Source organism: Streptomyces spongiicola (assembly GCF_003122365.1).
Taxonomy (GTDB): domain Bacteria; phylum Actinomycetota; class Actinomycetes; order Streptomycetales; family Streptomycetaceae; genus Streptomyces; species Streptomyces spongiicola.
Window position 1 is genome coordinate 6,556,554 of record NZ_CP029254.1, and the last position, 56,805, is coordinate 6,613,358.

Sequence of the window (56,805 nt, forward strand, 5' to 3'; positions counted from 1 at the left end):
GCAGTTCGCCAGCGCGGCGAGGATCTCGGCCCTGGCCAGGCCGAAGGTGCGGTTGGTGCCGACCGGCCGGCCCGCGAAGTGGATCGCGAGCAGCGCCATGCCGAGGCCCAGGGCGTCGGTGGCCATATGGGCGGCGTCGGCGATCAGGGCGAGCGAGTTCGCGAGCACACCGCCGGCCACCTCCAGGGCCATCACGCCCAGCGTGATGGCCAGGGCGATCCGCAGCCTGCCCCGGTAGGCGGCGGCCGCGGTCCCCGCCCGCGGGCGGCCGCCGCCTCCGTGGTCGTGCCCTGCCCCCATGCCAGACGCCTCCCGGATCGCCGTGAACGTTCCGTACGAGTGGCCAGTGAACTACGGGCGGGGGGTACCGGGCAACACGACACCGAACACCGTTGTCATATGCCTGACCTGCGGTGATATCCGCACAACGGACCTCCGGCGACTCACCGGGAAGGGTCAGCGGCGCGCGCACTCCGGGTGGTGCAGCAGCCAGCCCTCCCACGCCGACTCGACCATCTCGCGCACCCCGCGGGAGGCCGTCCAGCCGAGTTCCTCGCCGATGCGCCCGACCGAGGCGACGGCCCGTGCCGAGTCCCCGGGGCGGCGCGGGCCGACGACCGCGGGCGTGCCGTGGCCGGTCACCTCGGCGACGACCCGGGCCAGCGTGCGCACCGAGACCCCCTCGCCGCGGCCGACGTTCACCGTGAGATCGCCGGGCCCGTCCTGGCCGGCCAGTCGGCGGGCCACGGTCAGATGGGCGTCGGCGAGGTCGGCGACGTGGACGTAGTCGCGGACGCAGGTGCCGTCGGGCGTCGGGTAGTCGTCGCCGAAGATCCTCGGGGCGTCACCGCGGGTGATCCGGTCGAAGAACATCGGGATGACGTTGAACACCCCGGTGTCCGCGAGTTCCGGCCGGGCCGCACCCGCGACGTTGAAGTAGCGCAGACAGGCGGTGGCGATGCCGTGGGCCCGGCCCGCCGCCCGCACCAGCCACTCGCCGGCGAGCTTGGTCTCCCCGTACGGGCTGATCGGCACCGCCGGGGTGTCCTCCGTGATCAGTTCGGCGTCGGCCGTCCCGTACACCGCGGCCGATGAGGAGAACAGGAAGCGCCGCACTCCGGCGCCGGCGACCGCCTCCAGCAGCACGGTCAGCCCGTGCACGTTCTCCCGGTAGTAGTGCAGCGGCTGCTCCACGGACTCGCCGACCTGCTTCCTCGCCGCCAGGTGCACCACCCCGGTGACCCCGTGCCCGGACAGGACCCGGTCCAGCAGCTCCCGGTCCAGCAGCGTGCCCCTGACCAGCGGCACCCCCTCGGGCAGCCGCGCCGTGTCGCCCGTCGAGACGTCGTCGAGCACGACGACCCGCTCCCCGGCCCCGGCCATGGCGTGTGCCACGTGCGCCCCGATGTACCCCGCCCCGCCTGTGATCAGCCATGTCATGCCGGACACCCTAGCGAGGGCGTGTTGCGGAAGCCCCTCCTGGCCCGTGACGCCTGGCACCCACTCCCCCGTCGCCCTTCCGGTCCGGGAGGTGCCCCCGCGCCGCGTCTCCGGAGTCGTCCGGAGTCGTCTGGTGCGTCAGGTACCTCAGGTACGAGGATGGTCCTCCGCCTTGCGATCCCACGCACCGGACACCGCGAGCCCGCCCTGCGGGCGGGCGGAGCTACCTTCGCATCACGCTCTGCCCGGTGCCGCTGCCTGCCCGGTGCGTCGGGCAGGGGCTGCCCGTCGGGGACCGGCGTCCGGTGCGGTGCGGTGCGGTGCGTCGCGGGGCGCCGGACCGGCCGGGCGGGCCGCTGCGAGGCCGGTGCGGCGCCCCGCGACGCAGCGGTTCGCCCGGCCTGCCGTGCCGGGCGCCGTGCCCGGCCTGCCGTGCCGGGGGGCCGACGCAGCCTGACGCGGCACGGGCCGGCCGGTGTCCCGGCCCGTGCCGCCGGGGCCTTTTGCGGCGTCGGCCGCCGATCGACGCGGATGATCCCGGTCGCGGTGCAGGCGGCCGCCACCCGGCCGGGCGGGGACGCCGGCCCGGGGCGGGGCCGGCGGGACGAGCGCGGGTGTCCTCATCGGCAAACCTCAGTGAACTCGTGCTTCCGTTCATCCGATAGCCTCAGCCGACACGCCGCCGCCCGGTCCCGGGCCGAGTCGCCGTGCCCACCCGTCTGATCAGCGCCAAGGAGTGAGTCCGTCTGCCGACCGCCATCCTCACCGGTCCGCCGGTACCCGGATCGCCACTCGAGGGCGATCTGCGGTCGCTGGGCTTCGACGTACGCCTCGCCACCGGCGCCGGCGAGGCGGCCGACGTGCTGGCCGGGCTTCCGGCCGGGGAGCGGGCCGCCCTCGTGGACCCGCGCTTCGTCGGCCATGTCCACGCGCTCCGTCTCGGCCTGACGGACCCCCGTTTCCCGGCGGCCGCGATCCCCGGCGCCGCCACCGCCCTGCCGGAGGCGCGCCCCGCGCTGCTGGCGGCCCTGCGGCAGGCGGCCGCCTCGCCGCGGTACTTGGCCCCGGCGACCATGGCGCCGAGGTCGAGGGCGACCAGCCGCTTGTCGCGGAGGGACTCCGGGACGTCGCCCTTCACGATGCGCTGGGCGAGGCCCTCCACGACGGCGGTCTTGCCGACGCCGGGCTCGCCGATCAGCACGGGGTTGTTCTTGGTTCGCCGGGAGAGCACCTGGATCACGCGGCGGATCTCCTGGTCGCGGCCGATGACGGGGTCGAGCCTCTCGGCGCTGCCGCCGCCCTTTCCCTTGGCCGCCACGGTCCGGTCCTCCATGCTCTACCGGCCGACGGCCCGCGGCCCGCGGACGAGCAGCCCCTGTCAGGGGCGTCCCCGGGCGGCGCGTCCCCCGGCGGACCGGTCATGGACACCCGCCCCGCACGGGCCGATGTGCTCCCGGACCTCGTCGCCGCCGCCCTCGCCGACGGCGGCGCCCGTCCGCACCGCCCCGAACTCGGGCCCCTGGTGGCGGCCGTGCCGGGCGACCCGCAGGCCCGCAACGAGGCCCGGCAGGCCCTGGCGGCCGTCGACGACGAGGACGTCCGGCTGAGGTCGGCCGTCAAGGCGCGCGACGGGTTCTTCACCACCTTCTGCATCAGCCCCTACTCCCGCTATCTCGCCCGCTGGTGCGCCCGGCGCGGACTGACCCCCAACCAGGTCACCACCGCCTCGCTGGCCACCGCCCTGACAGCGGCCGCCGCCGCGGCCACCGGCACCCGGGGCGGCTTCGTCGCCGCGGGCGTGCTGCTGATCCTGTCCTTCGTCCTGGACTGCGCCGACGGGCAGCTCGCCCGCTACTCCCTCCGGTACTCCACGCTCGGCGCCTGGCTCGACGCCACCTTCGACCGGGCCAAGGAGTACGCCTACTACGCGGGCCTCGCGCTCGGCGCCGCACGCGGCGGGGACGACGTCTGGGCCCTGGCGCTCGGCGCGATGGTGCTCCAGACCTGCCGGCACGTGGTCGACTTCTCCTTCAACGAGGCCAACCACGACGCCACCGGCAACACCAGCCCCACCGCCGCCCTCTCCGACCGGCTCGACGGCGTCGGCTGGACGGTCTGGGCCCGGCGCATGATCGTGCTGCCGATCGGCGAGCGCTGGGCGATGATCGCCGTGCTGACCGCCGTCACCACCCCGCGGATCGTCTTCTACGCGCTGCTGGCCGGCTGCGCCTTCGCCGCCGCCTACACCACCGCCGGCCGGGTGCTGCGCTCGCTCACCCGCAGGGCCCGCAGGACCGACCGGGCCGCGCGGGCGCTGGGCGACCTCGCCGACTCCGGACCGCTCGCGGAGGGCTTCGCCGTCCGCTTCGGGGGCGCGGCCCGCCGGCTCCCGGCCCTCGGGCCCCCGGCGATCGCCCTGGCCGGTGCCGCGGCACCGGCCCTCACCGCGTCGCTCACCCCCTACGGCGGCCCCTGGACGGCCGTCGCCGCCCTCGGCTACGCGCTCACCTCGGGCCTCGCCGTCGCCCGCCCGCTCAAGGGTGCCCTCGACTGGCTGGTGCCCCCGGTCTTCCGCGCCGCCGAGTACGGCACGATCCTGGTCCTCGCCGTCCGCGCGGACGTGAACGGGGCCCTTCCCGCGGCTTTCGGCCTGGTGGCCGCGGTCGCCTACCATCACTACGACACGGTCTACCGCATCCGCGGGGGCACCGGCGCGCCCCCGCGGTGGCTGGTCCGGGCGGTCGGCGGGCACGAGGGGCGGATCCTCGCGGTCGCGCTGGCGGCCGCCCTGCTCGGCGCCCCGCAGTTCACGATCGCGCTCACGGTCCTCGCGGTCGCCGTGGCACTGGTGGTGGTCGCGGAGTCCGTCCGCTTCTGGGTCTCCTCCGGAGCGCCCGCCGTACACGACGAAGGAGAACCCGCATGATCGGCCTTGTCCTGGCTGCCGGTGCCGGACGGCGTCTGCGCCCCTACACCGACACGCTTCCGAAGGCCCTCGTGCCCGTGAACGGGGACCTCTCCGTCCTCGACCTGACGCTGGGGAACTTCAGCGAGATCGGCCTCACCGAGGTCGCCGTCGTCGTCGGCTACCGCAAGGAGGCCGTGTACGCGCGCAAGGACGAGCTGGAGGCCACCTACGGCCTGAAGCTCACCCTGATCGACAACGACAGGGCCGAGGAGTGGAACAACGCCTACTCCCTGTGGTGCGCCCGCGACGTGCTGGAGCAGGGAGTGATCCTCGCCAACGGCGACACCGTGCACCCGGTCTCCGTCGAGCGGACCCTGCTCGACGCCCGAGGCGACGGCCGGAGCATCATCCTGGCCCTCGACACGGTCAAGCGGCTCGCCGACGAGGAGATGAAGGTGATCACCGCGGACGGCCGGGGCGTACGGCAGATCACCAAGCTGATGGACCCGGCCGGTGCCACCGGCGAGTACATCGGCGTCACCCTCATCGAGCCCGGGGCCGCCGCGGCACTCGCCGACGCGCTGAAGGCCACCTTCGAGCGCGACCCCGACCTCTACTACGAGGACGGCTACCAGGAGCTGGTCGACCGCGGCTTCCGGATCGACGTGGCGCCGATCGGCGACGTCCCCTGGGTCGAGATCGACAACCACGACGACCTCGCCAGGGGCCGGGAGATCGCGTGCCTGTACTGACCCGGCTCATCCCGTCGCCGGTCGTCGTCGACATCCGCCCGGGCGCTCTGGAGGACCTGCCGGTCCTGCTCGCCGACCAGCGCATCTCGTCCGGGGGCCGGCTCGCGGTCGCGACGAGCAACGGCTCCGGGCAGGTGCTGCGCGAGCGGCTCGCCCCGCTGCTGCCCGACGCCGACTGGTACGAGGTGGCGGGCGGCACGATCGACGCGGCGGTCGGGCTCGCCGACGACATCAAGGGCAAGCGGTACGACGCGGTCGTCGGCCTCGGCGGCGGCAAGATCATCGACGTGGCCAAGTACGCCTCGGCCCGGGTCGGGCTGCCCCTGGTGGCCGTGGCGACCAACCTCGCGCACGACGGCCTCTGCTCCCCGGTCGCCACGCTCGACAACGACAACGGGCGCGGCTCCTACGGCGTCCCGACGCCCATCGCCGTGGTGATCGACCTGGAGGTCATCCGCGAGGCCCCGGTGCGCTTCGTCCGGGCCGGCATCGGCGACACCGTCTCCAACATCTCCGCCATCGCCGACTGGGAGCTGTCCCACCGGGTCACCGGCGAGAAGGTCGACGGCCTGGCCGCGGCCATGGCCCGTACCGCGGGCGAGTCGGTGCTGCGCCACCCCGGGGGCGTCGGAGACGACGGTTTCCTCACCGTGCTGGCCGAGGGCCTGGTCCTGACCGGCATCGCCATGTCGATCAGCGGCGACACCCGCCCCTCCTCCGGTGCCTGCCACGAGATCAGCCATGCCTTCGACCTGCTCTACCCCCAGCGCTGCGCGCTGCACGGCGAGCAGGTCGGCCTGGGTGCCGCGTTCGCGATGCACCTGCGCGGTGCCCGTGAGGAGTCCGCGCTGTTCGCCGAGGTGCTCGGCAGGCACGGGCTTCCGGTGCTCCCCGGCGAGATCGGCTTCTCCGTCGAGGAGTTCGTCAGGGCCGTGGAGTACGCCCCGCAGACCCGCCCCGGCCGCTTCACCATCCTCGAGCACCTCGACCTGTCCACCGACCAGATCAGGGACGCGTACGCCGACTATGCCAAGACCATCCGTAGCTGAGCTCCGACCGGTCGTCCACCCGGCCGGGGTGAAGGACCGGCGCAGCGGCGAGCACTGGGGCGGCCGCCTCTACATGCGCGAGATCTCGCTGCGCGTCACCCGCGTCCTGGTCGGCACCAGGGTCACGCCGAACCAGCTGACGTACCTGATGACGCTCGCCGGGGTGCTGGCGCTGCCGGCCCTGCTGGTGCCGGGCGTCTGGGGCGCCGTCCTCGCCGTGCTCATGGTCCAGCTCTACCTGCTGCTGGACTGCGTGGACGGCGAGGTGGCCCGCTGGAAGAAGCAGTACTCGCTGTCCGGTGTGTACCTCGACCGGGTCGGCGCCTACCTCTGCGACGCGGCGGTCCTCACAGGCTTCGGCCTGCGCGCCGCCGACCTGTGGGGAGGCGGCCGGATCGACTGGCTGTGGGCCTTCCTGGGCACCCTCGCAGCGCTCGGCGCGATCCTGATCAAGGCCGAGACCGACCTGGTCGGCGTCGCCCGGCACCAGGCCGGGATGGAGCCGGTCAAGGACGCGGCGGCCGAGCCGCGCTCCTCCGGGATGGCCCTCGCCCGCCGGGCCGCGGCCGCGCTGAAGTTCCACCGGCTGGTCCTCGGCATCGAGGCGTCGCTGCTGATCCTGGTGCTGGCGGTCGCGGACCAGCTGCGGGGCGACCTGTTCCTCACCCGCCTCGGTGTGGCGGTGCTGGCCGCGATCGCCCTGCTTCAGACGGTGCTGCACCTGGTCTCCGTCCTCGTCTCCAGCAGGCTGAGGTGAGCCGGATGAGGCTCGGCGCCGTGATCATCACCATGGGCGACCGGCCCGACGAGCTGCGCGCCCTGATCGACTCGGTCGCGGGGCAGGACGGCGACCCGGTCGAGGTGGTCGTCGTGGGCAACGGCGCCCCGGTAGCGGGGGTGCCCGACGGCGTACGCACCCTCGACCTGCCCGAGAACCTGGGCATCCCCGGCGGCCGGAACGCCGGCATCGGGGCCTTCGGCCCGGCCGGCGGCGATGTCGACGCGCTGCTCTTCCTCGACGACGACGGCCTGCTGCCGAACAGCGACACCGCCGAACTGGTGCGCCGGGCCTTCGAGGAGGACCCGGCCCTCGGGATCATCAGCTTCCGGATCGCCGACCCGGACACCGGGCTCACCCAGCGCCGGCACGTCCCCCGGCTGCGGGCGTCCGACCCGCTGCGCTCCTCGCGGGTGACGACGTTCCTCGGGGGAGCCAACGCCGTCCGCACGAGGGTCCTGGAAGAGGTCGGCGGGCTGCCGGACGAGTTCTTCTACGCGCACGAGGAGACCGACCTCGCCTGGCGGGCCCTCGACGCCGGGTGGATGATCGACTACCGCTCCGACATGGTGCTGCACCATCCCACGACGCCGCCGTCCCGGCACGCGGTCTACCACCGCATGGTGGCCCGCAACAGGGTGTGGCTGGCCCGCCGCAACCTGCCCGCGCCCCTGGTACCCGTCTACCTCGGGGTGTGGATCCTGCTCACGCTCCTCAGGCGGCCCTCGGCCGCGGCGCTCCGGGCCTGGTTCGCCGGCTTCCGGGAGGGCTGGGCCACTCCCTGCGGACCCCGCCGTCCCATGAGGTGGCGTACCGTCTGGCGACTGACGCGACTGGGCCGACCGCCTGTCGTCTGACGGTCCGGGATCTGAGAGCATCGGGCGTACTCCGGGACCCGGCCGCCACCTGAGGCCCACCGCCGCGCATCCTGAACACGAAAGTCTCGACTTGTGAGTGACACAACCCATGACGGCGCGATCGCCACGAGCGCCCGGCCGTCTCCCGACGACGGTCTGACACCGGCGGAGCTGGCCGCCAAGTACGGCCTGTCGGTGAGCGGTGCCCGCCCCGGGCTGGTCGAATACGTCAGGCAGCTCTGGGGCCGCCGGCACTTCATCCTCGCGTTCTCCCAGGCGAAGCTGACCGCCCAGTACAGCCAGGCGAAGCTCGGCCAGCTGTGGCAGGTCGCGACGCCGCTGCTGAACGCCCTCGTGTACTACCTCATCTTCGGCCTCATCCTCGGCGCGGGCCGCGGGATGCCGAAGGAGGTCTACATCCCGTTCCTGGTGACGGGCGTGTTCGTGTTCACGTTCACGCAGACGTCGGCCATGGCCGGTGTCCGGGCCATCTCCGGGAACCTGGGACTGGTGCGCGCCCTGCACTTCCCGCGCGCCTCGCTGCCGATCTCGTTCGCGCTCCAGCAGCTCCAGCAGCTGCTGTTCTCGATGGCCGTCCTGCTGCTCATCGTGGTCGGCTTCGGCAGCTACCCGTCGCTGAGCTGGCTGCTGGTGCTGCCCGCCCTGGGACTGCAGTTCGTCTTCAACGTCGGCCTGGCGATGATCATGGCGCGGCTGGGCAGCAAGACCCCCGACCTGGCCCAGCTGATGCCGTTCATCATGCGGACCTGGATGTACGGCTCGGGCGTGATGTTCTCGATCAAGGTGATGCTGGCGGACAAGCCCGCGTGGATCGCCGAGGTCCTGATGTACAACCCCGCGGCCATCTACATGGACCTCGTCCGCTTCGCCCTGATCGACGGGTACGACTCGTCGAACCTGGCCCCGCACGTGTGGCTCGCCGGCGGGCTGTGGGCGCTGCTGCTGGGCACCGCCGGGTTCGTGTACTTCTGGAAGGCTGAGGAGCGCTATGGCCGCGGCTGACCACCTCGGCGCCCCGCTCGGCGCCCGGGTGCCCACCGTCATCGCCGACGACGTGCACATCGTGTACCGGGTCAACGGCGGCAGCGGAGGCAAGGGCAGCGCGACGGCCGCGCTGAGCCGGATCCTGCGCCGCGACCGGGGGGAGTCCCGGGGGGTCCGCAAGGTCCACGCCGTCCGCGGTGTCTCCTTCACCGCGTACCGCGGTGAGGCCATCGGCCTGATCGGCACCAACGGCTCCGGGAAGTCGACGCTGCTGCGCGCCATCGCGGGGCTGCTGCCCACCGAGAGGGGCAGGGTCTACACCGACGGCCAGCCGTCGCTGCTGGGTGTGAACGCGGCCCTGATGGGTGATCTGACCGGTGAGCGGAACGTCATCCTCGGCGGTCTCGCCATGGGCATGTCGCGCGAGGAGATCCGCGGCCGCTACCAGGCCATCGTCGACTTCTCCGGCATCAACGAGAAGGGCGACTTCATCACCCTGCCGATGCGCACCTACTCCTCCGGCATGGGCGCCCGGCTCCGGTTCGCGATCGCGGCGGCGAAGAACCACGACGTGCTGATGATCGACGAGGCGCTGGCCACGGGTGACCGCAAGTTCCAGATCCGCTCAGAGGAGCGCATCCGGGAGCTGCGGAAGGAGGCGGGGACGGTCTTCCTGGTGAGCCACAGCAACAAGTCGATCCGGGACACCTGCGACCGGGTGCTGTGGCTGGAGAAGGGCGAGCTGCTGATGGACGGTCCGACCGACGAGGTCATCAGGGCGTACGAGAGGGAGACGGGGAAGTAGCCCGTCTCCCGCGGTGGCCGGCAGGCCCGCCCGGCCGGTCCGGCGAGGTCGCCGCCCGGACGGCCGGGCGGGGCCTGCCGGACGGTCCGGGCCGCCCCGACCCGGCCTGGGCCGGGCTCTCCCGATCCGCCGTCAAGTCCCGTCCCGTGCTGGGGAGTTCGCGACCGGGCCGGATCCCCCCGGGGCGTGGCGGGAGCCCGGTCGAGGGCGGGCGCGGGGCGGAACGTAAGCTGTAGCGGTGCCGATTCACGGCAAGTGGGGCGATACGCCCTGCGGGGATTCCGCCGGCCGGACCTCGAACCCCCTCGTGGGGACCGGCGGCGTGTCCGAAATAGGATGTATTGGGTCAGCAGTGTAGAACGGGAGACGTGACGGCCATGACGGAAGATCCGCAGCCCCGCGTGGGCAGTGCCGTCCCAGGACCTGGCGGCCCGCAGTGACAGGTACCCGGCAGGTGCGCCCCGACGCCACCACGCGCACCACGCTCGCCAAGGCCGCGGACGAGAACTTCCCCGTGGCCCCTTTCTTCCTGCCCCGCGACTGGCGCGACGACCTCATGGCCGTCTACGGCTACGCCCGGCTCGTCGACGACATCGGCGACGGCGACCTCGCCCCGGGCGGAGCGGACGCCCGCCACCTGGGGCTCGACCCCGCGCGCGCCGGTGACCGGATCGCGATGCTCGACGCCTTCGAGGCCGATCTGCTGCGGATCTTCCCCGGCGACGGCGACGGCGAAGCTGGAGATGAAGGCCAAGGCCACGGCGAAGGGCAAGGAGAAGGCCAAGGTCAAGGGCAAGGGCAAGGAGAAGGCCAAGGGCAAGGCCCTCGCCATCCGCTGCTGCGGGCGCTGGTGCCGACCGTGCGCCGCCGCGCACTCGCCCCGGAGCCGTTCCTCGGCCTGATCGAGGCCAACCGCCAGGACCAGCTCGTCCGCCGCTACCGGACCTGGGACGACCTCACCCGGTACTGCGAGTTGTCGGCCAACCCCGTGGGCCGGCTCGTCCTGGCGATCACCGGTACGGCCAGTCCCGAGCGGATCCGCCGGTCCGACGCCGTGTGCACCGCACTCCAGATCGTCGAGCACCTCCAGGACGTCGCCGAGGACCTGGCCGCGGACCGCGTCTACCTCCCGGCCGACGACATGAAGGACTTCCGGGTCACCGAGGGCGACCTGGCCGCACCGAGCGCGGGCGAACCGGTGCGCGCCCTGATCGCCCACGAGGCCGCGCGCGCCGGGCGGCTGCTGGAGGAGGGCATCCCGCTCGTGGGCAGCGTCCACGGCCGGCTCAGGCTGCTGCTCGCCGGCTTCGTCGCCGGGGGGCGCGCCGCCCTCGCCGCCATCGCGGACGCCGGCCACGACGTCCTCCCCGGGCCGCCCAGGCCCACCAGGACCCGGCTGGTGCGCGAAGTGGGAGCCGTCCTGCACAGAGCGCGTAGAGAGGGGTGAGCCGGGCCATGGAGGAATTCACACACAGGTCCGCGCCGGTCCGGGCCGCGTACAGCTACTGCGAGGCCGTCACCGGGACGCAGGCGCGCAACTTCGCCTACGGCATCAGGCTCCTGCCCCCCGACAAGCGTCAGGCGATGTCCGCGCTCTACGCCTTCTCCCGGCGTGTCGACGACATCGGCGACGGCCTCCTCGGCCAGACCGCCAAGCGGGACCGGCTCGAGGCGACCCGGGAACTGCTCGGCAGGATCCGCGACGGTGCGGTGGACGAGGACGACACGGACCCGGTCGCCGTCGCCCTCGCCGACGCGGCGCACCGCTTCCCCATCCCGCTCGACGCCCTCGACGAACTCATCGACGGCGTCCTCATGGACGTCCGCGGCGAGACGTACGAGACCTGGGACGACCTCAAGGCCTACTGCCGTTGTGTCGCAGGCGCCGTCGGGCGGCTCTCGCTCGGCGTGTTCGGCACCCTGCCCGGCGCGGTCGGCGGCGAGCGGGCCCCGGAGTACGCCGACACGCTCGGACTGGCCCTCCAACTCACCAACATCCTGCGCGACGTCCGCGAGGACGCGGGCAACGGCCGTACCTACCTGCCCACCGACGACCTCGCCAAGTTCGGCTGCACCGACGGCTTCCACCGGGCGATCCCGCCGTCCGGCGCCGACTTCACCGGACTCGTCCACTTCGAGGTGCGGCGCGCCCGCGGCCTGTTCGCCGAGGGCTACCGGCTGCTGCCCATGCTGGACCGGCGCAGCGGCGCCTGTGTCGCAGCCATGGCCGGGATCTACCGCAGGCTGCTCGACCGCATCGAACGCGACCCCATGGCCGTCCTGCGCGGCCGGGTCTCGCTGCCCGGCCGGGAGAAGGCCTACGTCGCCGTCCGCGGCCTCTCCGGGCTCGACGCGCGCCACATCTCCCGCAAGGCCGTCAGGAGGCGCGTCTGATGCCGCTGCCGGCACCCCCACGGCGCCCCGGCCCGGCCCTCGGGCAGCGTACGGACGTCCGGTGCGCCACGTACCCGGGCACCCTCCGAGCGGCCGGGGAGGGCGCATGACGCACCAGGACCCCACCCGGGAGCGGCGCGCGGTCGTCGTCGGCGGCGGGCTCGCCGGTGTGACGGCCGCGCTGCGCCTGGCGGACGCCGGTCTGCGGGTCACGCTGCTGGAGAACCGGCCCCGGCTCGGCGGGCTGGCGTTCTCGTTCCGGCGCGGCGAGCTGACCGTCGACAACGGCCAGCACGTCTATCTGCGCTGCTGCACCGCCTACCGCTGGTTCCTCGACCGGGTCGGCGGTGCCCGCCTCGCTCCGCTCCAGCCGCGCCTGGACGTCCCCGTCCTCGACGCGGCCCACCCCGGGGGGCCCCGCCTGGGACGGCTGCGGCGCACCGCGCTGCCCGTGCCCCTCCACCTGGCCGCGAGCCTCGCCGGCTACCCCCACCTCTCCCTCGCCGAGCGGGCCGCGGTCGGACGCGCGGCGTTCGCGCTGAAGAACCTCGACCCCGCCGACCCGGCCCTGGACGGCGTCGACTTCGCCACCTGGCTGCACCGGCACGGCCAGTCCCCGCGTGCCGTGGAGGCCCTCTGGGACCTGGTCGGAGTCGCCACCCTCAACGCGACCGCGCCGAACGCCTCCATGGCCCTGGCCGCGATGGTCTTCAAGACCGGCCTGCTCTCCGAGCCGGGTGCCGCGGACATCGGCTGGGCCCGGGTCCCCCTCGGTGAGCTGCACGACACGCTTGCCCGCAAGGCCCTCGACACCGCCGGGGTCCGCACCGAACTGCGCACCCGCGCGACGGGGATCACCCGTGCGGACGACGGCCGCTGGAACGTGACCGCGGGCTGCGGTCCGCTGGCCGCGGACACCGTGGTCCTCGCCGTACCGCAGCGGGAGGCGCACACACTGCTCCCCGAGGGCGCCCTGGACGACCCGGACCGGCTGCTCGGCATCAGGGACGCGCCGATCCTCAACGTGCACGTGGTGTACGACCGCCCGGTGCTGCGCCGCCCCTTCTTCGCCGCGCTCGGCAGCCCCGTCCAGTGGGTCTTCGACCGCACCGCCGCCTCCGGCCTCGCCGCCGCCGGCCCCGGCGGGCGTCTCGGTGACGGGCGCCTCGGCGACGGGGGCGGAGGGCGAGGGGCCGCGCAGTACCTGGCCCTGTCGCAGTCCGCCGCCGAGGAGGAGATCGACACCCCGGTCTCCGTGCTGCGCGAGCGCTACCTCCCCGAGCTCGGACGGCTGCTGCCCGCCGCACGCGCCGCGAAGGTGCGGGACTTCTTCGTCACCAGGGAGCGCACGGCGACGTTCGCCCCCGCCCCCGGGGTCGGCAGGCTCCGACCCGCGGCCCGCACCAACGCGCCCGGCCTGCTGCTGGCAGGGTCGTGGACCGCCACCGGCTGGCCCGCGACCATGGAAGGCGCCGTGCGCAGCGGGCTGAGCGCCGCCGGTGCCGCCCTCGCAGCCCTCGGCCGCCGCCATGAGCATCCGCTCCAGGAGGCGGCATGAGACCCCCGTCCGGAACCAGAGGAGAGAAAGTGCCGACTGCGCCTTCGGCGAACCCGGCTGTCGACACCGCGGCCGTCGCCGCGCTGCTGGAGCGTGGGCGGACGATGTCCACCCCGGTGCTGCGCGCTGCCGTGGACCGGCTCGCGCCCCCCATGGACACCGTCGCCGCCTACCACTTCGGCTGGATCGACGCCCACGGCCGTCCCGCGGACGGCGACGGCGGAAAGGCGGTGCGCCCCGCGCTGGCGCTGCTGTCCGCCGAGGCGGCCGGGGCGGCGCCCGAGGTCGGCGTGCCCGGTGCCGTCGCCGTCGAGCTGGTGCACAACTTCTCGCTCCTCCACGACGACCTGATGGACGGTGACGAGCAGCGCCGCCACCGCGACACGGTGTGGAAGGTGCACGGGCCGGCGCAGGCCATCCTCGTCGGCGACGCCCTCTTCGCGCTCGCCAACGAGATCCTGCTGGAACTCGGCACCGTGGAGGCCGGCCGCGCCACCCGCCGGCTCACCGCGGCGACCCGCAAGCTCATCGACGGCCAGGCCCAGGACATCTCCTACGAGCACCGGGAGCGGGTCACCGTCGAGGAGTGCCTGGAGATGGAGGGCAACAAGACGGGCGCCCTGCTCGCCTGCGCCGTCTCCATCGGCGCGGTGCTCGGCGGCGCCGACGACCGCACCGCCGACACCCTGGAGGCGTACGGCTACCACCTGGGGCTCGCCTTCCAGGCCGTGGACGACCTGCTCGGCATCTGGGGGGACCCGGAGGCCACCGGCAAGCAGACCTGGAGCGACCTGCGCCAGCGCAAGAAGTCCCTGCCCGTCGTCGCCGCGCTCGCCGCGGGCGGACCGGCCTCGCGGCGGCTCGGCGAACTGCTCGCCGCCGACGCCAAGGCGGATCCCGGCGAGCGGCCTGCGACCGCCGGCGACGTCGACGGCTTCTCCGAGGAGGAATTCGCCGCCCGGGCGGCCCTCATCGAGGAGGCGGGCGGCCGCGAGTGGACGTCGCAGGAGGCCCGCAGGCAGCACGCCGTCGCCGTGGCGGCGCTGGACCGGGTGGACATGCCCGGGCACGTCAGGGCCCAGCTCGTCGCACTCGCCGACTTCGTCGTCGTACGCAAGAGATGACCACCCTCCCCCGGACGGCACCGGCCGAGACGACCGCGATCGATCGCATATGAGTTCGCAGTCGCCGGCCGGTGCCCTCTCGGCACCGGCCGACGGCAGACCCGAAGCAGCATGTCCGACTGCACGAAGGGGAAGCCATGACAGCGACGACCGACGGAAGCGGCGGGGCCCCCGTGCTCCACCCGCCCTCGGCCAGCGACCGCACCACCGACCACCGCCCGGCTCCGGGGGACTCCGCGGGCCTGTGCACCACCGCCCTGCTGACGGCGCAGCGCTCCGTCGAGCACCTGCTCGGCAGGCAGGACCCGCGGGGCTGGTGGAAGGCCGACCTCGAGACCAACGTCACCATGGACGCCGAGGACCTGCTGCTCCGTCAGTTCCTCGGCGTGCACGACCCGAAGACCACCGCGGCCGCCGCCGTCTTCATCCGGGGCGAGCAGCGCGAGGACGGCACCTGGGCCAACTTCTACGGCGGACCCGGCGAACTCTCCACCACCATCGAGGCGTACGTCGCCCTGCGCCTCGCCGGCGACCGGCCGGACGACCTCCACATGGAACGCGCCGCCGCGTGGATCCGGGCGCGGGGCGGCATCGCCGCGAGCCGCGTCTTCACCCGCATCTGGCTGGCGCTCTTCGGCTGGTGGCGGTGGGAGGACCTGCCCGAACTGCCGCCCGAGCTGATCTATCTCCCCTCCTGGTTCCCGCTCAGCATCTACGACTTCGGCTGCTGGGCACGCCAGACCATCGTGCCGCTCACCGTCGTCTCGGCCGAGCGGCCCGTACGCCCCGCCCCGTTCGCCCTGGACGAACTGCACACGGACCGCCGCCGCCCCAACCCGCCCCGGCCCCTCGCCTCCGCGGCCAGCTGGGACGGGGTCTTCCAGCGCCTCGACCGGTTGCTGCACGGCTACCGCAGGGTGGCCCCGCGACCGCTGCGCCGCGCGGCCATGAACAGAGCCGCCCGCTGGATCATCGAACGGCAGGAGAACGACGGCTGCTGGGGCGGTATCCAGCCACCCGCCGTCTACTCGCTGATCGCCCTCCGTCTGCTCGGCTACGACCTCGACCACCCGGTGATGCGCGCCGGACTGGAGTCGCTGGACCGGTTCGCCGTCTGGCGCGAGGGGACCGCCGGGCCGGGTGACCGCCGGGAGGGCCCGGCCCGGATGGTCGAGGCCTGCCAGTCGCCCGTGTGGGACACCTGCCTCACCGTCCTCGCCCTCTCCGACGCCGGACTGCCCGGGGACCATCCGGCGCTGGTCAGGGCCGCCGACTGGATGCTCGGAGAGCAGATCACCCGGCCGGGCGACTGGGCCGTGCGCAGGCCGCGTCTCGCCCCGGGCGGCTGGGCGTTCGAGTTCCACAACGACAACTACCCCGACATCGACGACACGGCCGAGGTGGTCCTGGCCCTGCGCCGGGTGCGGCACCCGGACCCGTCCCGGGTCGAGGAGGCCGTCGCCAGGGCCGGCAACTGGACCCTGGGGATGCAGTCGAGGTGCGGGGCCTGGGGGGCCTTCGACGCCGACAACACCGGCACCTTCCCGAACCGGCTGCCGTTCTGCGACTTCGGCGAGGTCGTCGACCCCCCGTCCGCCGACGTCACCGCGCACGTCGTGGAGATGCTGGCCCAGGAGGGCCGGGCCCACCACCCGCGCACGCGCCGGGCGGTCGAGTGGCTGCTGCGCGAACAGGAGCCGCACGGCGCCTGGTTCGGCCGTTGGGGAGTCAACCACCTCTACGGTACGGGCGCGGTCGTCCCCGCGCTCACCGCGGCCGGGGTGCCCGTGTCGCACCCCGCGATCCGGCGGGCCGTCGGCTGGCTGGAGTCCGTCCAGAACGACGACGGCGGCTGGGGCGAGGACCTGCGCTCGTACCGCGAGGAGTCATGGGCCGGCCGCGGTGTCTCCACCCCCTCGCAGACCGGCTGGGCGCTGCTGGCACTGCTGGCCGCGGGGGAGCGGGACGGTGGCGCCGTCGAGCGGGGCATCGGCTTCCTCACCGCCGCGCAGCGCGAGGACGGCTCCTGGGACGAGCGGTACTTCACCGGCACCGGGTTCCCCTGGGACTTCTCCATCAACTACCACATCTACCGGCAGGTGTTCCCGCTGATGGCCCTCGGCCGGTACGTGCACGGACAGCCGCCCGCAGGCCGGAGCGGTGACTGAATGGCCGCCCCCGGTACGCCGCCCGCCGGCGACCCACTCCCGCCGCTGCTGATCGCCTGCGCGCTGGGTATCGAACGGCTCGCGCTGCGCGCTGGGGCCCGCGGCGGTGCGCCGGGCCCGGTCACCGTGCTGCGCACCGGCATGGGCCCGAGGAACGCGGAGCGTGCACTCGCCCGGGCGCTGGGTGATGCCGCGGAGGGCGCAGGCCGCCCCGCAGGCCGCCCCGCCGGTCAGACCCCGGCGGCGGTGGTCATCGCCGCCGGCTTCTGCGCGGGGCTCGCCCCCGGGATGCACCCCGGTGACGTGGTGGTGGCCGACGAGACCCGCGGGCCCGGCGGCATCACGCCCTGCACCGCCCCGGACGTGCTGGCGGAGGCCCTGGCGGGGGCGGTGCCCGGGCGGACCGTGCACACCGGCCCGCTCACCGCCTCCGACCACGTGGTGCGCGGACAGGAACGGGCGGAGCTGGCGGCGACCGGCGCGATCGCCGTGGACATGGAGTCCGCCGCCACGCTCCACAGCGCCCTGAGGGCCGGGGTGCGCCCGGTTGCGGCCGTCCGGGTGGTCGTGGACGCTCCAGAGCACGAGCTGGTCCGCATCGGCACGGTGCGCGGTGGAATATCGGCTTTCCGTGTCCTTCGTGCAGTAATCCCGGCTTTCTACGAATGGCGCCGTTCTTTGCCGCTCCCCAGGAGGTGAGCCAGATGGCCATGCCGCTCCGCCAGACCATCAGGGTCGGAACCTATCTCTTCGAACAGAAGCTCCGCAGGCGTGAGAAGTTCCCGCTGATCGTGGAGCTGGAGCCGTTGTTCGCCTGCAATCTGAAGTGCGAGGGCTGCGGCAAGATCCAGCACCCGGCCGGGATCCTCAAGCAGCGCATGCCGGTCGCCCAGGCCGTCGGCGCGGTTCTGGAGTCCGGTGCCCCCATGGTGTCGATCGCGGGCGGCGAACCGCTGATGCACCCTCAGATCGACGAGATCGTCACACAGCTGGTGGCACGGAAGAAGTACGTCTTCCTCTGCACCAACGCCCTGCTGCTGCGCAAGAAGATGGACCGCTTCACCCCCTCGCGCTACTTCGCCTTCGCCGTCCACATCGACGGACTGCGCGAGCGGCACGACGAGTCGGTCGCCCAGGAGGGCGTCTTCGACGAGGCGGTGGCAGCGATCAGGGAGGCCAAGGAGCGCGGCTTCCGGGTCACCACCAACTCCACCTTCTTCAACACCGACACCCCGCAGACGGTCATCGAGGTGCTCAACTACCTCAACGACGACCTCGGGGTCGACGAGATGATGATCTCCCCGGCGTACGCCTACGAGAAGGCACCCGACCAGGAGCACTTCCTCGGCGTCGAGCAGACCCGCGAACTGTTCCGGAAGGCCTTCGCCGGAGGCAACCGGCGGCGCTGGCGGCTGAACCACTCCCCGCTCTTCCTGGACTTCCTCGAGGGCAAGGTCGACTTCCCCTGCACGGCCTGGGCGATCCCGAACTACTCGCTGTTCGGCTGGCAGCGCCCCTGCTATCTGATGAGCGACGGATACGTCCCCACCTACCGGGAACTCGTCGAGGAGACCGACTGGAGCAAGTACGGGCGCGGCAGGGACCCCCGCTGCGCGAACTGCATGGCCCACTGCGGGTACGAACCGACCGCCGTCCTGGCCACCATGGGCTCCCTGAAGGAGTCGCTGCGCGCCGCGCGGGAGACCGTTTCCGGGAGCGGGAGTTGAGAACGGCCACCGGGCGCCGGACGCCGGCCGCCCCGGCCGGATCCCGGGGGACCGGCAGGGCACCCGGGCACCGCGGTTCCGGGACGCTCCCCGGGACCGCGCGGCCGGGGGGCCCTCCGGCGTTCCGGGAGAGCCGCCGATGAGCAGCGGATTCGACCTCGCGAAACTGCTCGAGGAACGCGGTGGCGAGCGGTACGAGCTGCACGCCCGGCACCTCAACCACCAACTGCCGCGCATGCTGCGGACGATCGGTTTCGACAGGGTGTACGAGCGTGGGGAGGGAGCCTACCTCTGGGACGACGAGGGCGGCGACTACCTCGACATGCTCTCGGGGTTCGGCGTCATGGGGCTCGGCCGGCACCACCCCGTCGTCCGCAAGGCGCTCCACGACGTCCTCGACGCCCCCCTCGCCGATCTGACCCGCTTCGACTGCCCTCCCCTGCCCGGGCTGCTCGCCGAGAAACTGCTGGCCCACAGCCCCCACCTCGACCGGGTGTTCTTCTGCAACAGCGGCACGGAGGCGGTCGAGACGGCCCTGAAGTTCGCCCGCTGCGCGACCGGCCGCCCCAGGATCCTGCACTGCGACCACGCCTTCCACGGGCTGACGGCCGGGTCGCTGTCGGTCAACGGCGAGGCGGGCTTCCGGGACGGCTTCGCCCCGCTGCTCCCCGACACCGCGGTGGGGCTGGGCGATCTGGCGGCACTGGAGCGGGAGCTCGCCCGCGGCGACGTGGCCGGCTTCGTCGTGGAGCCCATCCAGGGAAAGGGCGTGCACGAGGCCCCGCCCGGATTCCTTCCCGCGGCACAGGAACTGCTGCGCCGGCACGGGGCACTGCTGATCGCCGACGAGGTGCAGACCGGCCTCGGCCGGACCGGGGACTTCTACGCCTACCAGCACGACGACGGTGTCGAGCCCGACCTCGTCTGCGTCGCCAAGGCCCTGTCCGGCGGCTATGTGCCGGTCGGTGCGACCCTCGGCAAGGACTGGATCTTCAGGAAGGTCTACTCCTCGATGGACCGGGTGCTGGTGCACTCGGCGAGTTTCGGCTCCAACGCCCAGGCCATGGCGGCGGGCCTCGCCGTGCTCTCGGTGATCGAGGACGAGCAGGTCGTCGCGAACGCCAGGGCGACCGGGGATTCGCTGCGGACCAGGCTCGCCGCCCTGGTGGACCGCTACGAGCTGCTCCACGAGGTCCGCGGGCGCGGACTGATGATCGGGATCGAGTTCGGCAGACCTGCCTCGCTGAAGCTGCGCGGCCGCTGGTCGATGCTGCAGGCGGCGCGCAAGGGGTTGTTCGCCCAGATGGTGGCGGTGCCCCTGCTGCAACGCCACCGCATCCTCACGCAGGTCTCTGGCGACCGGCTGGAAGTGATCAAGCTGATTCCGCCGCTGATCGTCGGGGAGCGGGAGGTCGACCGGTTCGTCGGGGCCTTCACCGCCGTCATGGACGACGCGCACGGCGGCAGCGGGCTGATGTGGGACTTCGGGAAGACCCTCGTGAAGCAGGCGATCGCCGGTCACTGAGCGGGGCGCGGCACGGATGCCGCGGCCCCGGTCGCGGTGGCCTCGGTCGCGGCGGGCCGGTCACGATGGCCCCGGCTGCGGCGGGTCTCGGTGGGTCGGTGCGGCACAGGACCGCGGAGTGATCCCCTGCCGGGCCGGGGCCCGGTGCGTTGGGCCCGGTGCGTTGGGCCCGGTGCGTTGGGTTCGGTGCGTTGGGTCCGGCATGCCGGGTCCGGCGCGGTGTCCCCGGCGCGCCGGCTCCGGCGCGGGCCCCGTTCCGGGCCCCGTTCCGGGCCCGTCAGCGGCTCCGGGGAGGGCAGCGGCTCCGGCGCGGGCGGCCGGTCCGGGACGAGTGGCCGGTCCGGGACGAGCGGCCGGTCCGGGACGAGCGGCCGGCCGTGGGTCAGACCGTGCCGTCCACCAGCCGCTCCCGCAACCGCTCCCGCGTCGCGGGCGTCAGGCCGAGGCCCTCCTCCAGATAGCGCTCGGTGCCGCCCCAGACCTCCTCCATGGTCTCGAACGCCGCGGCCAGGTACTCGGCCCGGGCGTCGAACAGCGGCTTCAGCAGCTCCATCACCTCGGGCGACATCCCGGCCGGTGAGCTGTCGCTGCGCCGCACCCGGTAGCGCCGGTGGGGGTCGTTCGACTTGAGGTAGTCCGCCTCGATGGCGTCCCGCTCGACACCCACCGCCAGCAGTGAGACGGCGATGGACAGGCCCGCCCGGTCCTTGCCCGCCGCGCAGTGCATCAGCGCCGGTGTGCTGTCGTCGGCCAGTGCGTGCAGGACGCGGCTGTGCTCGGCGGTGCGCTCCCTGATGAGCGTGCGGTAGGAGGCGATCATCCGCCCCGCCGCTTGGCCGTCGGCGAGGATCGACTTCAGCTGATCGAGGTTCCCGTCACGCACCATGCGCCAGAACTCCGCCCCGTCGGCCGGGTCCGACAGCGGGATATTGACGTTGCGCACTCCCGAGAGTTCGACGTCCGGCCCCTCCAGCCGCTGGTCGGCGGCATTGCGGAAGTCGAAGACCGTGTGGAGCCCGAGTGAGGACAGGAAGGCCGTGTCCGAATCCGTCGCGTGCGCGAGATGGCCGCTGCGGAAGAGCAGTCCGGACCGAACGCGCCGTCCGTCCACGGTCGGCAGCCCGCCCACGTCCCGGAAGTTGCGCACGCCCGCCAGCTCGGGTTCGGCCGACGGGGTCCTGGGCAGCTGCTGCGTCACGGGGGCTCCTCCGTGTCTGCGGTCGGCGCTGCTCGCCGACGATGGCGCGGTGCTGACATTACGACATCGGTTACTCAGGCAATTATTTCGCGTTACGCGGGGGGCCTCGGCGAGTGGTGCCCCGATCCCGGTGGGCCGTGGTGCGCAGTGCCGTGACCGATGAGGCGCCGGTGCGGCCGTGCCGGGTGCGGGGTCCGGGTGGGCTGGACCACCGCGGGGTGTCCGCTGCGGGAACAGGGATTCCGGCCGGGCGGGGATTAAAGGGCTTTCGTGTTGTTCGAGGCATTAAATGCCGAGAGTGAGCAATATGTAAAGTGTCCGAGTTGGCATCTTTTGGGTAATCTGCGCCGATAGGAATCGTTATGGCCGTTCACCCGTGAGGTGAATCATATCCGTGACGTTCCGTGGAGAGTCCGATGGCTCAACTCCCCTGCCCGCGTGGAAGTCGCTGATCCGGAATCCACGCAGCGTGACCGGGAAATGTGTGCTGATATCCGGCAGATCGATTCAGTGGGGAAATGACGGCTTGTTCCCGTCGGCCCGGCTCCCATACGGTCACCGCAATCCGGTCGGAACGCCTCATCCTGCCGCCGTCCGGAATATCGCACCCACCCACACATGCGGCAGGAGCGGGGGACCCAGGTACCGCGCCGTTCCGTGACCCCGGACGGCTTGGGGTGAAGCCGTGCCCACGCGCGGCCGGGCGGCTCCAGCCCGAACCCGACAGCTCACCTCGCAGGCGGCGGAGAGGAAAGCGCCATGCCCGGTAAGGGGAAGCACCGCCGTCCGAGAACCAGCCCGTTCAGGCGCGGACTCGTCGCCGCCGGTACGGGCGGAGCCGTCATCGCGATCCCGTTCGCGGGTGCCGCGGGCGCGAGCACCGCCGGTCAGTCCGCGCCCGCCGGGCACGTCGCCCCGACCGTCCAGAAGGCCGTCGCCCCCCAGGCACCGCAGACCGGCAAGGCGCAAGGGCTCTACACCGTCGTGCCGGGCGACCACCTCTCGAAGATCGCCGCCGAGCAGCGTGTCGCGGGCGGCTGGCAGCAGCTCTACGCCGACAACCGCGCCGCCGTCGGCGAGAACCCCTCGCTGATCCACCCGGGCCTTGAACTCAGCCTGCACGGCACGCCGAAGGTCCAGGCTGCCCCGACGCCGCAGGCGAAGAGCGAGCCCAAGGGCGGCACCCCGGCGAAGGCCGGGAACCGGCCCGCGGCGCAGAAGCCGGCCGCCCCCGCCGACCGCGCCTCCCGCACCGCCGTCCGCGCCGTCGCGGCGCCGTCAGCGGCCCCGGCCCGGGTCCCGGCGGCGGGAGCCGCCGCCGAGAACGCCCCGTCGGGCTACTTCGCCCCGGTGACCGGCGGCGTCAGCACCGCGTACAGGGCCGCCGGAGCCATGTGGTCCAGCGGCTACCACACCGGTGTGGACTTCATCGCCCCGACCGGCACGTCCGTGAAGGCCGTCGGACCCGGCACGGTGGTCTCGGCCGGGTGGAGCGGTGCGTACGGCAACGAAGTCGTCATCAAGCACGACGACGGCACCTACTCGCAGTACGCCCACCTCTCCCGGCTGTCCGTCTCCTCCGGAGAGAGCGTCACGGGCGGCCGGCAGATCGGCCTGTCCGGCTCGACCGGCAACTCCACCGGCCCGCACCTGCACTTCGAGATCCGTACCGGCCCCGGCTACGGATCGGACATCGACCCGCTGGCCTATCTGCGCGGGCACGGGGTCGCGATCTGACGCTGCGCCGGTACCTCGCGCGGCGTCATCCGTCCGCCGGCCCCGCGCAGGGGGCCGGCGGACACCTTCGTACCGCCCTCGCGAGGCAGCGGGGCAGTGGGGGAGTGGGCGGGGAGTGCGGGGGTGGCCGAGATCGGACAGCGGGCGGGCACGGAGCGGCCAGGGGGCGGAGCGGGCGGGTAGGGCCCGCCGGTCCGTAGCGGTCACCATCAGGCTTTCGTCGGGGCGGGCGCGCGGGTAGGGCGCGCTGTGCCCGCGGTGCCCGTTCGGCCGAGAACCGACCTGGTGGTCCATGTCACGTACCGTCACCCCCTCCCTACGGTGGCGTAGGTCACTTCACGCGGTGAATGATGGCTCGACGTGGCAGACGATTCGCGATCAAGAGCAACGGAACCCTTCGGGTCGTACGCGGCGATCGGTGACAGCTTCACCGAGGGCGTCGGGGACCCCGGCCCCGACGGACGGTTCGTCGGGTGGGCGGACCGTCTCGCGGTCCTGCTGGACGGCCGTCTACCGGAGCACGGCCTCCGCTACGCCAATCTCGCCGTACGCGGCAGACTCCTCGACCAGATCGTGGAGGAGCAGGTCCCGCGTGCCAGGGAACTCGCTCCGGACCTGGTGACGTTCTGCGCCGGCGGGAATGACATCATCCGGCCCGGCAGCGACCCCGACGCCGTCGCCGAACGCTTCGAACGGGCGGTCGCCGACCTCACCGCCTCCGTGGGCACGGTGATGGTGACGACGGGGTTCGACACCCGAGGCGTGCCCGTGCTCCGCCATCTCCGGGGCAGGATCGCCACGTACACCGCGCACGTCCGCGCCATCGCCGACCGCTACCACTGCCCCGTGCTCGACCTCTGGTCCCTCAGGTCGGTGCAGGACAGGCGGGCCTGGGACGCCGACCGGCTGCACCTCTCGCCCGAGGGGCACACGCGGGTGGCGCTGCGCGCCGCGCAGGTGCTCGGTCTGGACGTGCCCGCGGACCCCGACCAGCCGTGGCCTCCGCTGCCCCCGCGCGGCAGCCTGGAAGTCCGCCGGGACGACATCCAGTGGGCCCGCGAGCACCTGGCGCCCTGGATCGGGCGACGGCTCAGGGGCGAGTCGTCCGGCGATCACGTGGCGCCGAAACGCCCCGACCTGCTGCCGCTCTGACCGTCGCGCCCCGCTCCCGGGGCCTGCCCGCGCGCGGGAGGGGGCGATGATCAAGCGTTACGACTGCTCCACGTGCACCGGGGCCTGCCCGCGCGCGGGAGGGGGCTCATGACGGCCCCGCTCGACCCCGGTCACCGACCTGGCGCCCGTCCGCGCAGGGGAGAGGGACCGGGGAACGGGAGAGGGGCCGGGAACGGTCGGGCGTCCGGCCGCGGGAGAGGGACGAGGGCCGTGCCCGCGTCGCCGCCGCCGGTCCCGCCCGGGGCGCTCCCGTCCCCGCCTCCGGGCACCGCGTCCGGGTATCCGGCGGGGATCCGCTCCAGGACGCCGCCGGCGAACACGTCGTACAGCGGCAGCGACTCCAGATGGACATAGCCGATGTGGCAGTCGCACACCGCGAGCGGGCAGGCCCGCGGCCGCAGCGCCGCGCGGTAGGAGCCGTCGTAGAGGTTGCCCAGTGCCGACCGCACGAAGTGGCAGCGCCGCACCGTGCCGTCGCCGTCCACCGAGACGACCGACTCGCCCGTGCGGCACGGCAGCCCGACCGAGCGATGGGGTTGCCGGCTGTACGGGAACAGCGGGTCCAGCGCCGTCCAGCGGGCTGCCTCCTCGTCCGTGTAGGGCTGCCCCTCTGCCGCGTTGACCCACAGGTAGACCTGGTCCGGGAGATCGGCCCGGAGCCGTCGGGCGGACTCCAGGTGCTCCTCGAGGCCGACGATCCCGACGCTGAACCTGATGCCGCGCGCGGTCAGCTCCCGGCACCTGCCGAGGAAGCGCGCGTACGGCGTCTGGCCGGGGTGGTAGGTGCACCACAGCGCGAGCTTCCGCGCGTCCGCGCCGTCCAGCCAGTCCGTGCGGCAGCTCAGATTGGTCTGGACGGCGACCCTGCGGATGTGCGGCAGCCGGGACAGCTCGGTCAGCGCGCGCCGGTACCACGAGCGCACCAGCGCCTCGCCCCACGGGGTGAACAGCACCGAAAGCCGGTCCCCGCCCCGCCCCTCGGCCGCCCAGCCCGTGAACCGCTCCAGTGCCGCCCGGTCGGCCCGCAGTCGGTCGCGGCTGTCCCGCCGCTTGGCGAACGGGCAGTAGGGGCAGTCGTAGTCGCACGACGCCAGTGGGCCGCGGTAGAGCACGGTCAGATCCATCGGCGCCTCACTTCGGCTCGTACGCGGCCATGGCCCGCCGCACGGCGGGCGAGAACAGCTCGGGACCCAGCGCGTCCGAGTACGCCAGCCCCTCCGGGGTGAGCCGCAGCAGCCCCCCGCTCTCCTCCAGCCAGCCGCGCCCGGCGAACGCGGCCAGCTCGGCGGGGAAGTCCTCGGCGGGCGTGCTCCCGAAACGCTCCCGGTAGCCGGCCACCTCCATGCCCCGCGCCTGCAGCAGCGACTGCAGCAGATGCCGGCGGCGCGCCTCGCCGCCGTCGATCGGCCGGCCGACCTCGGCGCGGGTGAAGTCCGCCGCCTCCGTGTAGTCGTCGATGATCCCGCGTATCCGGCGCATGTCGACGGCGTAGTCGAAGGAGTAGTGCAGCCCCGAGGTGTACGAGCGTGCCCCGCAGCCGAGGCCGATCATGCCGTCGGTCTGGCAGGCGTGGTCGGCCGGGCCGCGCGGCGCCGTGCCCGGCGCGCCGCGGCGCCGGAACATCCGCATCGATACCTGCTGGTAGCCGTGCGTCAGGAGATGGTCGCGGCCCTGCCGGTAGAGCCGCAGCCGCTGCTCGTCCCAGGCGGTGTCCGTGTCACTGCCCGGCTGCCGGCCGAGGCCCGTCAGCGGCCGTACGTACAGGGGGTAGAGGTACAGCTCTTCGGGTCGCCAGGCGAGCGCCGCGTCGAGGGAGCGCCGCCAGGTCGTCTCCGTCTGCCCGTCGATGCCGTAGATCAGGTCGATGTTGAGGACGGGCACACCGGTGCGGCGGATGCGGCCGAGCGCGGCCTCGACGTCGGCGCGCCGCTGCGGGCGGACGGCTGCCCTCGCCTCGTCGTCCACGAAACTCTGCACGCCGATGCTCAACCGGGTCGTGCCGCGCTCGGCGAGCACCGCGAGGCGGTCGGCGGTCGCGGTGGCCGGGGACGTCTCCACCGACAGCGGCACCTCGCGCAGATCGGCGCCCATCCGCCGCTCGGCGATGTCGCAGAGCCGCTCCAGCTCCCCGGCGGTGAGGAAGGTCGGCGTGCCGCCGCCGAACGCGGCCGCCGCGAACCGGACCGGTTCGGTGTCGCCCAGTGCCTCCCGCACGGCCGCGGCCTGCCGCTCCAGCGCGTCGAGATACCGCGTCGTCAGCTCGCCGGGGGCGCCGATCCGGGTGAAGAGGTTGCAGAAGCCGCAGCGGACCTCGCAGAACGGGATGTGGAGGTAGAGGGAGAGAGCGTCCTTCCGCTCCCCGGCCCACAGTGCGCCCAGCGCGGGCCGCTCCGGCAGCGGACGGTAGGACGTCTTGTGCGGGTAGGCGTACACATAGCTCCGGTAGGGGCGGATCCGCCGCAGCGCGCCGCTCACCGGGCACCGACCCCCTCGTCGGGGCCGGGCAGGAGGAACTGCGCGTACGGCACGGTCCACACGACCTCGTGCCCCAGTCGGTGGCCGGTGTAACCGTCCTCGCCGTACGCCGTGCCGTGGTCGGAGCAGACGATCGCGAAGCAGCGCCGGCGGCTGGCGGCCGCGGCGAAGAGGCGGCCCATGTGCCGGTCGACGTACTCCAGCGCCGCGGCGTGGGTCTCGCGCGAGTCACCCGCCTCCCGCGTCGCCCCGGGCAGGTGGAACCAGTTGGGCTGGTGCAGGGCCGAGACGTTGACGAAGAGGAACAGGCGCCGGTCCGCGGGGAGCGCGGCGACGACCTCCTCCGCTCTGGCGACCTGCGACTCGAAGGAGGTCGGCGAGGCCACCCCGAACTCCGGCTCCCAGTGGCTCTCCTGGAACAGTCCCGGCAGCACGGTGCCGAGCGGCCCCCGCCGGTTGAAGAAACCGACGCCGCCGATGCACACCGTCCGGTACCCGGCTCCGGCGAGCCCGGAGACCAGGTCCGGAGTGTCGTACACGAACGTGCCGTCGGCGGTCGTCTCGCTGCCCGCGAACCGCGCGGCGAACAGCCTCGGGTGGGGACCGGGCCCCGCGGGTGTCGGCAGGAAGCCGGCGAAGATGGCCTGATGCGAGGCCCAGGTGAAGCTGCCCGGGGAGTGCCGCCGCTCCCAGCGGCCGCCCGGGAGGCGACCCGCCAGATGCGGGATGCGGCCGGCGGCCGCAAGCTCCTCGGCGACGTCGAAGCGCAGTGTGTCGAGGGTGACGAGCAGCAGGTCGTGCGTGCCGACGACCTCCCGCATGTCCGTCGGGGGCGATCCGGCGCTGCGGTGCGGTGGCCCTGCCGGTTCCGTCGTGGGGGACTGCGTCACGCGGGCCGGTCCGGTCCGGCCGGGTGGGGCTTGGTGCATGCTGGTTCCTCATCGTGCGGTCGTACGGCTGCGGCGACCTGCGCCGCATAGGTGTCGAGTCCCTCACTGCCGCTGCCCGGCAGTCCCGTGAGCCCCGGCAGGAGGTCGCCGAAGGCGTTGACCTCGCCGACGGCGAACCGGCGCCAGCCGGTGGCCGGCAGCAGGTCGACACCGACGCACAGGGTTCCGGGGAAGCGGCGGGCGGCCCGCTCGCACGGGCCGAGCACGTCGTCGCGCCAGCTGCGGCCGGCGGCCCGCACCGCGGCCCTGGCCTCGGCCAGCTCCCCCCGCCGGCCGCCCAGATGGAGATTGGTCAGCGGGGAGCGGCTCGTTCGCACCACGGCGTGTGTGGCCCGGCCGGCGACGACCACGACCCGAAGGTCGGCGGCCCGCCCGTGCTGGCCGGCCTTCGGCAGCCAGCGCTCGATGTGCAGACCGTCGGGCGCGAGGGCGTCCACGATCGCGGCGATCTCCGGCTCGGCGGTGTAGCGGCGCAGCCTGAGCGAGTTGAACAGCCTTCCGTCCGGGGCACGTTCCACCGATGTGACCGCCCGGACGCGGCCGCCGCCCGCGGACTCCACGGCCAGGACACCGGACGCCGAGGAACCGTGCGCGAGCTTCACGAACGCACGGCGGTAGCCCGGTTCCGCGAGCACGGCCCGCACCTCGTCCCAGCCGCGAACGGCGGGCGCCCCGGCGCCCGAGGTGGGAGACGGCGGAACCGCCACCCCGGCCGTCGCGAGCCGCTCGTGGCACAGCCGCTTGTCGAACAGCACGGCGATCTCCGCCGGGTCGTCGAGCAGGGCACCGCCGGCCGCCCGCACGGATTCCGCCACCTCCAGAACGGCGGCCGTGAAACGGGCGTACCACCGGCCGGTGCCTTCGACCCGGGCCGGGTCCTCGACCCCGCGCAGCAGCCGGTCCACCTCCGGGTCCTCGCCGGGCGAGTCGATCCGCACGGTCTCCCCGTCGGCGAAGCCGGCCCGGCCGCGCAGGACGTCCGGCCACGGGACCACACGCGCCTTGGGCAGCCCCGCCGCGCGCAGGGCGTGCTGGAAGAAGGCGACCCGGCGGTTCCCCGGGACGCCGACCACGGCGAACCTCCGTGCCGCCGGGCTCACTCGGCCACCGCGGTGAACCGGCCGCCGTCCCCGTCGTCGTCCCAGGGCTCCTGCACGTCGTCCAGATTGACGGTGACCCCGGAGGGCTCCAGGGCGCGCCGTATCCGCTCGCCCATCGGCGCGTCGATGAAGTGGTGGTGCAGATCGAGTTCTCTGAGATGGGTGAGCGGCTGACCCTCCAGCAGCGCCGCCGCGCCCTGGTCGCCCAGGGTGCCCATCGACAGGTCCAGTACCTCCAGCCGGGGCACGACGGGCGCCGCCGCCAGGGCCGCGGCGATCTCGTCCTGGATCTCGCTGTTGCGCAGGGCCAGCCGGCGGAGCCCGGGAAGCCGGGTGCCGGCGAGGAACGGCTCCAGATCGGCGAGTTCGGCGTCTCCGCCGTAGCCGGAGGTGCCGAGCCAGAGGTCGAGGCGCTCCAGCGACGGCAGTTCGCAGGCGGCGACGCCGCGCACCACCTCGGCCGGCAGGCCACCGCTCTCGATGACCAGCGTCCGCAGCCGGTCGTGCCGGGCCGCTCCGAACGCCAGGCCCATGCCGCCCCGCACCCCGAACTCCTCCAGTCCCGGGAAGCCGTCGAGCAGCGGCGTGACATCGCCCTGGTGGATCCAGGAGATCTCGCACTCCTCGAACGTGATGTCGCCGACGAACAGCGCGCGCAGCTCCGGCAGCCGGTCGCGGGCGGCGAGCAGCGTGGAGAGCACCTCGCCGGGACCTCTCTCGTAGACGTCGCTCCAGGCGCCCACGATCAGCGCCCTGACCTTCGCGGTGTCGACGGCGGCGGCGAAGCGCGCGAAGGCGTCCCCCCACGCTTCGTCGCTCTCGTACGCCTCGACGGCGACACGCCAGGCGACGGCCGCCGGGCCGGGCAGCCGGCCGGCCTTCGCGCCGGCGTCGGGGAAGTCGAACGCGGGCAGGCCGTGCAGCGCCTGCAGATGGCTCCCGATGGTCATGACGATGCTCCAGACAGCGGACGGCGGTGATCGGCTGATGTGCGAGCAGTTCTACCAAGCGCCACTGACAGGGCCCGCCGCGGGGCGTCCACCGCGGCGGGAGGTGTCAGCGGCCCTCGCCCCGGGCGGGCCGGAGGCGGCGTCATCACCGGTAGACGCGCACGAGGCAGCCGGCCCTCGCTGCGGGCGGGCAGCGGCGGTCTCCCGCCCCGACCCGCCGGCGCCGCGGCGGCCGCCGCGGCGCCGAGGGGGCTTCGGTCCGCCGCACGTGCTCGCGCCCGGGCCGGTCGCGCTCCCGCTGCGGCCGGCCCGGTCGTTCCGCCCGCCTCCGCCCGGCCGGAACGCCGCCCGGTCGTGGGGCGCTTCGGCGGGCGGCCCCCGGAACCTCCGCCCGGACAGCTGCGGCGGCCGATGTCAGACCCTGCCCCTAACGTCCGTCACAGCCCGGCGCACCAGGTGCCGGGGGCCGAGGGGAGAGCCATGTACCGGCAGGGAGACGTGCTGATCGTGCCCGTGGCGGAGGACACCGTCCCCGCCCGTGCGGAGGATGCGCCGGGGGAGCCGAGGGACGGCCGCGGGCGGCTGGTGCTGGCCCTCGGCGAGGTCACGGGCCACGCCCACGCGGTGACGGGTCCGGGGCGGCTCTTCCGCGACGCGGGCCCGTCCGGGCCGATGCTTCTGCACCTCCCCGAGGGCGGCCGGGTGGTGCACGAGGAGCACGCGCCGATACCGCTGCCGAAGGGCTGGTACCGGGCGGTGCGCCAGCGGGAGTACCTCCCGGGCGCGGTGCGGATCGTCGCGGACTGAGCGCGGTGAGCGCCCTCCTCCCGGGGAGGGCCGACGGTGCGCGCGACGCGGCGGGACGGGCACCGGCCCGCAGCAGGGCAGGAACAGGCTTACAGGGGAAGGGGCTTCGGAATGCAGTACACGGACGAGTGGCGGGCGGTGGCCGCGGCGACGGGCCCGGCCGACCGGGCGGCTGCCGAGGACGCGGTCAGGCTCGCCTACCGCACGGCCGGGCTCGCGGAGCCCGGGCGCTTCGTGTGGGCGGGATCGCCCAGGGCCGCGGTGACGGCGGTGCGGTCGCTCCGGGACGCGGGACGCTCGGTGCGGGACGAGGTGAGGACTGTGCCCTGGGCCGAGGAGCGCCGACGGGTGCACGACGCCCTCGGTCCGGCGGGCTGGACGGAACTCTGGGGCAGGACCGGCGCGCTGCTGTGGGACACCACGCGCGCGCTGGCGGAGCGGATACGGGCGGGAGTGGCCGACGCCCTCGCGGCGGACGCCGTCCGCGCCGGGGACGGCCCCGACGCCGCGGACGCCGCGGACGCCGAGCGGAAGGCGGTGCGGATGGTCCTGCTGGACGCGGTGCTGGGCCAGCACGACGCCGCCTGGCTCGCCGCCTTCGACGGCCGCAGCGACCGGCTGGCCGGCCTGGCCCGGGTGGCCCGGCACGCCGGCTGGTGGTGGCCCTTCGAGAAGGCGGTGGTGATCTGCGAGCGGCCCGTGGAACTGTACCGCGACGAGGCAGGCCGGCTCGATCGCGGCGACGGTCCGGCGCTGGCGTTCCCGGACGGCTTCGCGCTCCACGCCTGGCGCGGAATGCCGGTGACGGCCGAGTTCCTGTCCGGTCTGGCCTCTCTCACCCCGGAGCGCATACGCACCGAGGAGAACGCCGAACTGCGCCGGGTCATGCTGGAGTTCTACGGCTACGACCGCTATCTGGCCGAGTCGGGCGCCCGGCCCGTCCACCGGGACGAGACCGGCGTCCTGTGGTGCATCGCGCTGGCCGACGACGAGGACGTGACGATGGTCGAGGTGGTCAACTCCACGCCCGAGCCCGACGGTACGCACAAGACCTACTGGCTGCGGGTGCCGCCCTCGACCCGGACCGCCAAGGAGGGCGTCGCATGGACCTTCGGACTGGACGCCGGGGCGTACGCCCCTCTGCGTCAGACCTGAGCGGAGGCCAGCGCCTCCCGGCCGATCAGCGCCGAACCCCCCTGCCCCGTGCAGGCGTAGGCCCCGGCCACCGCACCCAGCCTTGCGCAGTCCTCCAGGCGGAGGCCCGCCAGCCGGCCGTAGAGGAAGCCGGAGACGTACGCGTCGCCCGCGCCGTTGGAGTCCACCACCGGTGCGGGCGGCACCGTCGCCGGTATGGGTCGGGGTGTGCGGCTGCCGTCGCGGGTCATCAGATACGAGCCGCCGGCCCCGGCCGTGGCGACCACCACCTCGGCGCGGCCCTCGCGCAGGATCTCGCGCATCACCGACGCGATCCGCTCGCCGGCCCCGGCCGCGCTCAGGAACACCACGTCGGAGCGGAGCGCGAAGTCCCGGTGGTAGTCCTCCACTCCGTCCCAGTCGTGGAGATCGGTCGATACGGGCACCCCGAGTTCCGCCACGTCGTCGTACAGGAAGCGGGCGAAGTCCACGATCGACAGGTGGACGTGGCGGGCCCGCCGCAGATGGCGGAGGTAGAAGTCGCGCGGCATCCGCAGACCGCCCGGGTCGCGGGCGTCGTGGAACGACATCCCGCGGCCCGTGCCGTCGACCAGGTTCACCGCACGCCTGGTTCCGGCGGGGGAGACCAGATACTCGAAGTCCACCCCGCCGCCCACCAGCCGTTCCCGCACCCGGCGGCCCGGCAGGTCGTCGCCGATGAAGTCGAGGAAGGTCACACCCAGCCCGAGCGCCCGGCACCCCAGCGCCACATTGCCGCCGGTGTGGCCGACCCACTCACGGATCGGCGGCACCCCGACCGAGTCCGCCTGCGGCACCGGCAGGGATTCGACCCGCACCACCGTGTCGACCCCGCTTCCGCCGACCACGAGTACATCGAGGGCGGACTGCTCCGTGCTCTGTGCCGACAAGGTCTTCCTCTCCGCGTGCCTGCCCGTGCGCTGAGCACTCTGCCCTGTCAACGCCGTTCGGTCGAGCCCCGGTTCGCGGAAGCGCCTTTTGTGCCGGTTCCGGCGTGGCGCACGCGGCTCGGTGGACCGCACGCGGCGGGGCCGGGACGTGGCCGGCCGCCGGAGGGGATGTCGGAGGGGATGTCGGAGGGGACGCCGTATTCGCCGGCGACCGGGGTCACCACGCGGCATGATGCGATCATGGATTCAGGCGAGCGCGGCAACGAGGCGCCGGCAACCCGGTGGACCCCCTCCACGATCTACCCGGATATGTGGGTCGACCCGGACGGCGATCCGCGCGAGACGTCGGTCGGAACGGCCGACGAACGCGGTGCGCTGCTGGAGAGTCTGCGCCGCTTCCGACTCACCGTCGAGATGAAGTGCGCGGGCCTGGACGCCGGGCAGATGGCCCGGCGCTCCGTGCCTCCGTCCACGATGTCTCTGCTCGGGCTGGTGCGGCACATGGCCGAGGACGAACGGCACTTCCGCCGGATGGCCGGCGAGGACTCGCCGAGGATCTATCGCACCGCCGAGGACCGCGACGGCGACTGGAACGGTGCGATCGCCGACCCCTCGGTCGTGGCGGAGGCGTGGGACCGATGGCGGGCCGAGAAGGAACTGACCGACCGGTTCATCGCCGGCTTCGCCGACCTCGGCACCCGGACCGGGGAGGCACCCCTCCGGGAGATACTGGTGGCGCAGATCGGCGAGTACGCGCGGCACTGCGGCCATGCCGACCTCCTGCGCGAGCGGATCGACGGCCGAGTGGGCCAATGACCACACACTGACGAGGGGATCCGGGCAGGGCGAGAAGCCGGCCGCCCGCCACCCGGCGGGCAACCTTCAGAACTTCCGCCGGGGAGCCTGCACGCGCGTGGCGATTTCCAGCAGGCGCCGGTCGGTTGCGTGCCCGGCGACGACGGCCAGTCCGACGGGCAGTCCGCCCACCGCCATCCCGGGCAGCACGAGACAGGGAAGGCCGGCGCTGCTCGCCAGGCAGGTGAGGCGGAACGCGGCGTCGCGGAGCGCTGCCTTCCGCTCGGGGGCCTCGTCTGTCGGCGGCGCCGGGCCGCCCGCAGCGGGGAGCAGGAGCACGGTGTCGTCACGCAGAGCCGAACGCACGGCCCGGCCCGCGCGGTGCACCACATCCTCCGCGGCCGCCCGGCGCTGCGCGGTGACCTCCGAGGCGCGGGCGAAGCGGGCCGCGATACCGGGGCCGAGCGCACCGGGATGGGCCCGCACCCAGGCACCGTCGCTCTCCCAGACCTCGGCTCCCTGGGCGGTCGCGAACGCCGCCCCGAGGACCCCGGGGTCGGTTCCCAGGGAGGGCACCCGCGCGAGGCGAAGCCCGGCCCGCGCCGCCAGGTCCGCGGCCGCCTCGGCGAACGCGTCGGCGACCTCCGGCTCGGCGAGGGCGACGAGATCGCCCGCCACCAGGGCCGTGCGGAACGGTAGCGCGGCTTCGGCCGCCCCGACCTTCGGCAGCAGGACGTCGCCGACGCGTGCCAGCGGCCCGGGGTCCCGCGCCAGCCAGGCGACGGTGTCGAACGACGGTGCCAGCGGCAGCATTCCGGTGACGGGGACGAGGCCGTGCGTGGGCCGCAGACCGTACAGGCCGCAGTAGGAGGCGGGCACCCTGATCGAGCCGGCCGTGTCGCTCCCGAGGCCCGCGTCGGCCTCGCCGAGCGCGACGGCCGAGGCCGGCCCGCTCGACGAGCCGCCGGGCACCCGGCCGGGCGCGGCCGGGTTGGGCGGGGTGCCGTAGTGGGCGTTCGTCCCGTTGAGGCTGTAGGCGAACTCGTCCGTCTGGGCGATGCCGGCCACATCGGCCCCGGCGTCCAGTAGGGCGGCCACCGCCCAGGAGTGCGACGGCTGCGGTTCGGCCTCCGCCAGCCGGGCCGGATTGCCGGCGCCGATCCGGTGCCCCGCGACGGCGTGGATGTCCTTCACCGCCAGGCGCACCCCCCGCAACCTCCCGGCAGCGGCCCCCGCCACCAGGGGGTCGCCGCGCTCACGCCACACCGCCGAGTCGTCGGCCGACCGCATCGTGAACCTCCTGAGGTCCGATCGAACCGTTCGCGAACCGCGCCTACGGCCCCGTGAGGGCCGGCCCCCGCACGGTGGCTGATCCGGCCCGGCCCGCGGCCGAGCGGGCCCCGCGGCCGCGGCGCCCGCCAGGACACTGCCAGGATGCCGCCAGGGAACCCGCGGTATCCCGCAAGTATCCCGGACCGTCCCGTGTCGCGTGTCCCGTGTCGCGTATCGCGCCCAAGGCACGGTGCGTCGGACGCGTACGTGCCGTGTCCGGGAAGGGCCGCCGGTGCGGCGGGACCACTCGCCCGGCACGGGCGCGGGGCGGGTCTCCGGGACGTCGGTCAGTCGGAGGGCCAGCCCACCCGCAGCGTCACCACGTCACATCCTCATCACGTCACATCCTTACTGTCAGTCGTCCGACTCCGAACGCCGCCGGTGGCCCCCGAGGCTCCTCGCCCGCCGAAGCCGCCCCGCCCCCGCCCCCGCCGAAGCCGCCCCGCTGATGCCGGTGCCTCCGCCTCGCCCCGCTGATGCCGTCCCCGGCCCCTCGTCGTGCGCAGCCCCGTGCGAGGCGGCACCGCGTCACCGCTCCGTGCCTCCGGTCGTGCCTCGCACGGGGCGGCGCCCGACCCGACCCGACCCGGCCGCGGCATCCGGCATTTTTCCCCGGTCCCGATCGTTGCGGTTGCCGTGGGAAGCGCGTGAACCCGGTCGACGCCCCCGGCGCCCCGTGAGCATCCACCGACCCGTGAGCATCCACCGACCCGTGAGTATCCACCGATAATGGAACGAACCGAAAACCCAGGAGGTCCCCGTGATCGGCGCAGGTTCCCCGCACCCGCTGCGCTCCCGACTGAGGTCGCTGCGGCCCGTTGCCTTCGGGGCCGACCCCGCCGGAGCACGGATGGAGCGGATCCGCCGCTCGCCCCACTTCGCCGACGGGGTGTTCCAGAACCCCGCCGGCGCCCGGACCAGTCCGGACGGATCCATGCTGGAGTTCGCGAAGGTCTACTTCCGGAAGGAGTCCCGCAGGCGTCGCGCCCCCATGGCGCCGATACCCCTGCACCCCGCCCCGCTCGAGGGCCTCGCCGGCGCCCCTGCCTCGGGCCTCCGTCTCACCTGGATGGGCCACTCCAGCGTGCTCACCGAGATCGACGGCAAGCGCGTGCTCTTCGACCCCGTCTGGGGCCGGCGCTGCTCACCGTTCGCGTTCGCCGGGCCCAAGCGTCTCCACCCCGCGCCGCTGCCCCTTGCCGCGCTCGGCCCGGTCGACGTGGTCGTCATCTCCCACGACCACTACGACCACCTCGATCTGCCCACGATCCGCGCCCTGGCATCGACGGACACGCTCTTCGCCGTGCCGCTGGGCGTGGGGGCGCACCTGGAGCGCTGGGGCGTCGCGGAGAGTCGCCTCCGGGAACTGGACTGGCACGAGTCGGCGCAGGTGGACGGCCTTCGGCTGACCGCCACCCCGGCCCGGCACTTCTGCGGCCGCGGCCTGCGCAACCAGCAGCACACGCTGTGGGCCTCGTGGGTCGTCGAGGGGCCGTCCGGCCACCGCGTCTACCACAGTGGCGACACGGGGTACTTCCCCGGCTTCCGGGACATCGGCGCCCAGTACGGACCGTTCGACGCGACCATGATCCAGATCGGCGCGTACAGCGAGTACTGGCCCGAGGGCCGCACGGACCGTACCCCGCTGCCCGGCGGGTGGCCGGACATCCACATGACGCCTGCCCAGGGCGTGCAGGCCCATCTCGACCTGCAGGGAGGCGCCCCGTCCGGCGTGCTGCTGCCGATCCACTGGGGCACCTTCAACCTGGCTCTGCACGCGTGGGCGGAGCCGGGGGAGTGGACGAGGGACGCGGCCGCGGAGGCCGGCCAGGCCGCGGCGTTCCCCCGGCCCGGCGAGCCCTTCGAGCCTGGGTGCAAGCTGCCCGAGGAGCCGTGGTGGCGGACCGTGTCCCATCCGATCGCACGCCCGTGGCGCCGCCCCGGGCGGGTCGGGGCCGAGACACCGAGCGGCGACCTCGACCTCGCGGGCGATCGGTGACACCGGCCTGGGACGACCGTGCCGTGGTCGTGCCGATGCTCGAGAGTCCCCACCCGCTCGGGTGCCGCCCGGGCGCCTGACCGTCGGCGACCACGGTGTGGCCGCTGGGCGGGTCCCGGACGGCGACGGCGACGGCGTCTCGTCGTAGGCGCTGACGCGGCGAGTACCGGCACCCGATGCCGTGGGCGCACGGCGGCCCGGCGGTGTCCGACCCGGTCGTCTCCGGACTCCCGCCCGGGCGTCTTCGGATCGGCGCCCGGTCGTTTCCGGACTCCTGCCCGGTCGTCTCCGGATCGGCGCCCGGTCGTTTCCGGACCGGAGCCCGGTGGTCGTCTCCCCGCGTGGTCGTCCCCTGCTCCCGTCACGACCGGCATCGTCGGGGCCGCTGATCCGGATGCGCCCCTGCACGGTCAGCAGGCGTCCTCCGGGTGCGCGTCGGGCGTGGAGTCAGCGGGTCGCCGTGATGCCGTGCGGGCCCAGTCGCTCCGGCAGGTCGGCCAGGGCCGTCAGCTGTTCCAGGTGGTGGACGCCGTTCGGAACGCTCTGTGTGATGAGGGCGCGCACCACGTGTGCGGCCACCAGGCCGGTCGCGCGGCTCTGTCCGTTGCCCGTGAGGGCCAGGGTCGCATGCCGGTCGCCGCGCCGGGCGTCGGCGCGTATCGCGAAGCCGTCGCCGCCGAGGTGGAGGCGGCCGAAGGCGCCGGTCAGGAACCGCTGTCGGCGTGCTCCGCGCAGCAGCCCCGTGCGGCGCAGCGCGAACAGGGCGGCGGTCATCGCCTGGGAGTCCAGACACAGCCGCGTGGTCACTTCCGGGACGCCGAGGGTGCGGCGCAGTGTGTGCTGGTCGGAGAACGGGAAGGGATGGGCGGTCCGTTCGCCGAAACCGGGTAGTGCCACCCGCCGGGTGCGGCCCGCGACGGGTTCGCCGAGGCCTGCGACGGTCCAGCGCACCGCGTCGGTGCCGTGCCGCTCTCCGGCGCCGAGTAGCACGGTGAGGTCGATCCGCTCGGCACCGCCCACGGCGTCGTGGACGCGCCGCGCGAGGAGGTTGGTCAGTCCGGGAGCGAGGCCGACGCTGAGGACGGCCGCGGCCCCGGCCGCGGTCGCCCGCCCGTGCAGCTTCGTCACGTCCTCGAGCAGCCGGTGGGTGGCGTTCACATCCACGAGGTGGATGCCTCGCTCAAGGCAGATGCGGGCGATTCCCGCGTCCTCGGGCTCGACGCACATGACGACGACGCCCACATCGCGCAACTCGTCCAGCACCTCCGCGAAGCCGGCCAGGTCACCCACGTCCATGCGCACCCCGCCGAGTCGCCGCGCCCTCTCCCCGTCTCGACCGGCGGGGATCACCTGGCCGGGAAACCACTCCGCGAGTGTGCGGGTCACCGTCGAGCCCACGGCTCCGTAACCGCCGACGACCAGGACGCGACCCGATTCTACTGTAGTCATACTCCAGTGAATAACACTGTAGTGTCACTACAGTCAAAGGAGGGGAGGCGACCGGATGGCCGAGCGGCTGACTCGCGCGGACAAGGCCCGGCACACGCGACTGAGGATGATCCGCGCCGCGGAGCGGCTGTTCACCGAACGGGGCTGGGCGGCGACGACGGTCGACGAGATCGCCCGGAGCGCCCACGTCGGTGTGCAGACCGTGTACTTCACCTTCGGCAACAAGCGCGCCCTGCTCAAGGAGGTGCTGGACACCGCCGTCGCCGGTGACGCCGATCCGGTGGCCACGCTGGAACGTTCCTGGGCTCGTGAACTCCTCGCCGAACCCGACCCGGCGACGCAGCTGCGCCTCCAGGCGGCAGGCGCCCGGCGCGTTCTGCAACGGGCCGCACTGGTCCTGGAGGTCGTACACGGCGCCGCGGCCGCGGAACCCGAACTCGCCGAGTTGTGGCAGGTCAACCTCCGCCAGCGGCACACCGTCCAACTGCACTTCGCCCGGGCCCTGGAAGCCAAGACCTCCGCCGGCCTGCGCGACGGCCACGATGCCGCGTCGGCCGCCGACATCGCGATGGCGCTGCTCGGTCCCGAGACCTACGGCCTGCTCGTGAACGGCCGCGGCTGGACACCCGAACGATGGCAGCACTGGGCGGCGGACTGCCTCGTGCGCCAGCTCCTGCCCTGAGGGGGATCTCCTGCCGCGCCCGGCCCGAGGGCGGCGCTCCCCGCTCTCTCCGGTGCCCGGCGTCGCAAGGGGGAACTCCGATGGGGGAGGTACGGGGAGGTGCGGCAGGCAGGGCAGGCAGGGAAGGGGCAGGCCGGGAAGGCGCGGGAAGGGGCAGGCCGGGAAGGCAGGGCAGGCCCGGGCAGCAGGGCAGGCGCGGGAAGGCCCCCGGTACGCGGAGGTGCCGGCGGTGGCTTCCGCCGGGCGGCCGGCGCGGGCAACGGCTCGGCGTTCGGCTCCGCATGCGGGGAGGGACCGGCCGGCGGCCGCACCGGTCATCGGGCCGAGCACCGGGCTCCCGGCCCCTCGCCGGTTGCCCGGACGTTCCGCCGCATCGGCCTGAGACGAGGACGTACCCGGGCGCAGTACCCCGCCGCCGGCGCCGGGATATCGGCTGCGCGTGCGAGCCCTACTACCAGAGCGACATGCTCTTCGGGCAAGTTTGTCAACTGCCCACCACACATGAACGATTCACGACTACCCTGTGTGCCCGGCGATCAACGACGGGCGCTAGCACCCACCTTTGACGCCACGCACATCGATCGGTAAACGATTCCCGGGCCCCGCACCAAGGACGCTGATGTCTCAACTACGCGCACCCGCCGCGCGGTCGGACCGCCGTGAGGGCGGGCGGCACGGCCGGTCAGGCGCCCGCGCACTCTCCACCACGGGCAGGCCGCAGCCCACGCCGCCGTATTCCGAAGCCCGTTTACGCCCCCAACTGATGCGCACCGCCGTGCTGCCCGCCGTGGTCGTGGCACTCGGTGGCGCGGCCGCGGTGCTGTTCACGATCCGCTCCACCGGCGCGCGGCCCTCCGCGGCACTGTGGGCCGCCCTCGCCGGCTCGGCGGTCCTCGCCGTCGTCGCCGTGGCCGCGGCGGCGCTGAGCGCCGAGCGCACCGCCAGATCCGTGCTCGACCGCGCCCAGGCCCTGCGCGGGTCCAGTGCCCGCAGGCAGGCCGAACTCACCGCGGTCGTCGACGGACTGCGCCGGGGGGAGCGCCCGCCGGCCCGGGAGAACCTCCCGGCCCCGCGCGCCGGCGGGGACGAACTCGACCTCCTGGCACAGGAGCTGACGCGCTCCCACGACGCGGCCGTGACGGCCGTGGTGCAGGCGTCCCGGCTTTCGAGCAGCGTCGGCAACGAGCAGAAGGTCGAGGTCTTCGTCAATCTGGCCCGCAGGCTCCAGTCGCTGGTCCATCGGGAGATCCAGCTGCTCGACGAGCTGGAGAACGAGGTCGAGGACCCGGAACTGCTCAAGGGCCTCTTCCACGTCGACCATCTGGCCACCCGGATCCGCCGGCACGCGGAGAACCTCGCCGTCCTCGGCGGTGCCATCTCCCGGCGCCAGTGGTCGAACCCGGTGACCATGACCGAGGTCCTCCGCTCCGCCATCGCCGAGGTCGAGCAGTACCCGCGGGTCAAGCTGGTGCCGCCGATCGACGGCACCCTGCGCGGACACGCGGTCGCCGACGTGATCCACCTCCTCGCCGAACTGGTCGAGAACGCGACCCTGTTCTCCGCCCCGCACACCCAGGTGCTGCTGCGCGCCTCGCGCGTCACGGCGGGCCTGGCCGTGGAGGTCGAGGACCGGGGACTCGGCATGCCGCTCTCCGAGCAGAACAAGATGAACGCCCTGCTCGCGGACCCCGACCAGGTCAATGTGGCGCACCTTCTGCAGGACGGCCGGATCGGCCTCTTCGTGGTCTCGGCGCTCGCACGCCGGCACGGCATCGCCGTCCGCCTCCAGTCCAACATCTACGGGGGAATCCAGGCCGTCCTGGTGCTGCCGCAGGGGCTGCTCGGTGCCGAGGAGGGCGCCCAGGGCGGCGCGGCGCAGCCCGGCGCCCACCGCCACCCCGACCAGCCACCGGCAGCGACGGCGGCGGTGGCGGGCGGAGTCGCCGGGCGGGAGCGGGCAGCCGGGCCCGCGGCAGCCGCTCCCGGCCCCGCAGCCGCGCCCGCGGGAGCCGCTCCCCACCCCGCAGCCGAACCGCGGCAGGCCGCCGACACACACCGCACCGGCGGCCAGCGCAGCCTCACCTACACGACGAGCATGCCGGGCATGCCGCACCATCAGCCCCCGGCGGAATCCGCCGGGCCCGCTCCGCTGCCGGTACGCGGCGGGCACCCGGACCGCCCCGACCCGACCGCCCCGGGGACCAGCGCGGGCCGTGCGGCCGCACCGCGGGCGCCCGTTCCCCCACCACCGCAGGCGCCCCTGCCACCGCCCCAGCAGGCTTCCGCACCCGGTCACGCGGCCCCTCCGCCCGGCTCCCCGGCCGTACCCGGCACCGCGGGCCGACCTCAGTTGCCGAAGCGGCGCGCACAGGAGCATCTCGTGCCCCAGCTGCGGGACGACCCGGCCCAGCGCAGGCCCGAGGAACCGGCGCTGCACGACCCCGGCCTGATGGCGGCCTTCCAGCGGGGCATCGGCCTCGCGGAGTCCGGGGCGCCCGGAGCCGCGGACACGGCCCCGCACGAACCGCAGCAACGCGACCACACCCACAAGGAGTAGATGCACCATGACGAGCGATGTGCCCGCGGGCCATTCCTCGGATCTCGACTGGCTGCTCGGCGGCCTGGTCCAGAGAGTGCCGTACACCCGCAACGCAGTCCTGCTCTCCTCCGACGGCCTGGTGAAGTCCGTGCACGGCCTCGACGCCGACAGCGCCGACCACATGGCGGCGCTGGCCTCCGGGCTGTACTCGCTCGGCCGCAGCGCCGGCGCCCGGTTCGGTGACGGCGGGGAGGTCCGTCAGGTCGTGGTGGAGCTCGACTCCACCCTGCTCTTCGTGTCCACGGCCGGCTCGGGCACCTGCCTCGCGGTGCTGGCCGGGCGGGAGGCGGACGCCGCGGTGCTCGGGTACGAGATGGCGATGCTGGTGAAGAGCGTGCGGCCGTATCTGGTCACGCCGGCCAGGCAGGCCACCGGGGCGCCGAGCGCCACGGGGCGCTGACCGTGCCGGCCCCCATGGACGGGCCGTGGCTCGACGACGCGGCAGGTCGGCTGATCCGACCGTACTCGGTGATCGGGGGCCGTACCCGCCCGACGACCGCGCTCGACCTGCTGTCCCTGGTGATGGCCACCGGCACGGCCCCCCAGGGTTCGCTGGGGCCGGAGCACGCGCTGGCCCTGGGCCTGTGCGACGGCCCCACGTCGGTGGCGGAGATCGCGGCGCACTTACGGCTCCCGGCGGTCGTCACCAAGGTGCTCCTCTCCGATCTCGTCGACTGCGGGGCGGTCACCGCCAGGGCGCCCCGCTTCCAGGAATCCCCCACCGACCGTTCCCTGCTGGAGGCAGTGCTCGATGGCCTACGACGCCGGCTCTGACCGCCGCCCCGACCGCATCCCCGAACGCGGCCGGGGACCGCGCGACCGAGGCGACCCCTTTCCCAGCGCCCTGAAGATCCTTGTGGCGGGGGGCTTCGGGGTGGGCAAGACGACCTTCGTCGGTGCGGTGAGCGAGATCGAGCCGCTGTGCACCGAGGAACTGCTGACCGCCGTCAGCGCCGGTACCGACAGCCTGGTGGGTGTGGAGGCCAAGACGACCACCACGGTCGCCATGGACTTCGGGCGGATCACCCTCGACGACCGGCACGTGCTGTACCTGTTCGGCACACCGGGCCAGGAGCGCTTCTGGTTCATGTGGGACGAACTCTCCGAAGGGGCGCTCGGCGCGGTCGTCCTCGCCGACACCCGACGGCTGGAGGACTGCTTCTCCGCCGTGGACTTCTTCGAGCGGCGCGGTATCGGTTTCGTCGTCGCCGTCAACGAGTTCGACGGGTCCTACCGCTACGAACCGGACGAGGTGCGGGCCGCGATCGACCTGAAGCGGGACGTACCGGTCGTGCTGTGCGACGCGCGTCTCGCCAGCTCGGGGATCGGCGCCCTGGTCACCCTCGTCCAGCACCTGCTCACCACGACCCCGGCGCCGGCAGCGGCGCCGAGCTACGGAGTTCAGTCATGACATACGACCCGACCGGCCACCTCCTGCTGACACCCGTCGACCAGGAGGCTCCCGCCCGGGTGCGGCGGCTGCGCCAACTCGGCCTGGGGGAGCGGCCCGAGCCGGCGTTCGACGAGTTCGCGCACCGGCTCGCGGAGGTGACCGGAGCGCCCTACTCGATGGTCAACTTCATCGACGAGCACCGCCAGTTCTTCGCTGGGCTGCACACCCCCGCCGGCACCCACGCGGGCGGTGGCGACCTGGACACGGCGGGCGGCGGGGACGTGGGCCGCTTCATGGCGCGCGACCACGGCTACTGCCCGCACGTGGTCGTGCGGCGCAAGGCGCTCGTGCTGGAGGACGTCTGCGACTACCCCCGGTTCGCCGGCAACCCGGTCGTCGACGAGATCGGCATCCGCTCCTATCTCGGTGCGCCGCTGATCGACCGCACGGGCACCGCCCTGGGCACGATCTGCGTGGTGGACACCGAGCCGCGCCCGTGGGGCCGGGCGGGCCTGGAGACCATCAAGTCGCTCGCGGCGGAACTGGTCGAGCAGATCCACCGCCGCGAGAACGGGATGCTGTGACGAGCACGGCGCCGTCCCCGGGAGTCCCGCGAGGCTCCCTGGGGCGGCCGCGTGGCGCCGGCCGCGTGTGCGGGTCTCCCGGCCCGTCCCGCGCCGTCGTCCCGCGCCCTCGCACCGCGCCCGGTGCCGCGCCCGGTGCCGTGCCTCGCGCCGTGTCCGGTGCCGCGACGGGCGGCGTTCGCCCCGTCGCGGTGCCCGGCACGGCCGGCCCGGCGAACCGCCGCACCGCCGAGTCGGCCGGGCAGCCCCTCACCGGGATCTTCTGAGACCTCCTAGACCAGGGCCTCGCTGCGGGTCAGCTCGGCCAGCCGCTGCGACCACTGGCCCTTGGACTGGCCCAGGGCCACTTCTGCCAGCCTGAGCAGCTGGACGTCGGAGGTGCCCGCGGGCGCGAAGATGTGGTGCGCGTCGCGGAGATAGCGCTCGATGGGCCGTTCGGTGAACAGTCCGGCCGCCGCGTGGATCTCCATCGCGTTGCGTGCGGAGTCGAGCGCCGACTCGACGTTGACGAGCTTGGCGTTCATCAGCTCGGCGTCGCAGGGCAGCCCCCGGTCCAGCAGGTGCACCGCGTGGTACGCGGCCAGCCGTGCCGTCATCAGCCGTGACTGGAGCTGTCCCAGCTTGAGCTTGATGGACGGCAGTTCGTGCAGCGGCTTGCCGTAGCGGTGGCGCTCGGCGCAGAACCGTGTGGTCTCCTCCAGGATGGCCTGGTGTATGCCGAGCGCGACCGCGGTCAGGTTGGCGCGGCCGTAGAGCACGCTGGAGGAGTAGGCGACGGCCAGGCCGTCGCCCTCCTCGCCCAGCCGGTTGGCCGCCGGAACCCGGCAGTCCTCGAAGTGGAGTTCGCCGAAGCTGAAGCCGTGCAGCCCCATGGCCGGCTTCTGCTCCCCCGTGCGGCACCCGGGGCGGCGGGACTCCACCAGGAAGGCCGTGAGGCCTTCGGAGCCCGGCCCCGTGCGGACGACGACCCCGTGCAGATCACCGACGTGGCTGTTGCCGACGTACACCTTCCGGCCGTTGAGGACGTAGTCGTCGCCCTCCCGTACCGCGGTGGCGGTCATGCCCAGTACATGGCCGCCCGACTCCGGTTCGGTGACCGCGATCGTGGGCAGGCACTCGCCCGCCGCGACCAGGGGGAGCCAGGTCTTCTTCTGCTCCTCGCTCCCGAAGTGGACGATCTTGGCGACACCCAGCTGCGAGGCCTGGACCATGGCCCCCATCGACCCGCTCACCCGGGACAGTTCCTCGATGATGATCGTCTTGGCCAGATGGCCTACGCCCATGCCGCCGTGCCCCTTGGGGATCGTCGCTCCGAGCCAGCCCTGCCGTGCGATGAGCCGCGAGAGCTCGCGGTGCGCCGTGCGGGCGGTCTCCATGGCGGGAATACGGGGGCGGACTTCGCACTCGGCGAAGTCCCTGACCCGTTCCCGGAGCTGCTGATGAAGTCGACTGGCGAAGTACCCGTCCATCGCGAGGCCTCCTCTGCGAAACGCCTGCTCGCGCGAGTGTTCGAGCAGGTGGTGCATCGGCATGGTCCCGTCCCGTACAGGCCGACTACCTCATGGTGTTGATCGCTTACGGGTGGTACAACTCGGTGGCCAACTTTGGCCGAAATGCGGTCCGCTGACGTGCGGTTGGGACGGCGTCCCCGGTGGTACCCGCCAGCCCGGTCCGGCGCGGGGCATGCCTATGGAGCATCTTTCTGCCACGTGCCCATGGCAAGGGGTTCACGGGCATATGGCAACGAAGGACAGCATTCCGCTTAGGTCGGCCGCCGGTCCGTCCGCAGAGGTATGGAAACATCCACAACTCGGCTGAATTTGAGCGCTCTTGACCGGGAGTCGATTCCGGCGGACCGGAGCGCCGGTCGGGCGCTCTCCCGCCGTGCACGCCCCGGCGCGGTCCGCTGCGCCGGCAGGTGCCGGACGCGCAAGCCGTTCCCGCGCTCCCCGCGCTCCCCGCGCCCCCGGCGCTCCCGGGGCTCCCGGGGCTCCCGGCGTGTCGGCGGCCCGGGGCGCCGTGCGGACCCGCGGTCCGCCTCCACGACGAGGTCCGGCGCGCCCGGCGAATCCGGCATATGCGGCGGGTCCGGCGTATCCGGTGCTTACGTGCCGCCCGTGCCGCCCGTGCCGCCCGTCCCGCCCGTCCCGCCCGTCCCGCCGCCCGGCGGGTCCGGTGGGTCCGGTGGGTCCGGCGTACGCCGCGGTGCCCTTCCCCGGCCGTACCGCCCGTCCCCCCTGTCCTGCCCGTCCTGCCCGTCCCGCCCGTCCCGCCGCCCGGCGGGTCCGGTGGGTCCGGTGGGTCCGGCGTACGCCGCGGTGCCCTTCCCCGGCCGTACCGCCCGTCCCCCCTGTCCTGCCCGTCCTGCCCGTCCTGCCCGGCGGGTCCGGCGGGTCCGGCGGGTCCGGTGGGTCCGGTGGGTCCGGTGGGTCCGGTGGGTCCGGTGGGTCCGGTGGGTCCGGTGGGTCCGGCGGGTCCGGAGCGTCCGGTGGGTCCGGCAGGGACCGGCGTACGCCGCGGCGCCCTTCCCCGGCCGTACCGCCACCCGGCCGTGCCTGCACACGGCCGCGTGGCGCCGCGCCCCGGCCGCGCCGGCCCGCACGGCCGGCGGGGTGGGAGCCCGGAGCCCCCGGTCTGCCGGTCGTCCCGTATCTGGGATACCGTGCCGAATATGAGAGAAGATGGCGAGAGCGGGCAGCGCGACCCCGTCGACGTACGGCTGGCGGCACGGCTCGCCGGGCTGCGGGCCGAACGCGGCTGGTCGCTGGACGAGTTGGCGCGGCGCAGCGGAGTGAGCCGGTCGACCCTGTCGCGTGCGGAGCGGGGCGAGATCAGCCCCACCACCTCGCTGCTGGGCAAGCTGTGCGCGGTCCACGGCAGGACGATGTCCCAGCTGCTGGGCGAGGTGGAGGCGGAGCCCGCCGAGTTCGTCCGCGCCGCAGACCAGACGGTCTGGGCGGACGAGTCGGCGGGCTTCGTCCGGCGTTCCGTCTCGCCGCCGCGCACCGGTCTGCGCGCGGAGATCGTCGAGTCCCGGCTCGCCCCCGGAGCCGACCTCGCGTACGAAGCGCCCCCGGTTCCCGGCATGGAGCAGCACATCTGGATGCTCGACGGCACGGTCGAGATCACCGTCGGCGACTCCACGCACGAGCTGCACGCGGGTGACTGCCTGCGGTTCCGCCTCCGGGGGCCGACGCGATTCCGCTGCGCCGGACCCGGGGAGGCGCGCTACGCCGTGGTGGTGCTGCCGTGACCGGCTTCACCGTCTCCCGGCTGGGCGCGGGGGAACTCGGGCGTGCGGCACCCCGGTTGGCCGAGCTGCTGGTCGACGCGGTCGAGGGCGGTGCCTCCGTGGGCTTTCTCGCACCCCTCGACCGCACCGCCGCCGAGGAGTGGTGGAACTCGCACGGTCCCGCGCTGGCCGCGGGCGGTCGCGCCGTGTGGGTCGCGCGTGACGGGGAGCGCGTCGTCGGCACCGTCAGCGCGGGCTTTACCGGGTACCCCAACAGCGGCCACCGGGCCGAGATCGCCAAACTGCTGGTCCACCGAGAGGCCAGGGGGCGGGGGCTCGGCCGGGCCCTGCTCGGGGCGGCCGAACGCGGTGCGGCCGGCCGTGGCGCCACCCTCCTCGTCCTGGACACCGAGACGGGCAGTCCGGCCGAGAGGCTCTACCGCTCGGCCGGATGGACGGCGGCCGGAGTCATTCCCGGCTTCGCGGCGGACCCCGGCGGCACCCTGCGGCCCACCACGTTCTACTACAAGCAGCTCTCCCAGGACCGGCCGGGGTGACCGGTGCGCGGACCGCCGCCGGAGTCGGGGGGTGCGACGGGTGTGCGCGCGCCGCACCGGCGCCACGCGCACCGACGGTGGTGCTCGCGCGGGCCGCTGTGCCCGGCGTCACATACGGTGATGATCCATGCGCGGCCGTCCGCCTCGTGTGACGCACGGTCACCCCGCATGTGGGAGTGGCACAAGCGTGTGACGCATGGTCACGGTGTGGGTGCGAAGGACGCACGCGCGTGACGGACGGTCATCGCGTGTGCGCGCGCAATCACGGGTGACGCTTCAACTAGCCCGTCTTCACGGGATGTTCACATCGGTCTACACCATTCAGTGCTCTCATGGGGGAACCCCGCGCATTCCCCCATCCGTCTACGGATGGGGCGATCCCGCGGGGTCCGTCCAGTGTGATGACATTCACTGCCAGCATGACCGGAAGTGACGGATAGTAATGAGTGCCCTACATCACCGGCACGTACTGTTACGTGTGCCCAGACCGTCGACGAAGGAGACTCATGCGACCGTTCGTACTGAAGTACGTACTTCCGGCCGAGAGTCCTGCGGTCACACTGCCGTACACCTACGACTCCGCCCTGCAACTGAACGTGCTGCCGGACGGGCGGCCGGCCATCGTCGACCGCGATCTGATCCTGGTGACCGGCACGACGACGTCCACCGCCGGCTCCAAGACGCACTTCGACGACTGACGGACCGGCACGGCGATGACCGTACTGATATTGACGTGCCGTCAAGACGTCACCGCAGACATGGTGATCGCCAAGCTGCACGACCGCGGAGTGCCTCTGGTGCGACTGGACCCCGCCGACCTCCCCGGCGAGGCCGCGCTGTCCGCCGAGTATGTGCGCGGTGACTTCTACGGCCATCTGTCGACCGACGGGCGGCTGCTCAGCATGGGCGCGCTGCGGTCGGTCTGGGTGCGAAGACCGGGCGAGCCCGCCGCCCACGCCGAGGAGCCCTCGGAGTGGCTGACCGCGGAGACCGAGCAGGCCCTGTACGGGATGCTCTACTCGGCCCCCGCGCGCTGGATGAACCACCCCTGCGTCTCAGCGCAGGCCCGCTGCAAGCCCTGGCAGCTCAGCCTGGCGCACCGCAGCGGCTTCGCCGTACCCCCCACCGTCATCACCACGTTCCCCCGCGTGGCGCGGCAGTTCGCGGCCCAGTACCGGGACATCGTGGTGAAGTCCGCCTCAGGGCCGCCGTCCGGCGATCCGCCGGTGTCCCTGCCCACCACCCGCATCCCCCCCGACACCGACTTCTCCAGCGTGGCCGCCGGGCCCACGCTGCTCCAGCAGTACGTTCCCAAACGCGCCGACATCCGCCTGACCGCCGTGGGCACCAGCCTGTTCGCCGCCCGGAAACGCTCCGTGGACGGTCAGGTGGACGGACGGTACGGCGACACCGGCCAGCCCTGGAAGGCCGCCGACGTGCCCGAGCGCATCGCGCGGTCCGTGCGGGACTACATGAGTCTCGCCGGACTCGCCTACGCCGCCTTCGACTTCGCCGAGGACGAGGAGGGACTGTGGTGGTTCCTGGAAGGGAACCAGGGCGGCCAGTTCGGCTTCATCGAACTGGAGACCGGTCTGCCCATCGCGGAGGCCGTCGCGGCGTGGCTCGCCCCGCCGGTCAGGGAGCAGGGGTGACGGCCGAGGATGCCGAGCGGCGGGGGCCCGGCGGCACGGGCGCCGCGCGGCGGGACGCGCCCGCGCCCGGGAGGACCCGGCCGATCCGCCGGCCGGTCCGCCGGCGGAGCCCCGCCGGATCCAGGCCGTGCGCGGCAAGGTGCTCCTGCATCCGCCCGTACCGCACGGGCTTCCGCCGGGCGGAGGGCGATGCCCGGCGCAGCACCCCCTGCGGCGCGTCCGCCGGTGCGTCGTTGACGGCGGTGTGGTCGACATGCCCGTGAGATACGGCTCGACGGCCACCACGTCGGCGGGCCGTGCCCGACTGCCCGCCGGACCGCGGCGGTGTCGAAGGGCCGCGCGGTCGCCGCGTACGGCACCGCGACGTCCGTGCCCCCGGTCGCCGCCATGGCGTGGTCCAGCACCGGTCCGACCGCGATCACCAGGCCGCCGCGCCCCTCCCTCGCGGTCGGGAGCCGGGAGCCGGGCGCCGGGCGCCGTCGAACGGGCAGCCCGGACCTGTTCGACCGGAGCGACGGCCGCACATGGACCGGGCCGTCCCCGAGGCCGCTGCCCGCGGCGGTGCCTCGGTCTCGTCCCGGTGCCCGGGCACCCGGGCGGTCCAGCCGTCGAGGGCGCCGAGCAGGGCCGCATCGCCGGAGCCGCACGGGTGAAGCCACCCGCGGGCCGGTCGTAGGAGGCGCCCGCGCTCACCAGGACCCCGCCGGCGCCCTGGTGCCCGAAACCGCGCTTGACCTGCTCGACCAGGGAACTCGCGAAGGTGCGCGCCACCGGCCGCATTGCCCGTCAGGGCCGGTCCGCCACCCACACCGGTCATCGGCCGCTCGCGGATACCGACGTCGGCCACCCGGCCGGGATGCGCCCGTGCCGCGGGCCGGAAGCCGTCCGCGCCGATGTCCGTCGGGGCGAGGGCGAGCCGGGGGCCTCGTCCGGCAGCCCGGTCGTGCCCGAGTGTCGAGGCCGCCGCGGGCCGGTGCTCCTCGTCGCCTGTCGTCAGAGCCGTCAGAGCCGTCAGAGCCGTCAGAGCCATCGGGGCTATCGGGGCCATCGGGGCCGCCATCGGCCATCGGCGGTCCGGGTCCCGGCGGCCGGGCGCGGGGTCGTGAACGGTGGCCGGTCCGGTGCCGGTCGTGCGACCCACCGTGCAACTTCCACCGCACTCGAGATCGACCGGCGACCGGTTCGTGGCGACCCGGTGAAGTGCGGTATGGTTCTCATGCGCGTTCGGCCGGGGGAAGTCCCAGGTCAGGCGGGCACCGGGACGTGGCGCAGCTTGGTAGCGCACTTGACTGGGGGTCAAGGGGTCGCAGGTTCAAATCCTGTCGTCCCGACTTGTGAGAGTCGAAGTCGAGGGGCCGTTTCAGAGTGATCTGGAACGGCCCCTCGGCGTTCCGCCCGACCCGTGGGGAGGCGGCTCGCACCTGTGGTCCCCGGAGTCGGCGGCGGTCCGGTCCGACGGCCGCCGGGACGTCCTCGGTGCGGGCGCCGAGACGCCGCTCGCGCGGGCCCCGGGTGATTCGCGGAAGGGAAGCGAGAGGCCGCTGATGCCGGGGCGGCGCTCGCGGGGGCTCCGGTCAGCCGGAGCCCGCGGGGGTGCGGGGCATCATGCGCTCGGCCAGCCCACCGATCACCACGGCCGCGACGGCGCTGCCCACCGCGACCCAGCGCAGCAAGCCCTCGATCGACGCGCCCAGGCCCTCGCCCGCGGCTCGTACCTCGATCAGTGTCGCGCCCGCGGCCACGCAGATGCCCGCGACCCCGATCATGACGGCCAGCGTGACCCCGGAGGCCTGGCCGGCCCGCTCCGGTGGTACCACGACCTGGGTTCCGGCGCTGCCCATCGTCCACCCCAGGCCGTATCCGAGCCCGGTCAGCGCCAGCCCGGGCACATAGGTCCAGAGCCCCCCGCCGAAGGATGCGAGGAACAGGCCGGCGCCTCCGACCACGGTCCCCACGCCGATCGTACGGGGGACGTCGAAGCGCTCGCCGAGCCGCCCCGAGAGCAGCGCGGCGATCCCCGCCGAGACGGACGCGGCGAGGAAGACCAGGCCGGCCCCGAGCGGTGAGTAGCCCTCGACCTGCTGGAGGTAGATCGTGATGCCGTACATGGCGACGACGAAGGCGATGTTCGCGACGGTGGCCATCATGGTGATGAGCACATAGGGCTTGTTGCGGAACAGGTCGAGGGCGACCAGCGGCCAGCGGGTCACGCGCTCGTGGAGCACGAAGGCGACCAGCAGCAGCACCCCGGCCGCCGCGAGACCGACGGTCCACCCGGGGGGCCAGGCGGTCGAGCGGTCCACCGCGTATGTCACCAGGGCGATGCCGGCCGCGACGGCGAGTACGCCCGGCAGGTCGATCGAGCGGGGCACGGTGGTGTCGCGCGACTCCCGTACCCCGGCGACCACCATCAGGATGGCCGCCGCACACGTCGGGACGTTGACCAGCAGCACGACGCGCCAGCTCAGCAGTTCGGTGACACCGCCGCCGAACACGGGGCCGAGGGCCAGGGCCACGGCGCCGATCCCGAAGGCGTTCCCGATGGCCCGGAGTGTGCGCTCCGGGGGGTAGGCGTCCGTGATCACGGCGATGGCGAGCGGGAACAGCACGCCCGCGCCGACACCCTGGGCGATCCGCATCACGATGACGACGCCCGCGTCGGAGGAGAGCCCGGCGGCGAGCGAGCACACGCCGAACACGACCAGGCCCCCGAGCAGCATCCGCCTGCGGCCGAGGATGTCGCCGAGCCTTCCGCCGGGGACCAGGGTGGCGGCCAGCGCCAGCATGTAGCCGCTGATCACCCACTGGAGATCGGTGGTCGTCGTGCCGAGTTCCGAGGCCATCCGGGGGAGGGCCAGATTGAGTGCCAGGAAGTCCAGCTGCACGACGAAGATGCACAGCGAGGCTGCGATCAGCGTCAGGCCGAGACGCGGCTGCCCGGCACCGGGGCCGCCGGTGTGGGGCCCGGGGTCTTCGCCGTGAGGCCTGCGGTGGGGTCGGCCGAGGTGCATGGCGGGCTCCTGTGTTCCTGCGTCCGCCGGCCGTCCGGCGCACGCCCTCCCGGTGTGCGTCCGCCTGCCGGTTCCCGGCAGGGGTAGAGCGGTGTCCGCGATGCCCCACGACATGGCGCTCTGGCGGTGTGGGCCGCAGGGGCGTCCCGAGCATAGTCAACGGAGCGAGACGATTCCGGAGACAACGCCGCATTTCGCCGCCGCGGTGGCGGTGTGCCCGATCGCCCGGCCCCACCCGGGAGAGTTCCCGGCTTCCGGCATCCGCGCAGCGCGCTGATCCACCGGGGAGCGCCGGCCTGGCCTTAGCGTGTGACGATGCGTCACACAAAGCAGCGAACAGCAAGTCCCTGGACGAGAACCCAGGTCCTGACCATCGTGGCGACCGGACTCGGCCTCTTCATGGTCTTCCTCGACGCCCTCATCGCGAACGTGGCCCTGCCGGACATCCAGCGGGACTTCGGCGTCGGCGAGTCGGGTCTCCAGTGGGTGGTCACCGCGTACTCCATCGGTATGGCGGTGTTCATCATGGCCGGGGCGACCGCGGCGGACCGGTTCGGGCGCAGGCTCCTGTTCGTCGTCGGCGTCTCGGTGTTCACCCTCGCCTCGGCCGCCGCGGGCCTGGCGCCCGGGCTCGTCCCCATGGCCATCGCCCGCGCCGTGCAGGGCATCGGGGCCGCGACGGTGACCGTGACGTCGCTGGCGCTGGTGAGCGCCGCGTTCTCCGACGACGACGAGCGGGCGAAGGCCATCGGGCTGTGGACCGGCGTGGCGAGTGTGGCGACCGCCCTGGGCCCCACGGTCGGGGGCGTGCTGACCGAGAGCGTCAGCTGGCGGGCCGTGTTCATGGTCAATGTGCCGGTCGGAGTGCTGGTCCTGGTGATGACCGTCCGCTATGTGGCCGAGTCCCGGGAGAAGACTCCCCGCGGCTTCGACTGGGGCGGCCAGTTGCTGTTCGTGGTCGCCGTCGGGTCCCTGGCCTACGGGCTGATCGAAGGCCAGAAGGCCGGCTGGACGTCGGCCCGGATCCTGACCCTGCTGGTGGTCGGCGTGGTGGGGCTCGCCTTCTTCGCCCGCTACGAGTACCGGAACCCGAACCCGATGATGGACGTCCGCCTCTTCCGCCACCGCGCCTACGCCGTGGGCATCGCGACGATCTTCTCGGCCTTCTTCAGCGCGTACGGGATGCTGCTGGTCGTCACGCAGTACTTCCAGAACATCGAGGAGTACACCCCGGCGGCGGCCGGGCTGCTGATCCTCCCGTTCGCCTTCAACATCATGCTGCTCTCCCCGATCGCCGGCCGGCTGGCGGCACGGGTCGGGCCGCTGCCGGTCGCCAGGACCGGCCAGCCGCTGCTGGTCGCCGGGCTGGTCGTCATCGCCCTGGGGATGCCCGTCTCCGTGGCGGTGGTCGCAGCCGGCCTCTTCCTCTGCGGCGCCGGGGTGGCCCTCCTCGCCACCCCGGTCACCGCCCTGGCGATGAGCTCGGTGCCGGTGGACCGGGCGGGGATGGCCTCCGGCATCATGAGCGCCCAGCGGGCCATCGGCTCCACCTTCGGCTTCGCGGTCCTCGGCAGCATCCTCGCCGTCTGGCTGGGCCGGAGCCTCAACACCGACCTGCGCGAAGCGGTCCCGGACGCCGCGGCCCGCCGGACGATCGCCGACCGGATCATCCAGGAGGCCAACCCCCACGCCTACCCGGCCGAGATCGGCCCCGGCAGACCAGTGCCCGGGGCCTCGCTGGAGCAGCGCGCTTCCGTCGCGGAGATCGCGACGCGGGACTTCATCCAGGGCTGCCAGGTGAGCGTCGGCTTCGGAGCCGCCCTGTGCGCGGTGACCATGGTGCTGCTCTGGACGGTCGCGGGCAGCGGTACGGAGCCCCGCGCGTCACGGTGACCACCGGAGCAGTGCCACCGGAGCAGTGCCACCGGCGCCCAGCGCCGCGGCCGCGGCCGCGGCCCGCCCCGCCCGGACCGCTCCCGCCCCGCCCGGACCGCTCCCGCCCCGCCCGGACCGCTCCCGCCCGGCCCGGACCGCTCCCGGACCGCCCGGACCGCTCCCGCCCGGCCCGCCCCACCCCGGCCGGAGCGGTCCGGCCCGGGGCGGGGACGCGGGGATGGTCCCGGTGTTCCGGGGTGCGTGCCGCCGGAGCGTCCTCGTGGCGATCGGCGCGCTGGATGGTTCCGGTGTTCCCGGGGGCGTTGCCTTCCGCCCCGGCCGGTGCCGCGGCCGGCGCGGGCCCTCGCGGTGCTCCGGTCCGGCCCCGCTCCCCGCGAAGGCCCCGGACGGACGGACCTCTCCGCACTGCCGTGCTCAGCCGGCGGCCGGGCCGTCCGCGAGGACCGGCGGCGGCCTCAGCCCCGGCCAGGCGCCCAGCGCCCCGGCCAGCTGCGCCCGCGAACGGACGTCCAGCTTCTGGTAGATGCGGGTCAGCCGGGCCTCGACCGTCTTCACACTGAGGTACAGCCGCGCGGCCGCCTCCTGGTTGCTGGCGCCCTGCCCCACGAGCAGCGCCAGATGCAGCTCCGCCTCCGTCAGCGCCGGCAGGGCGCCGGCGCGGGAGGGTGCGGAATCGGACGTCCCCGACGGGGCCTCCGACACCAGCGCCAGCCAGGGCGCCGCGCCCGACCGCTCGAAGACCGCGGCCGCCGCCTGCAACGCCTGCTGGGCGGCCGAACGCCTGCGGCGGCGGCGCTCCACCCGGGCGAGCGCGATCAGCGCCCGGCCGCGCTCCAGCGGCAGTCCCGCGCCGCCGAACCGGTCGGCGGTGTCCGCCAGCAGCACGGCCGCCTCGTCGGACTTCCCGCCCGCCGCCAGGCACAGCGCGTCCACCCGGTCGCAGCCGAGCAGCACCGTCGTACGGCCCAGCCGCTCCGCGACCGGGCGGACGCCGGCCAGTACGTCGGCGGCCTCCTCGGGGGCGTCGTTGGCGAGCAGCGCCTCGGCCAGCTCCTCATGCCAGCGCAGCATGGACGGGTCGACGGCGCTCTGCGCCCGCTCCCCGGCCTGGACCCGGCGCAGCGTCTCCAGGGCGTTGGCCACGTCGCCGGTGACGAGCTGGATCCGGCCGAGCGCGTAGAGGCTGCGCGACAGGAAGACGTGGTCGCCCTCCTCCTCGGACGCCTGGGCGCTGCGGCGGGCGTAGCCGGCGGCGCGGGCGAAGCTGCCGCCCGCCGTCTCGGCGAGGGCCAGCGAGTACCAGGCGGGGCCCGGGGAGAGACCGGCCTCCAGGGTCAGGGCCAGCGACCGGCCGGCGTGGGACAGCGCCACCGCGCACTGCCCCCGGCGCGCCTCGACCTCGGCGGACGTGTTGAACAGCTCGATGGCGTCCTCGACGGTGCCGCGCTGCTCGACCAGCGGCAGCAGGGCGTTCAGCTGGTCCCGGGCGTCGCCGAGCCGGTCGTCGAACAGGGCGTGGCGGATCGCCAGTATCCGGGCGGCGTTGCGGACCCCCGGCGGCTGCTCGACCGTCTCCAGGGCCCGCGCCTCGGCGAGCACCCGCTCGGCGTCCGGCCAGCCCAGGAAGCGCTCCATGCGGGCCCGGACGGTCAGCGCCCTGGCCGCCGTCTTCGCGTCGCCGACGGAGGAGGCCAGTTCGGCCGAGTCGACGGCGGCCGCCCGCGAGCGCACGGGGTCGCCGTCGGCGAGTACGTACTTCACCGCGAGGCGGAGCTGTACCGCGGCGCGCAGCGCGGTGTCGCCCTCGGAGTCCTCCATCGCGTGCACATAGATCTCGTCGAGGCCGGTGAGCCCCTGTCCCGCGGTGTCCAGTACCGCGAGCCGGGCGCGTACCCGTTCGGCGGGGGCGGCGTCCCGGGAGAGGAGGTCGGTGGCGGCGCGCACCGCCAGGTCGGCCCGCGCGGCACGGGCCGCCTCCTCCGCGGCGTCCACGAGCCGGGCGATCCGCTGCCGTCCCTCCCGGCCGGGTGTGCTCTCCGCGGCGAGCAGGGCGAGTTCGGCCGCCAGGGCGCTGTTGCCCCGGCGCCGCGCTGCCTCGGCCGCCGCGGTCACCTCGGCGGCCAGCAGCTCGTCGGGCACGTCCGTGGCGAGAGCGCGGTGCCGGACCTCCTCCACCGGGTCGTCCACGACCCGCGCGAGCGCGGCGTGTCCCTGGCTGCGTTCGGTCCAGCAGGCGTCGTGGACGAGCGTCGACGGCAGCACTCCGGCCGTGAAGGCCACGGACCCGTCCTCGGTGAGGGTGACCAGCCCGGCCCGTTCGGCCGTGGCGAGGTCGGCCTCCGCGGTGGGGCGGCCGGCCCGGCGGATCAGCGACGCCGACGGCCGCAGCGCGAGCGCGGCGAGCAGCAGCGTGGCGCGCACCGCGGGGGAGGCCACGCCGAGGAGCTGCCGGGCGAGGTCGCGGGCGCGGCCCGACAGGGAGAGCGCTTCGGCGTGGTGCACCGGTGTGCGTGCGTCGGCGAGGGAGCGGCCGATGGCGAGTGCGAGTCGCGGGTTGCCGCCGCTGGCCCGGTGGATGCGTCCGGCCATGCGGGACGGGAGGCGGTGGTGGATGAGGAGTTCGGCGATCTCGTCGGCGTGCAGCGGCGGCACGTTCAGCACATCCGCCTCGGAGGGAACCCACAGGGGTTCCGGGCCTTCGCCGGGGAAGCCGGGGCCGTACGCCTCCGCGTCGGGGGTCTCCACGGCGACGGCCCGCAGCGCGGGCGGGGCCAGATGGAGGGCGAAGCGCAGCAGGTCCGCGCTCTCGGGATCCATCCGCTGCACCCCGTCGACGACGAGCAGGACCGGACTGCGGGCGGCGAGGGTGCGGAGGATCCCGGCGACGGCCAGTCGCAGGGCGATGCGGTCCCAGCCCTTCTCGGGCACGGGTGCCTCCCGGCACAGCATCGCCACGGCGGCGCGCTGCGGGCCGGGCAGCCCCCGGAGGACGTCCTGTGCCCCGTCCGTGCTTCCGCCGCCGGACGCGGGGCCCGTCCGGGGTCCGTCGCCGTTCGCCGACGCGGCGACGGAGGCCACCAG

46 protein-coding genes, 1 tRNA gene, 2 pseudogenes and 1 riboswitch (2 of these 50 running past the window's edge) are annotated in these 56,805 nt (G+C 73.9%); of the genes and pseudogenes, 33 read left to right on the forward strand and 16 right to left on the reverse strand.

The features are described from left to right. From DDQ41_RS28455 to DDQ41_RS33265, 3 genes and pseudogenes are all read right to left on the reverse strand, one after another. Nucleotides 1-300, reverse strand: partial view of a cation diffusion facilitator family transporter gene (locus DDQ41_RS28455; RefSeq protein WP_109297032.1) — the 5' end (the start) only. Its footprint begins 636 nt before the window's first position; 300 of the gene's 936 nt are visible here — the first part of the coding sequence; it begins with the start codon at nt 298-300; the stop codon falls past the left edge of the window. Nucleotides 301-456: 156 nt separating this feature from the next. Beyond that, nucleotides 457-1,440, reverse strand: coding sequence for a UDP-glucose 4-epimerase GalE (galE, locus tag DDQ41_RS28460; RefSeq protein WP_109297992.1), 984 nt, complete (start codon nt 1,438-1,440; stop codon nt 457-459). A 1,045-nt stretch (nt 1,441-2,485) separates the two neighbouring features. After that, nucleotides 2,486-2,725, reverse strand: a pseudogene (locus tag DDQ41_RS33265) (AAA family ATPase); the annotation flags it as partial. Between the two features lie 135 nt (nt 2,726-2,860). On the opposite strand from DDQ41_RS33265, the gene DDQ41_RS28475 reads away from it, so the two are divergent. The 15 genes from DDQ41_RS28475 to DDQ41_RS28545 all read left to right on the forward strand — a co-directional run bounded on the left by DDQ41_RS28475 (nt 2,861) and on the right by DDQ41_RS28545 (nt 20,090). Then, nucleotides 2,861-4,366, forward strand: coding sequence for a DUF5941 domain-containing protein (locus DDQ41_RS28475; RefSeq protein WP_394342203.1), 1,506 nt, complete (start codon nt 2,861-2,863; stop codon nt 4,364-4,366). Next, nucleotides 4,363-5,100, forward strand: coding sequence for a phosphocholine cytidylyltransferase family protein (locus tag DDQ41_RS28480; RefSeq protein WP_109297033.1), 738 nt, complete (start codon nt 4,363-4,365; stop codon nt 5,098-5,100). The genes DDQ41_RS28475 and DDQ41_RS28480 overlap by 4 nt, the downstream gene beginning before the upstream one ends. After that, nucleotides 5,088-6,149: an iron-containing alcohol dehydrogenase family protein gene (locus DDQ41_RS28485; RefSeq protein WP_109297034.1), complete on the forward strand. Its 1,062-nt coding sequence runs from the start codon at nt 5,088-5,090 to the stop codon at nt 6,147-6,149. Before DDQ41_RS28480 ends, DDQ41_RS28485 begins: the two co-directional genes overlap by 13 nt. Continuing rightward, on the forward strand, nt 6,127-6,906 hold the full coding sequence (locus tag DDQ41_RS28490; protein ID WP_172607765.1) for a CDP-alcohol phosphatidyltransferase family protein: 780 nt from the start codon (nt 6,127-6,129) through the stop codon (nt 6,904-6,906). Before DDQ41_RS28485 ends, DDQ41_RS28490 begins: the two co-directional genes overlap by 23 nt. A 5-nt stretch (nt 6,907-6,911) precedes the next feature. Then, entirely contained in the window at nt 6,912-7,784 is an 873-nt protein-coding gene (locus DDQ41_RS28495) for a glycosyltransferase family 2 protein (protein ID WP_109297036.1), read from the forward strand. Between the two features lie 93 nt (nt 7,785-7,877). After that, the gene (locus tag DDQ41_RS28500) at nt 7,878-8,807 is read left to right on the forward strand and encodes an ABC transporter permease (protein ID WP_109297037.1); all 930 of its coding nucleotides are present in this window, start codon (nt 7,878-7,880) and stop codon (nt 8,805-8,807) included. After that, on the forward strand, nt 8,794-9,594 hold the full coding sequence (locus DDQ41_RS28505; RefSeq protein WP_109297038.1) for an ABC transporter ATP-binding protein: 801 nt from the start codon (nt 8,794-8,796) through the stop codon (nt 9,592-9,594). The genes DDQ41_RS28500 and DDQ41_RS28505 overlap by 14 nt, the downstream gene beginning before the upstream one ends. 436 nt (nt 9,595-10,030) lie before the next feature. After that, nucleotides 10,031-11,041: a squalene synthase HpnC gene (gene hpnC / locus DDQ41_RS28510; RefSeq protein ID WP_167450288.1), complete on the forward strand. Its 1,011-nt coding sequence runs from the start codon at nt 10,031-10,033 to the stop codon at nt 11,039-11,041. 8 nt (nt 11,042-11,049) lie between these two features. Further along, nucleotides 11,050-11,988: a presqualene diphosphate synthase HpnD gene (gene hpnD / locus DDQ41_RS28515; protein WP_109297040.1), complete on the forward strand. Its 939-nt coding sequence runs from the start codon at nt 11,050-11,052 to the stop codon at nt 11,986-11,988. A 106-nt stretch (nt 11,989-12,094) separates the two neighbouring features. Beyond that, nucleotides 12,095-13,546: a hydroxysqualene dehydroxylase HpnE gene (gene hpnE, locus DDQ41_RS28520; RefSeq protein ID WP_109297041.1), complete on the forward strand. Its 1,452-nt coding sequence runs from the start codon at nt 12,095-12,097 to the stop codon at nt 13,544-13,546. After that, complete coding sequence (locus DDQ41_RS28525; protein WP_245991375.1) at nt 13,543-14,670, forward strand: polyprenyl synthetase family protein; 1,128 nt, start codon at nt 13,543-13,545, stop codon at nt 14,668-14,670. The genes hpnE and DDQ41_RS28525 overlap by 4 nt, the downstream gene beginning before the upstream one ends. A gap of 137 nt (nt 14,671-14,807) precedes the next feature. Beyond that, a complete protein-coding gene (shc, locus tag DDQ41_RS28530; protein WP_109297043.1) occupies nt 14,808-16,838 on the forward strand; it encodes a squalene--hopene cyclase in 2,031 nt (676 codons plus the stop codon). Beyond that, a complete protein-coding gene (locus tag DDQ41_RS28535; protein ID WP_109297044.1) occupies nt 16,839-17,537 on the forward strand; it encodes a phosphorylase family protein in 699 nt (232 codons plus the stop codon). It begins immediately after the preceding gene. A 5-nt stretch (nt 17,538-17,542) separates the two neighbouring features. Further along, nucleotides 17,543-18,565, forward strand: a complete 1,023-nt coding sequence (gene hpnH / locus DDQ41_RS28540; RefSeq protein WP_109297045.1) for an adenosyl-hopene transferase HpnH — start codon at nt 17,543-17,545, stop codon at nt 18,563-18,565. Nucleotides 18,566-18,704: 139 nt separating this feature from the next. Further along, nucleotides 18,705-20,090, forward strand: coding sequence for an aspartate aminotransferase family protein (locus DDQ41_RS28545; protein WP_109297046.1), 1,386 nt, complete (start codon nt 18,705-18,707; stop codon nt 20,088-20,090). A 382-nt stretch (nt 20,091-20,472) separates the two neighbouring features. Here the strand turns inward: DDQ41_RS28545 and DDQ41_RS28550 are convergent, their stop codons facing one another. Further along, nucleotides 20,473-21,288: a tyrosine-protein phosphatase gene (locus DDQ41_RS28550; protein ID WP_109297047.1), complete on the reverse strand. Its 816-nt coding sequence runs from the start codon at nt 21,286-21,288 to the stop codon at nt 20,473-20,475. Between the two features lie 599 nt (nt 21,289-21,887). Next, a riboswitch (cyclic di-AMP (ydaO/yuaA leader) is annotated at nt 21,888-22,045 on the forward strand. 2 nt (nt 22,046-22,047) lie between these two features. On the opposite strand from DDQ41_RS28550, the gene DDQ41_RS28555 reads away from it, so the two are divergent. Both DDQ41_RS28555 and DDQ41_RS28560 read left to right on the forward strand, forming a co-directional pair. Continuing rightward, nucleotides 22,048-23,025 carry a M23 family metallopeptidase gene (locus DDQ41_RS28555; protein WP_109297048.1) on the forward strand — a complete coding sequence of 326 codons (978 nt, stop codon included), beginning with the start codon at nt 22,048-22,050 and terminating at the stop codon, nt 23,023-23,025. A 360-nt stretch (nt 23,026-23,385) separates the two neighbouring features. Beyond that, nucleotides 23,386-24,177, forward strand: a complete 792-nt coding sequence (locus tag DDQ41_RS28560; RefSeq protein WP_109297049.1) for an SGNH/GDSL hydrolase family protein — start codon at nt 23,386-23,388, stop codon at nt 24,175-24,177. A 131-nt stretch (nt 24,178-24,308) separates the two neighbouring features. On the opposite strand, the gene DDQ41_RS28565 is transcribed toward DDQ41_RS28560, so the two are convergent. From DDQ41_RS28565 to DDQ41_RS28585, 5 genes are all read right to left on the reverse strand, one after another. After that, the gene (locus tag DDQ41_RS28565) at nt 24,309-25,322 is read right to left on the reverse strand and encodes an STM4011 family radical SAM protein (RefSeq protein ID WP_262508603.1); all 1,014 of its coding nucleotides are present in this window, start codon (nt 25,320-25,322) and stop codon (nt 24,309-24,311) included. A 7-nt stretch (nt 25,323-25,329) separates the two neighbouring features. Further along, nucleotides 25,330-26,673 (reverse strand): STM4012 family radical SAM protein, encoded by a 1,344-nt coding sequence (locus tag DDQ41_RS28570; RefSeq protein ID WP_109297050.1) that lies wholly within the window; start codon nt 26,671-26,673, stop codon nt 25,330-25,332. Continuing rightward, nucleotides 26,670-27,494, reverse strand: a complete 825-nt coding sequence (locus DDQ41_RS28575; RefSeq protein ID WP_109297994.1) for an STM4013/SEN3800 family hydrolase — start codon at nt 27,492-27,494, stop codon at nt 26,670-26,672. Before DDQ41_RS28575 ends, DDQ41_RS28570 begins: the two co-directional genes overlap by 4 nt. Before the next feature lie 65 nt (nt 27,495-27,559). Beyond that, complete coding sequence (locus tag DDQ41_RS28580; RefSeq protein ID WP_109297051.1) at nt 27,560-28,723, reverse strand: STM4014 family protein; 1,164 nt, start codon at nt 28,721-28,723, stop codon at nt 27,560-27,562. Further along, a complete protein-coding gene (locus tag DDQ41_RS28585) occupies nt 28,720-29,673 on the reverse strand; it encodes an STM4015 family protein (RefSeq protein WP_109297052.1) in 954 nt (317 codons plus the stop codon). Before DDQ41_RS28585 ends, DDQ41_RS28580 begins: the two co-directional genes overlap by 4 nt. Before the next feature lie 480 nt (nt 29,674-30,153). On the opposite strand from DDQ41_RS28585, the gene DDQ41_RS28590 reads away from it, so the two are divergent. Both DDQ41_RS28590 and DDQ41_RS28595 read left to right on the forward strand, forming a co-directional pair. Further along, nucleotides 30,154-30,480: a hypothetical protein gene (locus DDQ41_RS28590; protein ID WP_109297053.1), complete on the forward strand. Its 327-nt coding sequence runs from the start codon at nt 30,154-30,156 to the stop codon at nt 30,478-30,480. A gap of 111 nt (nt 30,481-30,591) precedes the next feature. Next, nucleotides 30,592-31,635, forward strand: coding sequence for a DUF6745 domain-containing protein (locus tag DDQ41_RS28595; RefSeq protein ID WP_109297054.1), 1,044 nt, complete (start codon nt 30,592-30,594; stop codon nt 31,633-31,635). On the opposite strand, the gene DDQ41_RS28600 is transcribed toward DDQ41_RS28595, so the two are convergent. Next, complete coding sequence (locus tag DDQ41_RS28600; RefSeq protein WP_109297055.1) at nt 31,626-32,543, reverse strand: carbohydrate kinase family protein; 918 nt, start codon at nt 32,541-32,543, stop codon at nt 31,626-31,628. The genes DDQ41_RS28595 and DDQ41_RS28600 overlap by 10 nt on opposite strands. 240 nt (nt 32,544-32,783) lie before the next feature. Between DDQ41_RS28600 and DDQ41_RS28605 the strand changes: the two genes are divergently transcribed. Continuing rightward, the gene (locus tag DDQ41_RS28605; RefSeq protein ID WP_109297995.1) at nt 32,784-33,359 is read left to right on the forward strand and encodes a DinB family protein; all 576 of its coding nucleotides are present in this window, start codon (nt 32,784-32,786) and stop codon (nt 33,357-33,359) included. Between the two features lie 66 nt (nt 33,360-33,425). Here the strand turns inward: DDQ41_RS28605 and DDQ41_RS28610 are convergent, their stop codons facing one another. Further along, a complete protein-coding gene (locus DDQ41_RS28610; protein WP_109297056.1) occupies nt 33,426-34,628 on the reverse strand; it encodes an amidase in 1,203 nt (400 codons plus the stop codon). Nucleotides 34,629-35,430: 802 nt separating this feature from the next. Between DDQ41_RS28610 and DDQ41_RS28615 the strand changes: the two genes are divergently transcribed. Next, nucleotides 35,431-36,669: an MBL fold metallo-hydrolase gene (locus DDQ41_RS28615; RefSeq protein ID WP_174720334.1), complete on the forward strand. Its 1,239-nt coding sequence runs from the start codon at nt 35,431-35,433 to the stop codon at nt 36,667-36,669. A 447-nt stretch (nt 36,670-37,116) separates the two neighbouring features. Here the strand turns inward: DDQ41_RS28615 and DDQ41_RS28620 are convergent, their stop codons facing one another. After that, nucleotides 37,117-38,118, reverse strand: coding sequence for a saccharopine dehydrogenase NADP-binding domain-containing protein (locus tag DDQ41_RS28620; RefSeq protein WP_109297057.1), 1,002 nt, complete (start codon nt 38,116-38,118; stop codon nt 37,117-37,119). A gap of 55 nt (nt 38,119-38,173) precedes the next feature. On the opposite strand from DDQ41_RS28620, the gene DDQ41_RS28625 reads away from it, so the two are divergent. The 6 genes from DDQ41_RS28625 (at nt 38,174) to DDQ41_RS28650 (ending at nt 43,376) form a co-directional block, all read left to right on the forward strand. Continuing rightward, nucleotides 38,174-38,800 carry a TetR/AcrR family transcriptional regulator gene (locus DDQ41_RS28625; RefSeq protein ID WP_109297058.1) on the forward strand — a complete coding sequence of 209 codons (627 nt, stop codon included), beginning with the start codon at nt 38,174-38,176 and terminating at the stop codon, nt 38,798-38,800. Nucleotides 38,801-39,419: 619 nt separating this feature from the next. Then, nucleotides 39,420-41,357 (forward strand): ATP-binding protein, encoded by a 1,938-nt coding sequence (locus DDQ41_RS28630; RefSeq protein ID WP_109297059.1) that lies wholly within the window; start codon nt 39,420-39,422, stop codon nt 41,355-41,357. A gap of 7 nt (nt 41,358-41,364) precedes the next feature. Then, nucleotides 41,365-41,799: a roadblock/LC7 domain-containing protein gene (locus tag DDQ41_RS28635; RefSeq protein WP_109297060.1), complete on the forward strand. Its 435-nt coding sequence runs from the start codon at nt 41,365-41,367 to the stop codon at nt 41,797-41,799. Nucleotides 41,800-41,801: 2 nt separating this feature from the next. Beyond that, nucleotides 41,802-42,173, forward strand: a complete 372-nt coding sequence (locus DDQ41_RS28640) for a DUF742 domain-containing protein (RefSeq protein ID WP_172607767.1) — start codon at nt 41,802-41,804, stop codon at nt 42,171-42,173. Continuing rightward, on the forward strand, nt 42,151-42,810 hold the full coding sequence (locus DDQ41_RS28645; protein ID WP_109297062.1) for a GTP-binding protein: 660 nt from the start codon (nt 42,151-42,153) through the stop codon (nt 42,808-42,810). Before DDQ41_RS28640 ends, DDQ41_RS28645 begins: the two co-directional genes overlap by 23 nt. Beyond that, nucleotides 42,807-43,376, forward strand: coding sequence for a GAF domain-containing protein (locus DDQ41_RS28650; RefSeq protein WP_109297063.1), 570 nt, complete (start codon nt 42,807-42,809; stop codon nt 43,374-43,376). The genes DDQ41_RS28645 and DDQ41_RS28650 overlap by 4 nt, the downstream gene beginning before the upstream one ends. A 272-nt stretch (nt 43,377-43,648) precedes the next feature. Here the strand turns inward: DDQ41_RS28650 and DDQ41_RS28655 are convergent, their stop codons facing one another. After that, entirely contained in the window at nt 43,649-44,845 is a 1,197-nt protein-coding gene (locus DDQ41_RS28655) for an acyl-CoA dehydrogenase family protein (protein ID WP_109297064.1), read from the reverse strand. 1,202 nt (nt 44,846-46,047) lie between these two features. Between DDQ41_RS28655 and DDQ41_RS28660 the strand changes: the two genes are divergently transcribed. The 4 genes from DDQ41_RS28660 to tgmB all read left to right on the forward strand — a co-directional run bounded on the left by DDQ41_RS28660 (nt 46,048) and on the right by tgmB (nt 48,817). Then, nucleotides 46,048-46,629 carry a helix-turn-helix domain-containing protein gene (locus DDQ41_RS28660; RefSeq protein WP_109297065.1) on the forward strand — a complete coding sequence of 194 codons (582 nt, stop codon included), beginning with the start codon at nt 46,048-46,050 and terminating at the stop codon, nt 46,627-46,629. Beyond that, a complete protein-coding gene (locus DDQ41_RS28665) occupies nt 46,626-47,165 on the forward strand; it encodes a GNAT family N-acetyltransferase (RefSeq protein ID WP_109297066.1) in 540 nt (179 codons plus the stop codon). Before DDQ41_RS28660 ends, DDQ41_RS28665 begins: the two co-directional genes overlap by 4 nt. A gap of 506 nt (nt 47,166-47,671) precedes the next feature. Next, nucleotides 47,672-47,863: a putative ATP-grasp-modified RiPP gene (tgmA, locus tag DDQ41_RS28670; protein ID WP_017944157.1), complete on the forward strand. Its 192-nt coding sequence runs from the start codon at nt 47,672-47,674 to the stop codon at nt 47,861-47,863. A 15-nt stretch (nt 47,864-47,878) separates the two neighbouring features. After that, nucleotides 47,879-48,817, forward strand: a complete 939-nt coding sequence (gene tgmB / locus DDQ41_RS28675; RefSeq protein WP_109297067.1) for an ATP-grasp ribosomal peptide maturase — start codon at nt 47,879-47,881, stop codon at nt 48,815-48,817. On the opposite strand, the pseudogene DDQ41_RS32805 reads toward tgmB, so the two are convergent. Further along, a pseudogene (locus tag DDQ41_RS32805) lies at nt 48,801-49,814 on the reverse strand (transketolase). The gene tgmB and the pseudogene DDQ41_RS32805 sit on opposite strands and share 17 nt — an antisense overlap. Before the next feature lie 260 nt (nt 49,815-50,074). Between DDQ41_RS32805 and DDQ41_RS28685 the strand changes: the two are divergent. Beyond that, nucleotides 50,075-50,148, forward strand: a tRNA-Pro gene (locus DDQ41_RS28685). A gap of 243 nt (nt 50,149-50,391) precedes the next feature. Here DDQ41_RS28685 and DDQ41_RS28690 read toward each other — a convergent pair. Further along, a complete protein-coding gene (locus tag DDQ41_RS28690) occupies nt 50,392-51,828 on the reverse strand; it encodes an MFS transporter (RefSeq protein WP_109297068.1) in 1,437 nt (478 codons plus the stop codon). A 315-nt stretch (nt 51,829-52,143) separates the two neighbouring features. On the opposite strand from DDQ41_RS28690, the gene DDQ41_RS28695 reads away from it, so the two are divergent. Next, the gene (locus DDQ41_RS28695; protein ID WP_109297997.1) at nt 52,144-53,721 is read left to right on the forward strand and encodes a DHA2 family efflux MFS transporter permease subunit; all 1,578 of its coding nucleotides are present in this window, start codon (nt 52,144-52,146) and stop codon (nt 53,719-53,721) included. A 417-nt stretch (nt 53,722-54,138) separates the two neighbouring features. Here the strand turns inward: DDQ41_RS28695 and DDQ41_RS28700 are convergent, their stop codons facing one another. Further along, on the reverse strand, nt 54,139-56,805 hold the 3' portion of the coding sequence (locus DDQ41_RS28700) for a helix-turn-helix transcriptional regulator (RefSeq protein ID WP_109297069.1). The gene runs 258 nt beyond the window's last position; 2,667 of the gene's 2,925 nt are visible here — the last part of the coding sequence; its start codon lies beyond the right edge, outside the window; its stop codon occupies nt 54,139-54,141.

Excerpts from the sequence above, each read along its gene's own strand:
- galE (WP_109297992.1), bottom strand. The coding sequence starts at position 1,440 with ATGACATGGCTGATCACAGGCGGGGCGGGGTACATCGGGGCGCACGTG.
- DDQ41_RS28475 (WP_394342203.1), top strand. The coding sequence starts at position 2,861 with ATGGACACCCGCCCCGCACGGGCCGATGTGCTCCCGGACCTCGTCGCC.
- DDQ41_RS28480 (WP_109297033.1), top strand. The coding sequence starts at position 4,363 with ATGATCGGCCTTGTCCTGGCTGCCGGTGCCGGACGGCGTCTGCGCCCC.
- DDQ41_RS28490 (WP_172607765.1), top strand. The coding sequence starts at position 6,127 with ATGCCAAGACCATCCGTAGCTGAGCTCCGACCGGTCGTCCACCCGGCC.
- DDQ41_RS28495 (WP_109297036.1), top strand. The coding sequence starts at position 6,912 with ATGAGGCTCGGCGCCGTGATCATCACCATGGGCGACCGGCCCGACGAG.
- DDQ41_RS28505 (WP_109297038.1), top strand. The coding sequence starts at position 8,794 with ATGGCCGCGGCTGACCACCTCGGCGCCCCGCTCGGCGCCCGGGTGCCC.
- hpnD (WP_109297040.1), top strand. The coding sequence starts at position 11,050 with ATGGAGGAATTCACACACAGGTCCGCGCCGGTCCGGGCCGCGTACAGC.
- hpnE (WP_109297041.1), top strand. The coding sequence starts at position 12,095 with ATGACGCACCAGGACCCCACCCGGGAGCGGCGCGCGGTCGTCGTCGGC.
- DDQ41_RS28525 (WP_245991375.1), top strand. The coding sequence starts at position 13,543 with ATGAGACCCCCGTCCGGAACCAGAGGAGAGAAAGTGCCGACTGCGCCT.
- shc (WP_109297043.1), top strand. The coding sequence starts at position 14,808 with ATGACAGCGACGACCGACGGAAGCGGCGGGGCCCCCGTGCTCCACCCG.
- DDQ41_RS28535 (WP_109297044.1), top strand. The coding sequence starts at position 16,839 with ATGGCCGCCCCCGGTACGCCGCCCGCCGGCGACCCACTCCCGCCGCTG.
- hpnH (WP_109297045.1), top strand. The coding sequence starts at position 17,543 with ATGGCCATGCCGCTCCGCCAGACCATCAGGGTCGGAACCTATCTCTTC.
- DDQ41_RS28545 (WP_109297046.1), top strand. The coding sequence starts at position 18,705 with ATGAGCAGCGGATTCGACCTCGCGAAACTGCTCGAGGAACGCGGTGGC.
- DDQ41_RS28555 (WP_109297048.1), top strand. The coding sequence starts at position 22,048 with ATGCCCGGTAAGGGGAAGCACCGCCGTCCGAGAACCAGCCCGTTCAGG.
- DDQ41_RS28565 (WP_262508603.1), bottom strand. The coding sequence starts at position 25,322 with ATGGATCTGACCGTGCTCTACCGCGGCCCACTGGCGTCGTGCGACTAC.
- DDQ41_RS28575 (WP_109297994.1), bottom strand. The coding sequence starts at position 27,494 with ATGCGGGAGGTCGTCGGCACGCACGACCTGCTGCTCGTCACCCTCGAC.
- DDQ41_RS28585 (WP_109297052.1), bottom strand. The coding sequence starts at position 29,673 with ATGACCATCGGGAGCCATCTGCAGGCGCTGCACGGCCTGCCCGCGTTC.
- DDQ41_RS28590 (WP_109297053.1), top strand. The coding sequence starts at position 30,154 with ATGTACCGGCAGGGAGACGTGCTGATCGTGCCCGTGGCGGAGGACACC.
- DDQ41_RS28595 (WP_109297054.1), top strand. The coding sequence starts at position 30,592 with ATGCAGTACACGGACGAGTGGCGGGCGGTGGCCGCGGCGACGGGCCCG.
- DDQ41_RS28605 (WP_109297995.1), top strand. The coding sequence starts at position 32,784 with ATGGATTCAGGCGAGCGCGGCAACGAGGCGCCGGCAACCCGGTGGACC.
- DDQ41_RS28610 (WP_109297056.1), bottom strand. The coding sequence starts at position 34,628 with ATGCGGTCGGCCGACGACTCGGCGGTGTGGCGTGAGCGCGGCGACCCC.
- DDQ41_RS28620 (WP_109297057.1), bottom strand. The coding sequence starts at position 38,118 with ATGACTACAGTAGAATCGGGTCGCGTCCTGGTCGTCGGCGGTTACGGA.
- DDQ41_RS28625 (WP_109297058.1), top strand. The coding sequence starts at position 38,174 with ATGGCCGAGCGGCTGACTCGCGCGGACAAGGCCCGGCACACGCGACTG.
- DDQ41_RS28630 (WP_109297059.1), top strand. The coding sequence starts at position 39,420 with ATGTCTCAACTACGCGCACCCGCCGCGCGGTCGGACCGCCGTGAGGGC.
- DDQ41_RS28635 (WP_109297060.1), top strand. The coding sequence starts at position 41,365 with ATGACGAGCGATGTGCCCGCGGGCCATTCCTCGGATCTCGACTGGCTG.
- DDQ41_RS28645 (WP_109297062.1), top strand. The coding sequence starts at position 42,151 with ATGGCCTACGACGCCGGCTCTGACCGCCGCCCCGACCGCATCCCCGAA.
- DDQ41_RS28650 (WP_109297063.1), top strand. The coding sequence starts at position 42,807 with ATGACATACGACCCGACCGGCCACCTCCTGCTGACACCCGTCGACCAG.
- DDQ41_RS28655 (WP_109297064.1), bottom strand. The coding sequence starts at position 44,845 with ATGGACGGGTACTTCGCCAGTCGACTTCATCAGCAGCTCCGGGAACGG.
- DDQ41_RS28660 (WP_109297065.1), top strand. The coding sequence starts at position 46,048 with ATGAGAGAAGATGGCGAGAGCGGGCAGCGCGACCCCGTCGACGTACGG.
- tgmA (WP_017944157.1), top strand. The coding sequence starts at position 47,672 with ATGCGACCGTTCGTACTGAAGTACGTACTTCCGGCCGAGAGTCCTGCG.
- tgmB (WP_109297067.1), top strand. The coding sequence starts at position 47,879 with ATGACCGTACTGATATTGACGTGCCGTCAAGACGTCACCGCAGACATG.
- DDQ41_RS28690 (WP_109297068.1), bottom strand. The coding sequence starts at position 51,828 with ATGCACCTCGGCCGACCCCACCGCAGGCCTCACGGCGAAGACCCCGGG.
- DDQ41_RS28695 (WP_109297997.1), top strand. The coding sequence starts at position 52,144 with ATGCGTCACACAAAGCAGCGAACAGCAAGTCCCTGGACGAGAACCCAG.